Source organism: Ruegeria sp. L11, assembly GCF_056531755.1.
In genome coordinates this window covers 110,888-163,966 of record NZ_JBQFMI010000005.1, presented here as the reverse complement: position 1 = coordinate 163,966, position 53,079 = coordinate 110,888, and the positions used below count along the sequence as shown (strand labels likewise).

Below are 53,079 nucleotides of genomic sequence, written 5' to 3'. Positions count from 1 at the left end.
CCAGTTTTCAACTTCTTCCCGTAACTGGTGCACGTTCAGTTGGCTTGTATCGATCAGGGTATCTGCAATCTCGCGTATGGGGGCCAGCAGCTCTTTTTCGCGCTGAACACCGGTCTCAGGGCTGGCATCTTTGGCGACGGGATGCCGCCTGCGGGTTTCCGAAAACCGGCGCACCAATACGTCATCACTGCAATCCAGATACAGAACGGTCAAATCCACCCGCGCCATGCGGCCCAGGCTTTCGGCCAGTTCGATAAACCCGATTGTCGAGAAATCGCGATTTCGGGCGTCAATGCCAAGCGCCATTGGGCGGTCGCTGTCCGCGCTGTCCAGCAGGCGCAGCAGCAGGCCCATCGGCAGATTGTCGATGGCCTCAAAACCCAGGTCTTCCAGTACATGAATGGCTGTGGATCTTCCGGCCCCTGATGGGCCTGTTACCAGCACGATCCGCCGTTGCTCTGTCATTTGTTCGGCCATTCCGGGTGTACACGCCCATTCTTCAGAAGCTGCATCAACGCTGCGGCCAAGTTGGGCACGCCCGCCCCGCGAAGCAAGGGAACAGTTTGCCCCAGCAGCACGATTGTCGCCTCGGCAGGTAACCTTTGTGGCTCGTTTTGATCCAGATCCACAACATAGTCCAAGGGGACCGGTCCGAATACATCCGCTTTGATCAAACCAATGTGACGGGCCTCGATCAAACCCTGTATCTGCGGCACGGCGGCGGCAATGACCTGATGGTCCCGCCTTGACAGGTCGACCCGATCATCCGCGACCAGACCCGCCCCATAGGCCATCATCTGCAATGCCAATGCCGATTTTCCCGCGCCCGAGGCACCGACGATCAACAGCCCGCGCCCGGCAACTGTTACGCATGAGGCATGAACACAAGCGCTGTCCCGGTCTTTGGCGTCTGACAGAGAACCTGCTTGCATGAGTTATACAGGTAACCCCACCACAAAGCGTGCCCCTAGCGGGTCTGACGTAATATCCGCTTCGGTCGGGCGGATATTCTCAGCCCAGATTACGCCGCCATGAGCTTCGACAATCTGTTTCGAGATGGCCAGACCAAGCCCCGAATTGTTGCCGAAATGCTCTGCCGGGCGTTGCGAATAGAAACGCTTGAACACTTTGGTCAAGGCCTGTTCCGGAATACCCGGCCCGGTGTCTTCGACCACGACTAGAACACGGTTGTCTCGCTGACGGACCCAGACGCGGATGGCATCACTTTCTTCACAGAAGGAAATGGCATTGGTGATCAGATTGACGAATACCTGCGCCAGCCGTGCCTCAAGCCCGTTAATGACAATCGGTTCGGATGGCAGATCGGTGATATAGTCAATCCCCTTGGACCGCGCGTCCTCACCCAGATATTGACCGATATTGCCAATCAGCTTGAGCAGATCAAAGGGCTGCTCTTCTTCCTTAACCAGTTCCGCATCAAGACGTGACGCGTTCGAGATGTCGCTGACCAGCCGGTCCAGGCGCCGAACGTCATGTTCGATTACACCCAGCAGCTTGTCGCGCTGATCTTCGCGCTTGACCATGCGAAGCGTGCCAACAGCGGATTGCAGGCTGGCCAAGGGGTTCTTGATTTCATGGGCGACATCAGCGGCGAACTGTTCGTTTGCGTCGATCCGATTATACAGAGCAGTCACCATGCCCCGTAAAGCGCGGCTGAGGCGACCGATTTCATCCGGACGGGCGCTTAGATCAGGGATGCGAATGCGCCCCGGATTGACCCCTGTGCCCCGATCCTTACCCATTTCGGCCGCTGCGGCCAGGTCCGCCAATGGGTTGGCGATGGTCGAAGCCAGCACAAGGCTCAGGCCCACCGAAACCAGCAAAGCCACCACGAACATTTGCAGAATGCGCTCCTGCTCACGGCGGGCCAGTGCGTCGATCTCACCGGCGGGGCCTGTGATGGCAACTGCTCCGGCAGGGGTATCCTCGTAAAGAATCGGAGCAGCAGCTACGATCACGGTCTCACCTGCGGCGTCCTGAACTGCCTGAACCTGCCTTTGACCTGCCAGCGCCTGTGGGATAATTCCCTGCACCCGCTGTGCCAGAGTCGGTGCCTCGACCTCGGTCGACCAGTTGAGAAGGTTCGACACACCGATCCAGACCGCGTTCAACGTGTCGCTGATCACCGTGCTGCCGGTTTGCACCTCGGAATTGGATTGCAGAAGAACCGGCATGGCCGACACTTGCGGGGCACCGCGTGTCCAGCCAATCAGGGTGCCACTGGCGTCATAGACAAAGACTTCGCCGCCTTCAGGAAGTGTCAAACCTGACAGCGTATCTCTGACGTCGAGGTTGCCAGCATCCTGCGCGGTGTGCTGCGCACCCTGGCGCAGCTGGGTTTCAAAGACGTTGCTGACCAGCTGCGCATCGCCAAGCAGATTGCGCGCCGTCTGCTGAACCGTCTCTTTCCGCGAATCGTCCAGATACAGCAATCCTGTAACCAGGATCACCAGCGCGATCAGGTTGAAGGTGATGATCTTGCGCGCCAAAGGCGAGCCTCGCAGAGAAAACAGGTTTCTCTGGGACCGCTTTTCCCTCAGTTCCGCTGACTCGGTATCGTCGGGAATGACCCAGTCATCCCCGAGTACGACGTCACCGTCACGTAGTTCGCTGGCTGCTTCGGTGTCGCGCACGAGAGCCCATTACCCCTTGCTGGCGTGGCGCCTATTCTTCGTTGTACCGATAACCGATACCATAAAGGGTTTCGATCGCCGAAAACTCGGGATCAGCCGCGCGCATCTTCTTGCGCAGACGCTTGATGTGGCTGTCGATCGTCCGGTCATCCACATAAACCTGATCATCATAGGCCACATCCATCAGCTGGTCGCGGCTTTTGACGAAACCCGGACGCTGGGCAAGTGCCTGAAGAAGCAGGAATTCGGTCACGGTCAGGGATACATCATTCCCTTTCCAGCTGACCGCATGGCGCAGCGGGTCCATCCGCAAGTCGCCGCGTTCCATAACCTTTGTGTCGTTGCTATTGGCCGCAATCGCGTCGCCGCTTGTTGCTTCTTGCCGACGCAGCAGAGCGCGGATGCGCTCAACCAGCAACCGTTGCGAGAAGGGCTTTTTCACATAGTCATCCGCGCCCATGCGCAGACCCAGAACCTCGTCGATTTCATCATCTTTCGAGGTCAGAAAAATCACCGGCATCTGCGTTTTCTGACGCAGCCGTTGCAGCAGATCCATGCCATCCATTCGCGGCATCTTTATATCGAGTACGGCCATATCAGGCAGCTTTTTGTTGAACGCATCCAACGCGGCCTGGCCATCATTATAAGTTTCAACCTCGAAACCTTCGGCTTCGAGTGTCATGGATACAGACGTCAGAATGTTTCTATCGTCATCCACAAGTGCAATCTTTGACATCGGGCTCACCCCTATTCCTGCTCACTCGCGCAATAATTCGCTTATTTGTAAGGCATTGTTGGCGGTTTTAAGACGCCGAATCAATCCGTAACTGCGAATCGTGCCTTTGTTGCGGCAGGTCTGCGGCAAATTTGCCTTTATGCCCGCAAAAATATGCCCGGTTCTCGGTCATTGAATTTGTGATGGCGCTAAACCCGAACTTGGTTGCGCTAACTGCGTCAAACCCGCCTGTTCATGTCCTGAACGACCGTGGTAAGACGCGCCCAACCGCCGGTTTTCCCGGTACACTGCCCCAAAGGCGCCTCAGGGCCCAAAGCCCCCGCGCCGCCACAGGAGAAGACACACATGACATCTGGACGGGTTAACCCGCAATTCCGCCTCGAGGATCAGGGCATCGAGGGTCTGGGCAATGTCTATTATAACTTCATGGAACCGGCGCTGATCGAAGAAGCGCTGAAGCGCGGCGAAGGTACACTTGGGAATGGCGGTGCCTTTCTGGTCACCACTGGCAAGTTCACCGGTCGATCGCCCAAGGACAAGCACGTCGTCAAAACCAGCAGCGTGGCTGACACTGTCTGGTGGGAAAACAATGCCGAGATGACCCCCGAGGGATTTGACGCCCTCTACCAAGACATGCTGGCCCATATGAAAGGCCGCGACTATTTCGTGCAGGATCTCGTCGGTGGTGCCGATCCGACCTACGCGATCAACGTGCGCATGGTGACCGAGCTTGCCTGGCACAACCTGTTCATCCGTCACCTGCTGCGTCGCCCGGATCGCGAGGATCTGGACGAGTTCACCGCGGACTTCACCATCATCAACTGCCCCAGCTTTCAGGCTGACCCGGCCAAACATAACTGCCGTAGCGAGACGGTTATTGCGCTGAACTTCGACCGCAAGCTGATTCTGATCGGCGGCACCGAATACGCGGGTGAGAACAAGAAATCCGTCTTTACCCTGCTGAACTACATGCTGCCGGAAAAAGGCGTGATGCCGATGCACTGCTCGGCCAACCATGCTGTCGGAAACGCGGTCGATACCGCCGTGTTCTTTGGTCTGTCCGGCACCGGCAAGACAACCCTGTCCGCTGATCCTTCGCGCACGCTGATCGGAGATGACGAGCACGGCTGGTCAGATCGGGGCACCTTCAACTTCGAAGGCGGCTGCTATGCCAAGACCATCAACCTGAACGCCGAAGCCGAGCCGGAAATTTATGCGACCACCTCGAAATTCGGCACAGTGATCGAAAACATGGTCTTTGACCCCGAGACCAAGAAACTGGATTTCGACGACGACTCGCTGACAGCGAACATGCGTTGCGCCTATCCGCTTGAGTATATCTCGAACGCCTCCAAAAGCGCGCTGGGTGGTCATCCTAAGAACATCATCATGCTGACCTGCGATGCCTTTGGTGTACTGCCTCCGATCGCGCGGCTGACGCCTGCACAGGCAATGTATCACTTCCTGTCGGGCTTCACGTCAAAGGTGGCGGGGACCGAGCGTGGCGTTACAGAACCGCAACCCACCTTCTCGACCTGCTTTGGTGCGCCGTTCATGCCGCGTCGCCCGGAAGTCTACGGAAACCTGCTGCGCGACAAGATCGCCCAGCACGGCGCGACCTGCTGGCTGGTCAATACAGGCTGGACCGGTGGCGCCTATGGTGTCGGCAGCCGGATGCCGATCAAGGCCACCCGCGCCCTGCTGACCGCAGCGCTGGATGGTTCACTGCGCGACGCCGAGTTCCGCAAGGACGCCAATTTCGGCTTTGACGTTCCCGTCTCTGTCCCGGGCGTCCCCGAAGTTCTGCTTGACCCGCGTCGGACCTGGGATGATCAGGCCGCATTCGACAAGCAGGCCGAGAAACTGGTGCAGATGTTTGCCGAGAACTTTGAGCAGTATCTGCCGTTCATTGACGACGACATCAAAGCCGTCGCAATCGGATAAACGAAAAAGGGGCCGTCAGGCCCCTTTCTTTTTGCCGATCCGTAGCTTTTTTGCTGTCCGCCGAATACTCATCTTATAGTTGTATGTCGCTAAAAGCACATACAAGTGCGTTGTTTCAAAGTGCGATCTGCGCTAGGCATATTTACTGTTGAGACGAAAAAGCCCGGCACATTCGCGCCGGGCACTGACTGAAAGGACTTTATGGAAGCTCATATGCGCACACTCACAACGCTGGATTGAGCAACCTAATCAGGCTTCTAGTCTAAGTAAACGGGGATGAGTGTCAACATGGGACTGGCTGGTTGGTATTGCTATCAGTGTGGTTCAAATGGTCGCGGACATGCGGCGGTTGGCACAGAAAACTACAGGTAACACCATGACGGAAATCTCGAAACTCACCGAACTACGCAAATTGATGCAAAGCATGGAGCGGACGCTTGGGCTGGAAAAACTATCTCCGGTTGAGCGCGACATCTATTACGCCGCGGAAGAGCTTTCAAAATCCACTCAGGAAGTGCGTACGTTCGGTTTGATCGAGCATACTTTGGTCCAAAGCATTTCACGCCCAACTTTTTTCCGCGCGCTGAAATCGCTGGTCGAAAAAGGCTATCTTTCGCAAAGCGGCAGCGCCAACCGCGGGCGGTACATCGTTCATGCCCCCAGATGACGCGCCCCGTGCGCGCACGGTGATGTGATCGCAATGCGCGGCTGGGCGACTGACACCCTTGCGGCTTCACTGGCTTATGTGCTGGCGTCGATACTGACCTTCGCCGTGCTTATGCCAATGCAGAACGTGTTTTTTCCGGAATACCCAAGCCGGGCGAGCCTGCTGTTTTTGCCGCATGGCGTGCGGGTTCTGTCGGCCTGGTTGCTGGGGTGGCGCGCAGTATTTGCGTTGCTGCCGGGTGTGTTCATCGTCTTTGCTTATCTGGCGGGAACGGATGTTTTCCTGCCCACCCGCCTGCTGGCAATTGCTGTCGCGGTTCTGACAGTTCCTGCGGTTTTCTATCTGCTCAAGGCCGTCGGATGGGACCTGTTCCCCAACCCGAACCGCAAACCCTGCTGGATTTGCGTTATGGGCGTGGGCATAGCCACATCCATTTTGGTCTCTGGCCTGACCAATCTGGTCTTTGGCAGTGCAACGGTTGAGTACATCGCCTTCCTTATCGGCGACATCTCGGGCCTGTTCTTTCTGATGCTGGGTCTGTATTTCGCGTTCCGGTTTGCAGACAGGCGACCGGGCTAGCACCTCAGCCCATCAGGCCACGCCGCAGCAGGTTCAATCCCGCTACCAGTAAAACGAACAGCGTCGCCTTGCGAAAGCTGGCCTGATCGATGCGATCCTGCAATTTCAAACCAACCCACATGCCAAGCATGGCAGGAAAGATCAGTATTACTGAAAACGGAACCGTTTGCACCCGCAGAAAACCGGACCAGACATGCGCGGCCAGTAACATGACCGCCCCCAATCCATAGATGACGCCCTGAATTCGGATCTGCTCGGCCTTCGGGGTATTCAAAGCCGTCAGATAAGCAACTGTGGGGGGACCCCAGATGCCCGACATGCCGCCCACGAACCCGGCGACGCCGCCAACAATAGCCTCAACACCGGTTGATGGATGATGTAGCACCAGCCTGACGCCCAGAACCTGCACAAGGGCGAAGAAGGACACGAATGCACCGATCAGCAGCAGGAAGACCGAGCCGGGCACCAGCGTAACCAGCTGTGCGCTCAGCACCAGAAAAATACCGCCAACGACCAGGAACACCCGAAATCGTCGAATAGAGCTGAGTGCGGCGCTGGCGCCCCCGCGAAAAGCCTGAACGCCGTTGGTGACAAGGGTCGGCAGAATAAGCCCTGCCAGGGTCAGATCCGGTGGCAGAAACGAATTCAGGCCAGATACAAACACCATGGGCATGGCAAATCCAACCATGCCCTTGACCCATCCGGCGGCAAAGGCGACGGCGATGGCAAGTAACAGCTCTTGCGGCGACAGAAGGGAAAACAGGTCCATGCCTTCTAGATATCATCTGGATTTTCTTCTGCATTGCAAAAATGATAAGGTAATTTTTGAACTTTCTAGCAGCAAATTGAGTATTTTTGTTGCGCTGCACGTGCAGCATGATATGACCAGACGACCGAGGAAAGGACGCGATTCATGGCCCATGACGGACAGGATATGACCCAAATGACAACTGATGCAGTTTTGCCCGATCTTCTGGATTTAACGCGGGCCGCCGTGCCTGCTGTGGACGCCGTTTTTGAAAAAGCCCGCGCATCCGTGCGTGGCATGGTGACTGCTGAGGGCCGGGTTTCTGGCGCATTGATCGAAGCAAATCAGACCGCCGCGCATGGTCTGGCCTGGCTGGCGACATATTCGCAGTCGCTGCAACAGATGCAGCGCTGGGCAGAAGCGCTGCAAGCCGATGGTAAATTTGGCGAGATCGAGCAGTTGCTGCACCAGATAGCCTTTGGCGAATATCTGCACCAGGTCGCGGGCGGAATTCCGATGAACCAGGGCGAGGTGGTGCGTCTTCAGGATATGGGTCTTGGCTGGGACGCGCTGTCGGGCTTTCAGTCGACCGAAGTGCAGACCCTGATGGCACGGGCCAATTCTCAGGCCGCACGTAGCCGTCTGGTTGCGCTGATGCAGGATCAGGCCGGAGCTACGATGTTCGGCGCGTCCGGTCTGGATGAAGAGCTTGAGATGATCCGGGACCAGTTCCGCCGCTACGCGCAGGAAAAGGTCGAACCAAACGCGCATGACTGGCACCTGAAGGATGAACTGATTCCGTTGGAAATCATTGAAGAACTGGCGGAAATGGGCGTTTTTGGTCTGACCATCCCCGAGGAGTTCGGTGGGTTTGGCCTGTCCAAAGCGTCGATGTGCGTGGTGTCCGAGGAACTGTCGCGTGGCTATATCGGCGTGGGTTCGCTGGGTACCCGATCCGAGATTGCGGCCGAGTTGATCATCGCGGGCGGCACCGACGCGCAAAAGGCACAGTGGTTGCCAAAGATCGCCAGTGCCGAGATCCTGCCGACCGCCGTTTTCACGGAACCTAACACCGGTTCAGACCTTGGCAGCCTGCGCACGCGCGCGGTCAAGGATGAGAATGGCGATTACAAGATCACCGGCAACAAGACCTGGATCACCCACGCCGCGCGAACCCATGTGATGACCCTGCTGGCGCGGACCAACCCCGACAGCACCGACCACCGCGGCCTGTCCATGTTCCTGGCGGAAAAGACACCGGGCACTGACGAGAACCCCTTCCCGACCCCCGGCATGACCGGTGGCGAGATCGAGGTTCTGGGCTATCGCGGCATGAAGGAATACGAGCTGGGTTTTGACGGCTTCCACGTCAAGGGTGAGAACCTTCTGGGCGGAGAAGAAGGCAAAGGTTTCAAACAGTTGATGGAAACCTTCGAAAGTGCGCGCATCCAGACCGCCGCCCGCGCCATCGGCGTGGCACAGTGTGCGCTGGACATCGCCATGCAATATGCGATCGACCGCAAGCAGTTCGGAAAATCCCTGATCAACTTCCCGCGCGTGTCCGGCAAACTGGCGATGATGGCGGTCGAAATCATGATCGCGCGTCAGCTGACCTACTTCAGCGCATGGGAAAAAGATCACGGCCAGCGCTGTGACCTTGAGGCCGGTATGGCCAAGCTGCTTGGTGCGCGTGTGGCCTGGGCTGCGGCGGATAACGGGTTGCAGATTCATGGCGGCAACGGCTTTGCGCTGGAATACAAGATCAGCCGCGTTCTGTGTGACGCGCGTATCCTTAACATTTTTGAAGGGGCTGCCGAAATTCAGGCACAGGTCATCGCACGACGTCTGCTCGGGTGACCCATTTCCGCAGTCCTGTTTCCCCGACTGGCCCGGCGCTTGCGCCGGGTCTTTTTCCTGTATTGTACAATCTGTACGCGGTCCGAACCGTGCAGAGTACGTTTTGTACAAAACATTCCAATGCCCCTCGTGGCCCGCGTGACGGTCACAAATGACCCACGTGTTTCAAAACTTCCCCCTTTGATCCCGCCCCTTTCACCGGTAGAGCATCAGCCGGACACGAGACGGAAAAATAACTTTTGGGAAACCGCATGACCCGATCTTTCCTTGCCATGTGCGCTGTTCTTGCCGCTCTTGCTCTGGTGGCTTGCACCACCCCGCAGCCGACGGTGAGCCGGAACGATATTGATGCGCTGGCGCAGTCGATCCAGGCGCTTGGGCCCAATGTCGATCCGACCGAGGCACAGCAAGCGGCCACGATTGCCTATGCCTATTCGCAGCAGCTGAAGCAGGACTGGAACGTCACCGACCCGGCGATCATCCACAATGCCAAGGTCATCAACGGGTTCCGCGAAAAGGGTCTGTGCAATGACTGGGCCGAAGCGATGACCAAACGCTTGCGGCAGGAAAATTTCCGGACGCTGGACCTGAACTGGGCCACGTCGCCTCCAACCCCGTTTCGCATCATCCACCATTCGGCATCGATCAGCGCCAAGGGGGACACGATGTATGACGGTATCATCCTCGACCCCTGGCGCAACAGCGGTGCCTTGTTCTGGGCGCCGGTGCGCGAGGATACGCGATACAACTGGGCACCCCGGCTGGAAGTGCGCGAGCGGCTTCTGAATGGGTCTTTGCCCTACTGACCCGGTTTCGCCGATAGGGCTGATACGCTAGAACCCTGCCATGACACGCCTGATCCTGACCCTGCCTTTGATGGCCCTGTTTCAATGCGACAGGGATGAATCCGTTGCCGCTTATGGCGCGGCAGACCGGACATGGGCGTTGCAGGAGATCGACGGACAGCCCTTTGCCGCCAGCGCCTTGCTACGGTTCCCAGAAGAGGGCAGGATAACCGGAAATGCCCCCTGCAACGGCTATGACGGTACGCTGAGCGCGCCCTACCCGTGGTTCGAAATTCAGGACCTGAGAGCAACGCGGGCCGCCTGCGCCGGGCTTGAGGCCGAAGGGGTCTATTTCGCCGCCCTTTTGGCCATGACCCAATCCGAAGTGTCGGGCGATGTGCTGATCCTGCGCAATGAAGACGGGCACGAGATGGTGTTCACAGCCGCCGAGTGACCTGATCCACGAACCGCGCGCGCGCCTCGGGCAAAGGGTTATGCCCCAGCGCGGGGGCGACGCGGTGGTTCAGGAAATATCCTGTTGTGCGCAAAGCCTCGGCAATCTCGGCATCCGGCACGGTGCCTTCACCCCGCAGACAGGGCGGCAGCGGCAACATCTTGTCTGCCCATTCCCCGGCCCCTTTGGCACTGACGGCGCGCCCGGTCTTGGGCGACACATAAACCAGCCCCTCGGTCGTGCCGGTCGCGGCGCAGGCGGTCAGGTCAAGGCCAAAGCCAAGCTCGTCCAGCAGCGCCAGCTCCCATCGCAGGTAGGCCAGCGGCCAGATCTCATCCTGTCCCAACAGGTCCATCAACCGCTCGGTCCGGGTATAGAGCGCCGGGTGCGCCTCTCGTTCGGGCAGGCAGAAGGACAAAAGCGACACGACGGCGTTCAGCCCGGACAGGGCCAGCCGCCCGGAAAACGCCGCCGCCGCGCGCGAGCGCAGGGGTTCGACCTGAAAGGTGCCGATATGTTCCTCCAGCCGCGCACGCCACAGCACATCCAGCTGCGCGCCGGGTTGCAGGATCGGTGCGATCTTGCGGCTGGTCCCGCCCCGCACCACACCGGCATGACGCCCGTGGGATTCGGTAAAGACCTCGATAATCGCCGAGGTTTCGCCGTGGCGGCGAGAGGTCAGTAGGATGCCGTGATCGCGCCAGTCCAATTCGGAGTCCTGTCGGTGATTAAGTTGTAGTGTTCCCAGAAAATCGTGAAGGGTTCCGTTCTGCAATGGTTTTGCACATCAAACGCGGAAAGATACGTGAATCGCTTGGTCCGACGGCAGGGGACTGGGCATCTATGCGGACAAAGCCGCCGTCTGGTTTTCGGCCTCGGCCCCACAAAAAATATGCTACACCAACCTCACCATTATCAGGTGGAGGAGAGAGATGACATACGAGCGCAAGCTGATATCGAACGGGAATCCCATGGAAGACATCGTGGGCTTCAGTAGAGCTGTCCGGGTAGGACCATTCATCTCGGTTGGGGGCACTGCACCCGTTGATACAGATGGCAACACGGTGGGCGTGGGCGATGTTTTCGCCCAAACAACGCATTGCTTTGAAATCATCAAAGCCGCGCTGGAGGAAGCTGGCTCTGGTCTTGATGATATGGTGCGTACTCGCGTGATCCTCACCGATATCAACAACTGGAAAGAGGCGATTGAGGCCAGAAAGGCCTATTGCCGGGATGTCAAACCTGTGGACACGATTATGGCGATCGACAGGTTCATCAATCCTGAATGGCTGGTTGAAATCGAAGTGGATGCGTTTGTGGCCAACGCGTAGATCATTTCCGCTTTGGGCTCGAAAGCCGACATGCGTCTGGCCCGCTACTCCAGCCCCTCTTCGCCCAGCAGATGTCGGCCTTGCCGGTCTTCGACCTCAATCACCCAGAGGTCGGGGTCAAAGCTGCGCTGGCGCTGGATGGCGTGATCCACGTCGCCCTCGGGGCCAGAGGAAAGTTCGACCCATGTGCGTTCGCCGCTCAACAGATCAAAGCTGCGTTGAAAGGCGGTGGCCTGCCCGTCGAGCGTGTTGAGCTTGACCAGAACCGCGCCCGCGGTGTCATCGCCATGGGCCACGACAAAGGCGGGGATTTCCTGAAACCGGAGCCGCGCCAGATAGGCGTGCACCCAGAAATCAGCGGTCAGGCGGGTCATGCGTTGCCGTCTTTGAAATCCAGACCCATTTCCGAATAGCGCTCGGATTCCTCAAGCCAGTTGGGCCGGACTTTCACTTGCAGGAACAGGTGGATCTTGCGGTCGAGGAACTCTTCCAGTTCCGCCCGCGCGGCCTGACTGACGGCCTTGATCGTCTCGCCCTTCTTGCCCAGAACGATGCCCTTGTGGCCGTCGCGCATGACATAGATGACCTGATCGATTCTGGCCGAGCCGTCCTTGCGTTCTTCCCAGTTTTCGGTCTCGACCGTCAGTTGGTAGGGCAGTTCCTGATGCAGGCGCAGGGTCAGCTTCTCGCGCGTCATTTCAGCGGCGATCATGCGCAGGGGCAGATCGGCGATCTGGTCTTCGGGATACAGCCACGGGCCTTCGGGCAATTCGCCCGCCAGCCATTTGCGCAGGTCGTCGACGCCGTGGCCTTTTTCGGCCGAGATCATGAAGGTTTCGGCAAAAGGGTAGCGCGCGTTCAGGTCGCTGGTCAGCGCCAGCAGTTTCTCGGACGGCACCTTGTCGATCTTGTTGATGGCCAGCGCGATGGTGCGGCCCTGCCCGATCTCGGCCAGCCCTTCGAGGATGCGTTCGACCCCTTCGGTGATGCCGCGATGCGCCTCGACCATCAGCACGACGATATCGGCATCGGCGGCCCCGCCCCAGGCGGCGGCGACCATGGCACGGTCCAGACGGCGGCGCGGTTTGAACAGGCCCGGCGTGTCCACAAAGACCAGTTGCGCGTCACCTTCCATCGCAACGCCGCGGATACGCGCACGCGTGGTCTGCACCTTATGGGTCACGATCGAGACCTTGGCCCCGACCATGCGGTTCAGGAGGGTGGATTTGCCTGCGTTGGGCTCTCCGATCAGGGCGATAAATCCGGCGCGTGTGGTCATATGTCTGGCAATCCTGTCTGCAACTGCGCCCCCCTATAGCAGAAAGGGGCGGCGGGCCAGAGGGATTTGTCGCATTGCGGCCCTGCGTTTGCGGTGGCAGGACAGGCACAGATGCCCAGCCAGTTCCAGCCCGGCAGCAAATCCTTTCAGTGAGGTTGTCATGAAACGTCGCGAGTTTCTTTTTGGAAGCGGTGCCGCCGCAGGTGCGTTTGGGTTGGGCGAATGGTCGCTGGCGGCAGGTGATGCAGCACAGGAACTGGTGCTGCAACCCGCCAGTTACCGGCTGCGCGAAGGGCTGACCACAGGGATGGTCAGCCTGTCGCCCGATGCGCCGCCGCCGGTTCTGTATGGGCGGCAGGGCGAGCCTATGCGGCTGAGCGTGCGCAATACGCTGCCGGACTATACCTCGATGCACTGGCACGGGTTGCGCATCCGAAACGAGATGGACGGGGTGCCTTACCTGACCCAGATGCCCATCGGCGAGGGCGAAAGTTTCACCTATGAGTTCACGCCACCGGATGCGGGGACCTACTGGTATCACCCCCATTGCATGACGATGGAGCAGATGGCGCGCGGGCTGACCGGCGTGATAGTGATTGCCGAGCCGGAAGAGCCGGGGTTCGACAGCGAACAGGTGATCAATCTGCGGGATTTCCGTCTGGACGAGGATGACGCGTTCCTGCCGGCCTATACGGCGCGGGGTGCGGCGCGGGCGGGCACGTTTGGTACGGTGCAGACCGCCAACTGGCAGAGCACGGCAGTTTATGAGCACGCGGCGGGCAGTCTGGTGCGGCTGCGGGTGGTCAACACGGACACGACCCGCATCTATAAGCTGCATCCCGAGGGGGCCGAAACCCGGATCATCGCCTGGGACGGGCATCCGGTCGAGATTGACCTGCCGGTGCCAACGGCGGATGAACCGCTGTTGCTGGGCCCCGGTCAACGGGTGGATTTTGCCGTCCGGATGCCCGAGGGCGAAGGGCGGTCGGCGGAGCTGATGGCCAAGTTTCCCGGCCAGCCGCACCGCGCCATGGCCCGCTTGCGGGCGACCGGCACATCAGCGGCGCGCGATCTGCGAGAGCTGCGCCCGCTGCGTGCAAATCCCGTTGTGCGACCTGATCCAAACGGCGCGGAGCTGCATGAGTTCGTCTTTGGCTGGACCCCGGAGGGCGGTGCCCCGAATGACGGGTTCTGCGGCACGCTGGGGTATAGTTTCTGGTCGATCAACCGCAAACCCTGGCCGGGTGATGCAGCGCAGGGCACCGGGCCGCTGGCGGTTCTGGAACAAGGCAAAAGTTATGTCCTGCGGTTGCGCAACGAGTCGCCCAACCTGCATCCGATCCACCTGCACGGGCTGGCCTTCGTGCCGCTGCGATCCAACCTGCGCACCCTGCCACCGCTGATGACCGACACGATGCTGCTGTTGAAGGATGAGGTGGCGGACATCGCGCTGGTGGCGGACAACCCCGGCGACTGGGCCTTTCATTGCCATGTGATCGAACATCAGAAAACCGGGCTGACCGGGTTTTTCCGGGTGGAGTGATAAATGAAAGCCGTCGGCCCGACACCGGACCGACGGATAGAACGGATCAGATCACGGGTGACGGCGCAGGATGGGGTTCAGCACGGCAACAAACACGATGCCGTACAAAACGTGGCCGATCAGCGCGACCCATGTGATCCCGACGAAGTTCAGGAACGGCGGCAGACCGGCAAAGGTCGTGACACCTCCGATTGCAAACACCCACAGACCGAATCCATAGATTGCCGAGGCTGCCAACATGTGGACCGGACCCAGTACCTTGACCCAGATTGGCTGGAAAATAAGGAACCAACCCAAAGGATAGGCAATCAGGCCGACAATGTAGAAATGCACGAAGAAGCCCAGAAAAGCGTTGCTGGGCAAACCCAGACTGGACAGCAAACTCTGCGCCAGACCTTCGGGTGACAGGTTGGCCCAGCCGATCCCCGGACTGACAACTTGCCCCCAGAAATCGAAGGCCATGGTTGCCACAAACCCGGCAATGAACAGGAAGCCGATATTGACGAGCGAGAGTTTTGCACGTTGCATTGGATTGCCTTAATACGTTGTTTCCCGAGTGCTTTGACCTGCCGCAGTCTAACGGGTGCCAAAACGACTGATACCCAGATACAGGTCGTCTGTCGTGGCTTCTATAGTCTTCAAGTTAGATTGAAGTTTGTGACAGGCCGAGCTTCAACAGGGATCAGCCGACCCGCTCCAGCAACGCCTTGGCAGCCGCTTGTTCGGCCTGGCGCTTGGAGCCTGCGGTGGCCTGTGCCTCGGTTCCGTCCTGAAGGCGGGCGGCGATTGTGAAGACGGGGGCGTGGTCGGGGCCGCTGCGTTTGACCTCGACATAGCTGGGTGGTTTCTGGCCGCGCGCCTGTGCCCATTCCTGAAGCGCGGTTTTGGCGTCGCGGGCGTCGGCCTCGACCTTGTGGATGCGGTCGCCCCAGAGGGCGAGGATGACATCGCGGGCGGCTTCGAACCCGGCGTCGCGGTAGATGGCGGCAATCACCGCCTCCATCGCGTCGCCCAGCAGCGCCTGTTTGCGGCGCCCCCCCGAGAGCATCTCGGACCGGCCCAGTTTCAGCACCGCGCCCAGATCGATCTGGCGGGCGACATCTGCGCAGGCCTCTTTCCGGACCAGCGCGTTGAACCGGGGCGCAAGCTGGCCTTCGGAGGCTTTCTTGTCGGCCTCAAGCAGCGCGGTGGCCATGACAAGGCCCAGCACCCGGTCGCCCAGAAATTCAAGCCGCTGATTGTCCGGGCGTGTCGACGATGAGACCGAGCCGTGGGTCAGCGCACGCACCAGCAGTTCGGGGTTTTTGAACTCATACCCCAATCGCCGCTGGAACGCCTTTATTTCAGCCGAGAGCTTCAATTGACCGCCTTAAAGAACCGATCCCCGCGCCAGGTCCAGAAGAACAGCATCGACCGGCCAGCGGACGAGAACATGATCCGGTCGGCGCGACCGATCAGGTTTTCGTAAGGCACATAGCCAACCCCGCCAGCGGATTGCGGCAGGCGGCTGTCAGCCGAGTTGTCGCGGTTGTCGCCCATGAAGAAATAGTGGCCTTCGGGCACGGTATAGATGCCGGTATTGTCCGACCCCTGATTGCCGATATTCAGCACGTCATAAGTGACACCGTTGGGCAGGGTTTCGATCAGGCGCGACTTTTCACAGGCGCCGCCAACACCGACGGGGCCGTTTTCGCAGCGGGGGCGCAGGCGTTGCGGGCCCTGCGGTTCGGCGATTTCGGTGAATATGCCGTCAGGCTGTTGCGGAACCGGTGTGCCGTTGAGGATGATCTGCCCCTCGCGGACCTGAATGCGGTCGCCCGGCAGGCCGATAAGGCGCTTGATATAGTCGCGCCCGCTAACCGGGTGGCGGAAGACGATGACATCGCCGCGCACGGGATCGCCGCCCCAGATGCGGTTGCCGTCGCCGCCCTGCATCCAGCCGCAGAGATCTTCGGCGTCGATGTTCAGACCGACACTGGGAATGATCAGGCTGGGGCATGAGGCGTAGGAATAGCCGTAGGCCATTTTGTTGACGAAGAGGAAATCGCCGATCAGCAGCGTCTGTTTCATCGAACCGGAGGGAATCCAGAACGGTTGAAAGAAGAGGGTCCGGAACACGCCCGCGATCAGCAGGGCATAGACGATGGTCTTGATCGTTTCCCAGACGCCGCTTCCGATCTTGGCTTCGTCGGCCATACTGCTCTCTCCAGTTCTCTGTGCTTGGCTTCGCTGCTACATGCGGGGGGGATGGGGTCAAGTCAAGGCTGTGTGACGTGATCTTGCAGAGGACGCGCCTCGATCACGACAAAGGCCTGTGCCCAGGGGTGGTCATCGGTCAGGGTGACGTGGATGATCGCCTCGTGCCCAGCGGGTGTCAGTTCGTTCAGGCGTTCGGCGGCCCAGCCAGTGACATGCATCACCGGCTGCCCGGTACGCAGGTTGGTGACGGCCATGTCCTTCCACGAAATGCCCATGCGCAGGCCGGTGCCGAGCGCCTTGGAACAGGCCTCTTTCGCGGCCCAGCGTTTGGCATAAGTACCTGCGGTATCCGCACGGCGTTCGGCCTTGCGCTGTTCGGTGTCAGTAAAGACACGGTTGCGGAACCGGTCGCCGAACCGGTCGAGCGTGCCCTGAATGCGGTCGATATTTGCAAGGTCTGTGCCGATGCCGAGGATCATGTGGCTCTCATTTCTCTGGTCGGGCCAATCAACGGCAATTGATGACCACGCGCAAGCGGTTGGTTGCCGCATTCCGTGATATACTTTACCGGAATGTGCAATTTTTACGTTGGTTCGGGGGACGCAATGTCGAAAATTCCGTTCATGGCAATCGCGGTGGCTGGCATTGTCGCAAGCACCGTTTTCCCCGCTTTTGCACAGGATTGCGGAACCGAGGATACCCCCTGTCAGGTAGGAGAGTTGTCCTATCGGGTGGTTCTGCCCGAGGCCGCGCCCGAGCCGCCAGCTGTTATCTATCTGCATGGCTATGGGGCAACGGCGAATTCAGCAGTGAATCTTTCCGGCCTTGCGGCGGCCTTTACCGACCGCGGCATCGCCTTTATCGCGCCGAATGGTCAGGTCGACATTGGCAACCCCAAGGTGTTGGACTGGGGGGTGCATGATGGCTATCGCTGGCCGCGGGATGATCTGGCCGCGCTGGAGCAGATCAAGGAAGACGCCATTGCCCGTTTCGACCTGAACGCAGATCGCATTTTGCTGGCGGGGTATTCACGCGGCGGATCACTGGTTTGGGACAAGGCCTGCACGGATCATTCCTTTGCCTTTGCCTATGCCTCGGCATCAGGGGCTTTTTGGGAGCCAATGTGGCGGCGGTGCAGCGGCCCGGTTCACATGCATCATTCCCACGGATTTGCAGACCGGACCGTCCCGCTGGAGGGGCGTTTTGTGACCTTTGGGGACTATGATTTCGAACAGGGCAGCGTTTTGAAATCCATTGAAATTCTGACCAGAACCAATGGATGCGGGCAGATGGCAAACAGCGTTGCAACAGAAGGCGCATCCTGGCGAAAGAAGTGGAGCAAGTGTCAGGACGGTTCTGTCACCCTGGCGCTTGGGCCACATGGCCACGGCAGGCAGCCCGGTTGGGCCGGTGCCGTGGCGGATTGGTTTCTGGAAATCTCGAACGCGCCCTAGCGCTTCCACCGGAATTTGCCGAGATCTATTTGCGTGCGTTTGCCAGGTCTGTACCGATACCGAGGATCAGTTGTGTCAGCTTCTTTCACCGCCAAAAAGCGTTCGTTTTGCCTGTATCGATTGCGATAGCACGGCTCGGCATATGCCTATAGAAACCGCTGCCCAAAACAGCAGAGCACTGTTTCTAAAAGCGAAAGCCGAAAAATCAAATTGGTGCCAATACCTGAAGTGGTAAAACAATGCTGCGAGTTGCATAGCCCACAACACCGCCACTGAAAGACCAACCATGTAGGCTGCGTTGTACCACAATGTGGCGTTTGCGGTTGTTTCAGAAAACCTCTTTGACCATGGATGTGTGAGAACCACTGCTGCCATAATGCTGGGGGTCACAAAGAAATCGACCGGAAAGAAAAACACACCTTCGAGGCCCAGTTTTTCCCGGGCAAAGCCCGACGAAACCGACAGCATCATACTAACAACGAAACAAACCACGTACCAAACCCGGTTAAACAACAAGGTTTTTTGCTCGGATGTCCAAAGGTTGATCACGACAACCGCACCGTCAGGATCTTGTAACTCGCCACGCCAAAGAACCCGGCGAAGGCGAAATCGAACCAGCGGCGGGCGCGGCGGTAGGTGCGGACCATGCGGGCGGATGAGAACAAAAACGCATAGCCGATGAAGATCATCAGTGATCCTGCGTACAGCATGGCGAAATAGCTCAGCAGCATCGGCAGGCTGGCATCGCTTGGCGCGACGATGGCATAGATCGACCCCCAGCTGAGGATTGCCTTGGGGTTGGTCAGGTGGATCGCCGCACCTTTGGCAAAGATCGTGGGCAGCGTGCCGGTGACCGGTTTGCCCAGGGCGACCTCATCATCCGAGGTCATCGCGCGTTTCAGGGCCTTCAGCGCCAGCCAGCCCAGATAGGCCACGCCGACATAGCGGATCACCTCGAACAGCCAGACATTGGCCAGCATGACCGCCGACAGGCCCAGCGCTGCGGCAATGCCCCAAGCGGCCGATCCGGCGCAGATGCCAAGGGCAAAGGCCAGCCCGGCGGTGCGGCCTTCGTTCATGGCGGTTCCGGCAATGCCCATCGTGGCCGGGCCCGGCGAGCCCCCGGCCATCAGCCAGGCGAACCAGATGGCGATAAAGCCGGGGGTGATCACGCGCGTGCCTCGTCCATCAGACGGCGCATTTCCCGAATGGCGGGGGTGAGACCCAGAAAGATCGCCTCGCCAATCAGGAAATGCCCGATGTTCAGTTCCATGACCTCAGGGAAGGCGGCAACCGGCTTTACGGAGTCGTAGGTCAGGCCATGGCCTGCATGGACCTCGAGCCCCAGAGAATGGGCAAAGGTGGACATCTGGCGCAGCGATTCAAGCTCGCGCGCGGCGGCGTCCATGCGGCCTTCGGCATGGGCATCGCAATAGGCGCCGGTGTGCAGTTCGATCACCTCGGCACCGATACGGTGCGCGGCCTCGATCTGGCGCTGATCCGCGGCGATGAAGATCGACACGCGGCACCCGGCCTCGCGCAGGGGGGCGATGAAATGGGCCAGCTTGTTTTCCTCGCGCGCGACTTCGAGCCCGCCTTCGGTTGTGCGTTCCTCGCGCTTTTCGGGAACGATGCAGACGGCGTGCGGCTTGTGGCGCAGGGCGATTTTCTGCATCTCGTCGGTGGCGGCCATTTCAAAGTTCAGAGGCACCGACAGAACCTCCATCAGGCCGTCGATATCGGCATCCGAGATATGGCGGCGGTCTTCGCGCAGATGCGCGGTGATGCCGTCGGCGCCGGCCTCCTCTGCCAGCTTGGCGGCGCGCAGCGGGTCAGGATAGGCCCCGCCGCGCGCGTTGCGCACGGTGGCGACATGATCGATATTCACACCCAGACGCAGACGGCTTTCGGACATCATTTGGTTCCTTTTGCAGATTTTCGCCCCGACCTTAGCGATCTTGGCGCGGGACCGGCAGGTGTTTCTTCGGCCCGGCGTTTGATTTCTTCAAACTTTGCCTTGATCTTGGCGCGGCGGCGCAGCTGGTAGGTCAGGATCAGCGGCAGGCTGAGGTAGTAGCAGATGATGCCCGCCACGATACCGGGAATGATGCCGCCAATCATGTAGGGATAGAAAACGTCATCGTAGAACTGACCCAGCCCGTGCCAGTCGGCCACGCGGTCCGTGAACAGGGCAAGAAGATTGTCCTTGAGGTCGCCGATGGCGTCGGCAAACTTGCCCATCAGCCCCTGCGTGTCGCCTTCTTCATATTCGGTGCCCAGCAGGAAATGCCCGGTTTGCAGGCAGATCACCCCAATCGGGACATAGGTCAGGGGGTTGCCGAAGAACGTACCGCTGAGCGCGGCCAGAATATTGCCCTTGATCAGCCGCGCACCAATTGCGGCGACCAGAAAGTGCAGCCCATAAAACGGCGTGAAGGATGCGAAAACGCCCGCCCCGATGCCGCGGGCAATCCGGTCAGGGGAATCCGGCAGGCGGCGGACACGGTGTTTGACATAGTGGAAGGCGCGGGTCCATCCGCCACGCGGATAGACGAGTTCCGAAGCGACCTGAACAGGAGAGCGTCGGTCTCGGCGCTTGAATACCACCCGTGATCACCCCTTCTCAGCCAACCGCGGTCGCGGTTTTGGTCCGGTCCCGATAACGCTCGACCGCTGCAACGTCGCTTTCAGCCTCAAGCATCAGCATCAGCGAATGCAACTGTTCAAGGTCGCGCAGTTCGACATTGATCAGCAGGCGGTAAAAATCCGGTTTGCGGTCCACAAATTCCAAGTTTGAGATATTGGCCTTTTTCTCGCCGATCAATGTGCAAATGCGCCCCAGAACCCCGGCATCGTTGCCGATGGTCAGATCCAGTGTCGCCCCATAGACGGCCGGGTGCGTGCCAGAATGCCAATGCAGATCGACCCAGCGTTCCGGTTCGCTTTCATATTGGCTGAGCTTGTCGCAGTCGATCGCGTGCACCACAACACCCTTGCCCCGGTAGGTGATGCCGACGATCCGTTCGCCCGGCAGCGGCTGGCAGCAGGGCGCGCGGTCGAATTTCTGGCCGGGCTCAAGACCGATCACCGCGCGCCGCAGCGGAATGGCGTCGCCGTCATCCTGAGCCAGTTCTGGATAAACAGCCTGAACCACCTCATGGGCGGTCAGTTCGGCACTGCCCAAACGGGCCAGCAATTCATGCCGGTCTTTCAGGCGCAGGTGCTTGGCGGCGGTATCAAGCGCCTTGTCGGTGGCCTTGCGCCCCACATGGTCAAAGCCCGAGCGCGCCAGTTCCTTGCCCAGCTTGATGAACCGTTCGCGATCCACCTCGCGCAGGGCGCGACGGATGGCGGTACGGGCCTTGCCGGTGACTGCAATCTCAAGCCACGTGACCTGCGGTGTCTGCCCGTCAGCGGTGATGATATCCACGGACTGGCCGTTCTTCATCCGCGTCCAGAGCGGCACGCGAATGCCATCGACCTTGGCCCCCACACAGGCATGGCCGATCCGGGTGTGGATGGCATAGGCGAAATCGATCGGGGTCGCGCCCCGCGGCAGTTTCACCACGTCGCCCTTGGGGGTGAAGCAGAAGACCTGGTCCGAATACATCTCGAGCTTGACGGCTTCGAGGAAATCTTCGTGATCATCCTCGTTGTCGAATTGCTCGGTCAGGTTGGATATCCACTTCGCCGGGTCGACGGCAAAGGGGTTTTCCGTGCGCACCCCGTCCCGGTAGGACCAGTGCGCCGCAACGCCGGTTTCGGCCACATCGTGCATCTGGCGGGTGCGGATCTGAACCTCGACCCGTTTGCCGTCGCGCCCTGAAACCGTTGTATGGATTGAACGGTAGCCGTTCGATTTCGGCTGGCTGATATAGTCCTTGAACCGCCCCGGCACCGCGCGCCAGCGCTGATGGATGGCCCCAAGCGTGCGATAGCAGTCTTCTTCCGTCTGGGTGATGATGCGGAACCCGTAGATATCCGAGAGGCGCGAGAAGCCCTGATCCTTTTCCTGCATCTTGCGCCAGATCGAATAGGGTTTCTTGGCGCGGCCAAAGACTTCGGCCTCGATGCCTGCCTTTTCCAGCTCGTGGCGCATGTCGCCGGTGATGCGGTGGATCACATCGCCGGTTTCACGTTGCAGCGTGATAAAGCGACGGATGATCGACTGGCGGCCTTCGGGGTTCAGGACGCGGAACGCGAGGTCTTCCAGTTCCTCGCGCATCCATTGCATCCCCATGCGGCCCGCAAGCGGCGCGTAGATATCCATCGTCTCGCGCGCTTTTTGAACCTGCTTTTCGGGCCGCATCGCCTTGATGGTGCGCATGTTGTGCAGACGGTCGGCCAGCTTGACCAGAATGACCCGCAGGTCCTTGGACATGGCCATGAACAGCTTGCGGAAATTCTCGGCCTGCTTGGTTTCGCGGCTGGACAGTTGCAGGTTGGTCAGCTTGGTGACGCCGTCGACCAGCTTGGCGACCTCATCCCCGAACAGATCGGACACCTTGCCGTAATTGGCCTTGGTGTCTTCGATCGTGTCATGCAGCAATGCGGTGATGATCGTCGCATCATCCAGACGCTGTTCGGTCAGGATGGCGGCAACGGCAACAGGGTGGGTAAAGTAGGGCTCGCCAGAGTGGCGGAATTGCCCTGCGTGCATCTGCTGGCCAAACTCATAGGCCAGCGCGAGACGTTCAGCATTCGTCTTGGGATTGTAGTTGCGGACCAGCGCAATCAGATCGTCAGCAGAAATCATCCGGCCCGCACCTTCGTCTTTGGAGCTTACCCCTGCCCTTGAGCCTCCATCAGAGCGCGCAGGAGCTTTTCTTCGGACATGTCGTCCATCGCAGGCTTGTCCGACTCGGCACCCATCAGCAGCGCCATCTGATCTTCTTCCGGCTCATCAACCTCGATCTGGGTCTGGTTGGCCTCGATCAGGCGTTCGCGCAGGGCGTCCGCGCCTTGGGTCTCGTCGGCGATTTCGCGAAGGGACACGACAGGGTTCTTGTCGTTGTCGCGGTCAACGGTAATCGCGGCACCGGCAGAAATCTCGCGCGCCCGATGGGCGGCCAGCATCACCAGTTCGAACCGGTTTGGAACCTTGTCTACGCAATCTTCAACCGTCACGCGGGCCATTGGGCGCTCTCCGTTTCTGAGTCCATGTCAGGAAGAGGTTTATCTAAGCGCGATTCCGCGCCTTGACAAGCAGGAAATGCTGCATTTGCAGGGATCACAGCGGCGTAACCGCCGCAACCTCGGACGGGGGCAGGTCGGCGACCATCTGGGAAACCGTGCGATCAAGCACAGGGTGGCGCCAGTCGGGCGCAATATCCGCCATCGGCACAAGCACAAACGCGCGGTCCTGAAGGCGCGGATGCGGCAGGATCAGCTGATCCGGTGCCTCTTGCCGCTGTTCCTCGGGCGGCAGGGTCAGCCAGCGGTCGAACAGGGTGCGGTCGGGCAGTATCTGATCACCATAGCACACAAGATCCAGATCCAGCGTCCGCATTCCCCAGCGCTGCACCCGTTCACGACCGAACTGGTGTTCAACCTCGTGCAATACGCGCAAAAGCTGGGACGGGGATTTGTCGGTTTCGATCAGCACGGCCGCATTCACGTAATCCGGACCAGCGCCAGCGGGGAAGCAAGGCGTCGCAAAAAACCGGCTGACAGAGCGAATCACTACGCCCTGCTGCGAAAGTGCGTCAATTGCGCGCTGTAGCGTTACAGCGGGCCCATTTCCTCTCAGATCGAGATTTGCGCCCAATGCCACAACAGCGTTTGGCAATGAATTGTGCATATGCTACCCTATATTCGACACATTGCATACTTGCGATAACGGCCAAAAGTTCTAATTATAAGCCCACCAGATTGCGTCAATTTATAAAACACCCACTCACTCACGTAACGCGGCGCAGTCTGGATTATACCGGAAGGACGTATTTATGTTTTATAAGGACGAACGGCTAGCGCTGTTCATCGACGGCTCGAATCTTTATGCCGCGGCAAAAGCACTCGGTTTCGACATAGACTACAAACTTCTGCGGCAGGAATTCATGCGCCGTGGCAAGTTGCTTCGAGCTTTCTACTATACAGCGCTGCTTGAAAACGACGAGTATTCACCGATCCGCCCATTGGTTGACTGGCTGCATTACAATGGCTTCACCATGGTCACCAAACCGGCCAAGGAATACACCGACAGCATGGGGCGTCGGAAAGTCAAAGGAAACATGGATATCGAGCTGACGGTCGATGCCATGGAACTGGCACCGCGTGTGGATCATATCGTGCTGTTCTCGGGTGACGGGGATTTCCGCCCGCTGATCGCCAGCCTGCAACGTCAGGGCGTTCGCGTGTCGGTCGTGTCAACGATCCGCAGCCAGCCGCCGATGATTTCGGACGAGCTGCGCCGTCAGGCCGACAACTTCATCGAGTTGGAGGATCTGCGTGACGTGATCGGTCGCCCGCCGCGTGAAATGCCGGCAGAGCATCGCAGCGTCGCGGTTGCAGGCGGCAGCTGATCCGGCACCACTGCTTGTTGATGGGAAAAATTCGCGCGGTCAGGACCGGAGTCCTGGCCGCGCTTCTTTAACTAAGGATTGGTGCTGAAACATCCTCTGACTAACAACGATTCGTGTCAGATGAATGACAATGTCCTGTCTGGACCAAGGCCGGGAAAAGACTTACCTGTGCCCTAAGGAGACAGCCGAATGACCAAGCCGCCACTGACACTTTACCTGGCCGCCCCCCGCGGGTTCTGCGCCGGTGTGGACCGCGCCATCAAGATCGTTGAAATGGCCCTGCAGAAATGGGGGCCGCCGGTCTATGTGCGCCACGAGATCGTGCATAACAAATTCGTGGTCGACGGGTTGCGGGCCAAAGGGGCTGTGTTTGTCGAAGAACTGCATGAATGCCCCGATGACCGCCCGGTGATCTTTTCCGCCCATGGTGTTCCGAAATCGGTACCCGCCGAAGCCGCGCAACGTGAGATGATCTATGTGGATGCCACCTGTCCGCTGGTGTCGAAGGTTCATGTCGAGGCGCAGCGCCATGCGGATGCGGGATTGCAGATGATCATGATCGGCCACAAGGGCCATCCCGAAACCGTTGGCACGATGGGACAGTTGCCAAAGGGTGATGTGCTGCTGGTCGAAACGGTCGAGGATGTGGCCACCGTGCAGGTGCGCGACCCCGACAAGCTGGCCTTTGTCACCCAGACCACCCTGTCAGTGGATGATACCAAGGACATCATCGCAGCCCTTCAGGACCGGTTCCCGGCCATTGTCGGGCCGCATAAGGAAGACATCTGTTATGCCACCACCAACCGGCAGGAGGCCGTGAAGGCCGTGGCCCCCAAGGCCGATGCGCTGCTGGTTGTGGGAGCTCCGAACTCGTCAAACTCCCGCCGTCTGGTCGAGGTTGCCTCACGCGAGGGGTGCAAATACGCGCAGCTGGTCCAGCGTGCGACCGAGATCGACTGGCGCGCTTTGCAGGGCATCGAAAGCGTTGCGGTGACCGCTGGCGCATCGGCCCCGGAATTGCTGGTGAACGAGGTGATCGACGCCTTCCGCGATCACTATGATGTCACTGTCGAGCCGGTCGAGACCGCAACCGAAAACGTCGAGTTCAAAGTACCGCGCGTGTTGAGGCAACCGGCGTGATCGGCGTGCCGAAGGCGCCGCTCTATCTGGGGCTGGCGGGACTGGTCCCGTTTGTCTGGGGCGCGCTGACCTATCTGAACGGTGATCTGAACGCCTGGGGCGCGCGCAGCTTTGGCCCACGCTTTGTTGGCCCTTATGTGCAGCTGTTCTATGGCTCGGTCATCCTGAGCTTTATGTCAGGTGTGCTGTGGGGCTTTGCCACCAAGACCTCGGGCAGCAAGGCGGCGCTGTGTTATGGGCTGTCGGTCCTGCCTGCGCTGTGGGCCTTTGCCATGACAGGCGGCGGGCCGGTCACTGCAGGCACCAATCTGATCTACGGGTTCACCGGCTTGCTGCTGCTGGACGCCCTGTTTTCATACTGGCGGCTGACGCCGGTCTGGTGGATGCAGCTGCGTATCCTGCTGACCGCAATCGTTCTGGCCAGCCTAGCCGTAGGAGTGTACCTGTGAGCGACAAACGCACGATTGATGCCTATACGAGCAGAGTAAACGAATATCTGGCCATTCCTCTGCCAGCCGAACAGCTCAAGACCCGTCAGGATTTTGCCGATGCGGTCGGTGCGGGCGGCTATGTGCTGGATCTGGGATCAGGCCCCGGATCGGACAGCGGTTTCCTGATGCGTCAGGGGCTGAAGGTGCGGGCGCTGGATGCCACCCCCGCCTTTGTCGAACATGCCCGCCAGAACGGGGTGGATGCGCATCTGGGCACGTTCGACGATGTTACCGAAACCGCCGAGTATGACGGTGTCTACGCCAGTTTTTCCCTGCTGCACGCGCCGCGAGCGGATTTTCCGCGTCACCTGAAGGCGATCCACGCGGCCCTGAAGCCCGGCGGCCAGCTGTTTCTGGGCATGAAGCTGGGCACTGGCGAGCATCGTGACGATCTGGACCGCTATTACACCTATTACTCGGAAGCCGAGATCCGAGAGGCGCTGACCCAGGCCGGGTTCACAATTGACCGCACGGTCGAAGGTGTGGGCAAGGGTCTGGCCGGGTCGTACGACGGGTTTATTCTGGTGTTCGCCCATGCCTGAGTTGTTTGCCTATACAGATGGCGCCTGTTCCGGCAATCCCGGCCCCGGAGGCTGGGGTGTGCTGCTGCGCGCGATGAACGGGGACAGGGTTCTGAAAGAGCGGAAACTGAACGGGGGCGAGGCCGAGACGACCAACAACCGAATGGAGTTGCTGGCTGCCATCAGCGCGCTTGAGACGCTGGAGCGCCCGTCGAAGATCACCATTGTCACCGACAGCGCCTATGTGAAGAACGGCGTCACCGGCTGGATATTCGGCTGGAAGCGGAATGGCTGGAAAACCTCGAACAAGAAGCCGGTCAAGAATGTCGATCTGTGGCAGCGACTGGACGAGGCGCAGGAACGACATGATGTGACATGGGAATGGGTCAAGGGCCATGCGGGCCATCCCGAAAACGAAAAGGCCGATGAACTGGCCCGCGCAGGCATGGCGCCCTTCAAGCCGAAAAAGGCGCAGGCGTGAGCGCGCTGACGCTGCTGGATTATGCCTCGGTTCTGATCTTTGCGCTGACCGGGGCGCTGGTGGCCAGCCGGGCGCAGCTGGATCTGGTGGGCTTTGCCTTCATGGCCTGCCTGACCGCAGTTGGCGGCGGCACGGTACGCGACCTGCTGCTGGACCGTCACCCGATCTTCTGGGTCGGCCAGCCGGATTACATCCTGATCGCCGTCGCGGCGGCGGTGTTTGTGTTCTTTACCGCGCATCTGGTGGAAAGTCGCTATAACTGGCTGGTCTGGCTGGACAGTTTCGCACTGTCGGTCGCCGTTGCTGCCGGAACCGGTGCCGCGCTGTCACTGGATCAGCCCGGTATCATCGTCGTGCTGATGGGTGTGACGACCGGGTGTCTGGGCGGGCTGATGCGCGACGTGGTCTGCAACGAGGTGCCGCTGGTCCTGAAACAGGGCGAGCTCTACGTCTCGTGCGCATTTGTGGGGGCGTTGACGGCGGTACTTGCGGTCAGGCTGGGGCTGGAGCCTGCCTTTGTGCTGGGCCTGTGCGCCCTTGTGTGCTGGGCCTTGCGGGCCGGGTCGCTGGTGTTTGGCTGGCAATTGCCCGTCTACAAAAGCCGCCCGCCCCGCAACTGAACCTGTCGGTGGACGCGACCGGGGCGGGCTGATAGCTGTTTGGAACGCGCAGCCCGGAGGCCAAATGCCGTTCAGACTTACATCGATAGCGGTCTCACTGGCGTTGCTGGCCTCCTGCGGCGCATATTATGCGCCTGTCCGCTTTGTCGCCGAGGGTGACCGGATCATCGCCTCGGGCACGATTGACGAAACAACGCTGTCCGCTTTCGAAGACGTCACCGCCGAAAACCCCAAAGCGCGCACGCTGGTGCTGCAATATATCGAGGGGTCGGTGGATGACGACGCCAATGTCATCTTCAGCCGCGAGGTGCGCAAGGCCGGGTTCGATACTATCGTGCCCTCGGACGGTCTGGTTGCCAGCGGCGGCACCGATCTGTTCCTGGCCGGACGCCGCCGCGTTTTGCAGCCGGGAGCCTGCGTGGGCGTGCACAGCTGGGCCGGGTCGGGGCTGGTGGCAACGGAGCTGCCCGAGGATGACCCGGAACATGACCGCTATCTGGATTATTTCAGGGACATCGGCGTCGATGAGTCGTTTTACTGGTACACGCTGTATGCGGCCCCGGCCGACAGCATCCACTGGATGACCGCCGCCGAGGCGAACCGGTTCGATATGACGACGAAAGCCGCCCCGGCGCTTGGTTCAGCGCTGGAGTGCGACGAGCGCTGATCTGCTGCACTATCTTGTCGAGTGTAGGTTTCCAGGACGGAATGCGCGGCCAAGGAATATGCTAGCGGCGCAGGTAGGTCTGCCAGATCCAGATCACCAGCAATGCGCCCAGAACCGCGCCCACAAAGCCCGACATCCAGCCAGCGTCGGGTATCAGAGACCACAGAAGGGGCCCACCGATCATAGCCCCAACAATGCCGATCAGCATCGTCGCCGGGAGCAACCTGACGAGCAAAACTTCAAGCACAGCTTGGATGATGATCAGAGCGACGACGGGCATGTCATTTTCGCCAATGGGTCGGCACGATGATCAGCGCGCCGATAGACGAGATCACCGCATCCAAACCCGGAGGGCCAAAGCTGATACCGAACATGATGCGGATGAAGTAGAACAGGAACGCCCCGCCCACGCAGATGATGATCGACTGAAGATAGCCGTTATGGGTGAACCCGGTCTGTTCGGACAGATATCCGACGATCCCGGCAATCACGACGGTCCCCATCATCACCATGAACATCGGGCTTCTCCTAGGTCAGGCGGGTGCCGGTGGGAATGGGCCAGCCCCGCAGGAAGGTTTCCCTATCCTGCGCGCCTTTGCCCGCCCGTTGCAAGCGCAGCAGTTCGACCGCGCCCTGACCGCAGGCCACGTGCAGGTCGTTGTTCAGAACCTCACCCGCTGCGCCCTGCCCGTCTGCCAGCCGCGATGCCAGCAGCTTGATGCGTTCGCCATTCATTTCGGTCCACGCGCCGGGAAAGGGTGACAGTCCGCGAATTTGCCTGTCGACCTCAACCGCTGGGCGTGTCCAGTCGATGCGGGCCTCGGACTTGTCGATCTTGGCGGCATAGGTCACGCCATCCTCGGGCTGCGGTTCGGGTATCAGGTCCGGCAGCTTGGCCAGCGCCTCGACGATCAGCGCGGCCCCCATGGCCGAGAGCCGGTCATGTAGATGCGCGGTGGTTTCTTCAACCTCAATCGCGGTTGCCTGTCGCAACAGGACCGGGCCGGTGTCCAGACCGGCCTCCATCTGCATGATGCAGATCCCGGTTTCGGCATCGCCGGACATGATCGCCCGGTGGATCGGGGCGGCACCGCGCCAGCGCGGCAGCAGGCTGGCGTGGATGTTCAGGCAGCCGTGTCGCGGCGCGTCCAGAATGGGTTGCGGCAGGATCAGGCCATACGCGACGACGACGGCGATATCGGCGTTCAGCGTGGCAAATGCGGTCTGTTCGTCAGCAGATCTCAGAGAGGTTGGGTGGCGAACGGACAGGCCCAGCGCCTCGGCCCGGGCGTGAACCGGCGTCGGGCGGTCTTTCTTGCCACGCCCGGCGGGGCGCGGGGGCTGACAGTAGACGGCGGCGATGTCGTGCCCGGCCCTGACGAGTGCGTCCAGCACCGGGACCGAAAAATCAGGGGTTCCCATGAAGATGATGCGCATCGTTGGCTCCGGCAGTTGGGACGGGTGCGGGGCTGAAGCCCGGCCTACAGACGTCAGGTTTGTTTGCGGGCCTTGCGCAGCAGCATGTCACGTTTGACCTTGCTGAGCCGGTCGAAATACATCCGCCCGTTCAGGTGGTCGATCTGATGCTGCACGCTTGTCGCGTCGATCCCGACGAAATCGCGGCGGTCCAGCATGCCATGTTCGTTCAGGAACTTCACGGTCACCGCGCGCGGGCGTTTGATTGTGGCCGAGACGCCGGGCAGGTTCGGGCTGGCCTCTTCATGTTCGCGCAGCTCGATCGAACTGTGCAGGATTTCCGGGTTTGCCAGACGCACGGCCCGGCCCCGTTCGGCAGAACCGTCAACAACGGCCAGCCGCAGCATCACCCCGATCTGTGGCGCGGCAAGACCGACGCCGGGCATCGCCTCCATCGTGTCGATCATGTCGTCCCAGATGGCGCGGATCTCATCGGTGATCTCGGGCACATCATCCGCCTTGGTGCGCAGGCGTTTGTCAGGCCATGGCAGGCAGGTACGAACGGTCATGCACGGGCCCGTTCGCGTTTGAGCTTTTGCATCTTGCGGGTGATCATCTGCCGTTTCAGCGGCTTGAGATAGTCGATGAACAGCTTGCCGTCCAAATGATCGATCTCGTGCTGAACGCAGGTGGCCCAGAGCCCGTCAAAGGTTTCCTGTTGCAGGTTTCCGTCGCGGTCCATCCAAGTCACATCGACCACTTTGGGGCGCGTCACCTCAGCGTATTGATCAGGGATCGACAGGCAGCCTTCCTCGTAGACATTGGTTTCTTCCGAGGCCGCGATGACCTGCGGGTTGAACATGATCAGGGGGCGCGGTGCCTCGCCTTCTTCCTTGACGCAATCCAGCACGATCAAGCGATCCAGCACGCCGATCTGTGGCGCGGCAAGGCCAACACCGGGGGCGTCATACATCGTTTCCAGCATGTCATCGGCCAGCGCGCGCAGGTCGTCCGTGAGGTCGGCCACGGGCGCGCAGACCTTCTTGAGACGGGGGTCGGGATAGATCAGGATGTTACGTTTCATGAGGCTGATTTAGGCCATCCCGCCCCGCGCCGCAACGCCCCCCTTGCACCTGCCCGATTTGCGGTTAGCTTTCGGTCGAGAAAATGGAGCAGACATGACTTTCAACGACCTGATCGACCGCCGGGGCACCAACAGTTCCAAATGGGACAAGATGGAGATGCTGTTTGGCGTCTCGCCCGAGGACGGGCTGGCCATGTGGACGGCCGATTCCGATTACCCGACAGCCCCCTGCGTGATCGACGCGGTGCGCAAGGCCGCGGATCACGGCGTGTTCGGGTATTCCTGGGCGCACCCGGAGTATCTGGCCTCGGTCCAGTGGTGGATGAAAACCCGCCATGACTGGGAAATCGACACGGACTGGGTTCTGACCACTCAGGGCTTGGGCAATGCAATCGCCCTGTCGCTGGATGTCTGGACCGATCACGGTGATGGCATCGTGATCTTTACCCCCGTTTACCATGAGTTTGCCCACAAGGTGAACAAATCGGGCCGCCGGGTCGTGGAATGCCCTTTGGTGCGGGACGGGGAAAGTTATGGCCTTGACCTGGACGACGCCCAGTCGCGGCTGGACGGGTCCGAGAAGATGTTGCTGTGGTGTTCGCCGCAGAACCCGTCGGGCCGCGTCTGGACGCCGGAGGAACTGCGCGCCGTGGCTGCATTTGCCGAGCGCAACGGGCTGATCCTTGTGTCAGACGAGATTCACCACGATCTGGTCTATCCCGGCGCCAAATTTGTGCCGATGGATGTGGCAGCCCCGGATGCACGCCCGTGGACAGTGACGCTGACTGCGGCATCGAAGACCTTCAACATCGCCGGGCAGCGGACCGGCAACATGATCATTCCCGACCCCAAACTGCGCGAGGCGATGAAGCATCGGCTGGCAACGCTGGATTATGGCCCCAGCGCGTTGGGTGTGGCGATGATCACCGCCGCCTACAGCCCGGCCGGCGCGGATTGGGTGGATGCGCAGATCGCGCATCTGGACGGAAACAGGCGTCTGTTCGACCAGACCATCGCCGAGATTCCGGGCCTGTGGTCGATGCCCTTGCAGGCGACCTATCTGGCCTGGGTCGACTTTTCCGGCACCGGCATGGATCACGCTGAACTTGTCCGCCGATTGCGCGAGGACGCGCGGATTGCAACCTCGTCAGGTCCGGGTTTTGGCACTGGCGGAGAAACGTTCGAACGGTTCAACCTGGCCACGCAACGGGCGCGGGTCGAGGACGCCTGCGCGCGGCTGAAACGGGCCTTTGGCGACCTGCAATAATCCAGGCGGTGGCTGGGGTGGCTGACCCTACGATGGACCGCGCCTGTTGGCCGGGCGCGGACCTGAATGGCGAAATCCATAGCGATAGCCAGCCTAACGGCCTGTTGGGCGTTACCCTTACCGAACCCGGTACTACGATAGAACTCCGATCCTAGTCTTCGTAGCCCAGCAACGCGATGGGCGCATCCGGGGCGCGGTAGAAATCCAGCGGTGCCTTGTCATGGGCGGCGGTGCTGCGTTTGAATTCATACCGCATCTCGCCGCCTTCATCCTGATCGGCAATGATCAGGCATTGATACAGAAGGTTGGCCCCGTCATAGATATCGACCAACCCGCGCAGGCGCGGTGTTGTTTCCGCCTCAACCGTGAAACCATCTTTCCACAATTTGAGAATTTTATAGGTATTGTCGCCCATCTGGACACGAAGGCGACTGGCCTTTTTCAATGTGGCGATTCGGGCGGCGTCCAACTCGGCGCGTATTTCCTTTGAAACATAAGTACTCATTAAATCATTCCCCCGCTAATGACCTCTATTGTGCGGGAACTGTTGTAAAAATCCAGTGAACGCGTTCACGCAACAGGCTGTGCCTGCGGTTTGTTGCACAGATATCCCAGCATTGCCTGTGCGCGCATGCAGGTCTTGTGCGCGGGCAAATGCATAGGAACAGGCGGGGCTTGGACCTATCTTTGGCCAAACGCCTATGCGGAGGATGAGATATGGGCCTGCTGGTCGATGGAAAATGGCAAGACACCTGGTATGACACCAAATCCACGGGTGGCGCATTCAAACGCAGCGCGGCGCAGTTTCGCAACTGGCTGACCGCCGATGGCCGCGCGGGACCGTCGGGCAAAAGCGGGTTCCGGGCCGAAGCCGGGCGGTATCACCTGTATGTCAGCCACGCCTGCCCCTGGGCGCATCGCACCTTGATCTTTCGCGCGTTGAAGGGGCTGAGCGATCTGGTTTCGGTCTCGGTCGTGCATCCCGACATGCTGGGTCACGGCTGGACCTTTGAGGCGGATGATCACGGTGCCACGGGTGACCGTCTTTACGGGCTGAGCTATGCACATCAGATCTATACCAAGGCGGATCCGTCCTATTCCGGTCGCGTCACAGTGCCGATCCTGTGGGACAAGGCGCAAGAGACCATTGTTTCGAACGAAAGTTCGGAAATCATCCGCATGTTCAATTCGGCCTTCAACGACATCACTGGCAATACGGACGATTACTGGCCCGAGGCGATGCGGGACGAGATCGAGGAGGTCAATGCGCGCGTCTATTCAGACGTCAACAACGGCGTCTACAAGTCGGGCTTTGCCACCTCGCAAGCGGCCTACGACGCCGCCGTGGGCCCGTTGTTCGACGCGCTGGACTGGCTGGAAGGGCGTTTGGCCCGGAACCGGTATCTGATGGGGGACCGGATCACCGAGGCCGATTGGCGGTTGTTCACAACCCTGATCCGCTTCGACCCGGTCTATCATCTGCATTTCAAGTGCAACAGGCAGCGCCTGATCGATTATCCAAACCTATGGGCCTATACGCGGGAGCTGTATCAATGGCCCGGTGTCGCCGGGACCGTGAACATGGATCACATCGTGCGCCACTACCACTACAGCCATGACAGCATCAATCCGCACCGCATCATTCCGGTGAACCCGGTGCTGGATCACATGGAGCCGCATGGGCGCGATCAGCGCCCGGCGGCGTAATGTTCGACCATCGCCGCCAGATCCTCTGGCGGCGTTTCGCTTTGGACATAGGCACAGGCATTGGGACTGTGCGCAAATATCGACCCGTCGGAAAAGAAGGTGGTGTTGGTGACAAAAATCACCCGCGCCTCGGGGCGGCGATAGCTAGCAAAATCGGCCACAGCCAATGCGCTTCCGGTTTCCAGAACCAGATCCAGCACGATGATATCAAAATCCGTGCCATAGAGCGCCAGAATGGCGGCCTCCTGAGCGTCAACCAGCGTGACTTCGGCGTCTTGCCGCTCCAGATGTCTTTTCCAGACCCGACCAAGGTCGGGGTTACTCTCAACAATCAGAACTTTCATTTGCAACAACCTCGGCACTTGGTATGGTGAGTGGTGCCGACCCCCGTGGTCCGTGATCTCGTTATTTCCTTAACAAAGTGTTAACAGCAGCCGCACGCTTGCGTGTTCGGGCGGATTTGCTTGTGTAAATGGCAAAAATCCGCTTGAAGCACCCCGAAACCGGTCAATCCCCGCAGAGAGAGCAGATGAGTACACTTGATCACGGCTTGGACCCCCGCGCAGTTCGCGACCACGGCGGGGGGCTGGACAGGGCGATTGTCAGGTATGGCGGAGCGCGTGCAGATTGGATCGATCTGTCGACCGGAATCAATCCGCATCCTTACGCCGTTGCGGGCCTGACCGCCGGGGATTGGGCCGAATTGCCGGATCACGGTGCCTTTGAACGGCTGAGTGATGCGGCCCGCAGGTTCTGGAACGTGCCGCAGGGGGCTGCAATCCTGCCGGTGCCCGGTGCATCGGCTGTCATCTCTCGCATTCCGGCGCTGGCCGCGCCAGGGCGTGTCCAGATCACGCCGCCCACCTATAACGAACACGCCGCCGCCTTTTCGGCGCAGGGGTGGCGTGTTCAGCCTGAGAGCGCGGCTGACGCCCGCGTGATCGTGCATCCCAATAACCCGGACGGGCGCATCTGGCAGGAACGCGATGTCTCGGCGCCTCTGACCGTGATCGACGAGAGCTTTTGCGATGTCACGCCAGAGGTATCGTTGATCCATATGGCGGAACGTCCCGGCGTGATCGTGCTGAAGAGTTTTGGCAAGTTCTGGGGGCTGGCCGGGATGCGGCTTGGGTTTGCCATCGGGCGACCTGAGTTGATCAACCGCCTGAACGACCTGACCGGACCCTGGTCGGTGTCCGGCCCCGCCCTGCGGGTTGGAACGCAAGCCCTGTCGGACGATGACTGGGCCGATGCCACGCGCGCGCGGCTGGCGGATGAAGCGGCCCGGCTGGATACGCTGATGCTGACCAGGGGCGCAGATATCGTCGGTGGCACCAGCCTGTTTCGTCTGTATCGGGTCGATGACGCCTTGGGGTGGCAGGACCGGCTGGCCCGCGCCCATATCTGGAGCCGTATCTTTCCTTATTCAACAACCTTTCTGCGTCTGGGTCTGCCACCGGAAAAGGGGTGGGACAGGCTGGAGGCCGCGCTGTGAGCCCTGCCCTGATGCTGGTCTGCGCCATGTGTCTGGACGCCACTCTGGGAGAGCCCGACTGGCTCTGGTCCCGCGTCAAACACCCGGCGGTGATGATCGGCAACCTGATCGGATGGCTGGACAAACGCCTGAATTACGGGCGCGGTCGGCGGTTGAAGGGGGTGGCGGTGCTTGCCCTTCTGATCTGCGGCGCATGGGGCCTTGGGTGTGGTCTGTCCCTGCTGGGGCCGGTGGTTGAAATTCTTGGCTGCGCGATTCTGCTGGCGCAAAAGTCGCTGGTTGCCCATGTCCGCGCGGTTGGTGACGGGTTGCAAACCTCGCTGGAAAACGGGCGGGCGCAGGTGGCTATGATCGTCTCGCGCGACACGCAGGATATGACCGGGGCACAGGTGGCGCGTTCCGCCATCGAAAGCGCGGCTGAAAACCTGAGCGACGGGGTCATTGCCCCTGCATTCTGGTTTCTGGTCGCCGGGCTTCCGGGGTTGCTGGTGTACAAGGCGGTGAACACCGCCGACAGCATGATCGGCTATCGCACCGAAACGTACCGTGATTTTGGCTGGGCCGCGGCCCGGTTCGACGACCTGCTGAACCTGATCCCTGCCCGCCTGACCTGCGTGATGATCGTGGCGCTGTCCGGCCAATGGTCGCGCTGGGTTGAGATGATGCGGGATGCGCAACGCCATATTTCGCCCAATGCTGGCTGGCCCGAAGCCGCCATGGCCCGCGCCCTGAATGTCGCGCTGGCAGGGCCGCGCAGTTATGACGGGCAGGTGCGCGATCTGGCCTGGGTCAATGGTGACGCCCCGCGCGAGATCGGTGCATCAGAAGTTTTTCGCGCATGTGACATGCTCTGGCGGGTTTGGGGGCTTGCGCTTGCGCTCGTGTCAGTGTGGGTTGGGGCCGAACTGATATTCTGACGGACCCTTTCATGCGTATACTCTCTGGCCTGATCGCCGCCGCCCTGTTTACCTCACCTGCGCTGGCGCAATGTGGAGGTGGATTTAACTCCTTTGTCAAAGGGCTGAAGACCGAAGCCGTGCAGCAGGGTTTGGACAAATCAGCGGTGAACGGGTTTTTTGACGGGGTGCAGCAGGACAGCGCCGTGCTGAAGGCCGACCGGGCGCAGGGCGTGTTTCAGAAGCCCTTTATTGAGTTTTCCCGTCGTCTGATTTCGCAGAACCGGATCGAGCGCGGGCAAGCGATGTCGCGTAAGTACGATGCGGTCTTTGATCGGATTGAGCGCGAGTATGGCATTTCCCGCGGGGTGCTGCTGGCCTTCTGGGCATTTGAAACCGATTACGGATCGTTTCAGGGCGACTTCAACACCCGCAACGCCTTGGTGACGCTGGCCCATGATTGCCGCCGCCCGGAACTGTTCCGGCCACAGATCTTCGCCGCCATCGAGCTGTATCAGAACGGTGATTTCGACCCGGCCCGCACCACCGGCGCATGGGCCGGAGAGATCGGCATGGTGCAGATGCTGCCGCGTGACATACTGGAAAACGGCGTCGATGGTGACGGTGACGGGCATGTCCGCCTGAAAAGCTCGGCCCCTGATGCGCTGATGTCGGGGGCCAGAATGCTGTCTCATCTGGGATGGCGCGCGGGTGAGCCGTGGTTGCAGGAGGTCACCGTGCCCGCGCAGATGGACTGGTCCCTGTCCGGCCCCGGCAAACCGCGTTCGGTGGCGGAATGGCAGGCGATGGGCGTAGAGGCGCGCGGCGGGTCCTTGGCCAACCTGCCCGCCTCGCTGATCCTGCCGCAGGGGCGCAACGGGCCTGCCTTTCTGGCCTACCCCAATTTCGACGTCTATTTCGAATGGAACCAGAGCTTTGTCTATGTTCTGACCGCCGCTTATTTCGGAACACGGCTTGAAGGCGGCCAAATCTATGATGTGGGCAATCCCGCGCAGGGCCTGAATGGCGCACAGATGAAACAGTTGCAGACCAAGCTTCAGGCCAAAGGATATGATGTGGGCAAGATCGACGGGATTCTGGGGGCCGGAACGCGGGATGCGACGCAAGCCGAACAGAATCGTCTGGGCCTGCCTGCGGATGCGTGGCCAACGATGGAGTTGCTGGAAAAACTCTGAGCCAGCGGCCCGCACTTCTGCGGTATGACACAAAACCCCAAGATTATTCGACGATATCGGCACCGTCGCCGCTGATTATGTGACCGGATATTTCTTGGGGTCAATTCCATGTCTTTGACAGACAATATCAATGTAACTTCCCTTTGGAGGAATACCGCCGAATTTGCTGCGAATACCACTGCGGGTTTCGCCCTGGAAGTGGTGAAACCGGGCCCAATCGGGTTCGTAGTCTTCAATGTTCTCGACCGGGTCCAGAAACCCGCGACGCGGCCAATATAAATGCCAATGCTGGCCTCGGTCGATTTCACCGGTAACCCCCAGCGCCCAGCGGGTCACACTAGGGCCGGTTGTCGTCCACGGAAGATCGTAGAGCGTGATTGTCTCGCCTGCCTCATAGCGTTTGACCAGTTTTTCGATGTGATCACTGCCCAACCAAAACGGGATCGGGACTTCTGACTCAAGGAAATTCAGGATCAGCTTCAAGGCCAGAGATGTCTTGGGAAGGCGCAACACGCAATTGTTCATCGCCTTGTTGCGCCAGACGACACCAAACAGATAGTCCGGTGGAACATCCAGCGGCCGGACGCAGTAGATATCCAGATCAACCCACACATAGTCGGTTTTTTGCAACATGTGGATCCGGAAGATGTCTGAATAGACCGCCATCCGTCTCCGGCCACCGGTCAGGTTTTCGGTGGTTTCATCTGTATAGATTTCGCGGGCATCATGAACGACGACGCCGTCGGGAACATCTATGTTCATATCCAGCACGTACAGGTGGAAGACATAGCCATGATCCAGAAAAGACTGAATACATACTCTTTCAACGCAAGATAACGGCGCACCAAACCAGAAACTTGCAACTTGAAAATCCAAAACAGCACCTCTTGCCCAAAGCCTAAACGGGATCGCTGCTGCACTAACGAAGCGGTGTGTGGCTCGTCAACCGCGGCTGCTGTTTTGGCGCGACTTACCCTGCCTTGCGTCAGCGCGTTGTGTCGAGGTGCCCACAGTTTGGTTCTGGCCCCTCATTGGGCGCGCAATTTTGGGCTGGTGTTCCCAACAAAGCCGTTGACGTCTGCCGCGGGTTCAGATTGCTGCGCGGGTTGGTCCATTGCCAACATGGCTGGCCCAAGTTGTGACTTCTTTATTTGGGCCGCACCGGGTACCTATCCCCTTTCTGATCAATCAGGATCAGCCGCTCGCCGCTGTGGACATACAGGTCGCAGCGGCTGAACCCGTTGCGGTACGCAATGCAGACGGAACCGTCATCGGCGATGGCGTAGGTTCCAAAGGCGGAATCTCCTCCCGCGTAGGTATAGGAATAGGCCCCACCGGCCGAAAACTTGGCCTGACCATCATCGTAGAAGGTCAGCGTCTGGCCTGCGAGGGCGTCAAGCTCGGCCACTGTCAGCGGGACATCGCCGGGTTTGACGGGCCAGTCGGCGGCGACAACCGGGGTGGCGGCGATGAGGGCGGAGATCAGGAAACGCGTCATGAGGCCAAGGTAGCGCGTTATGCCTGCAATCATCATAACGTTGCGGTGAACGGTCAGGCCACCATCTGCTCGGCCTTCTTCAGATCGACCGAAACCAGCTGGCTGACGCCCTGTTCCTGCATGGTGACGCCGAACAGACGATCCATGCGCGCCATGGTCACCGCGTGGTGGGTGATGATCAGGAAACGGGTGTCGGTCTGGCGGCACATCTCGTCCAGCAGGTCACAAAAGCGGGTGACGTTGGCATCGTCCAGCGGCGCGTCAACCTCGTCCAGCACACAGATCGGGGCCGGGTTGGCCAGGAAAACGCCAAAGATCAGCGCGGTCGCGGTCAGGGTCTGTTCGCCGCCAGACAGCAGGCTGAGGGTTGAGAGCTTCTTGCCCGGCGGCTGACACATGATTTCCAGCCCCGCATCCAGCGGGTCATCGCTTTCGACCATGACAAGATTGGCCTCACCGCCGCCGAACAGATGCTTGAACAACATGGCGAAGTTCGAGTTCACCTGTTCAAACGCGGTCAGCAGACGTTCGCGGCCTTCGCGGTTGAGGCTGGAGATTCCGCTGCGTAAGGCTTTGATCGCCTCTTCCAGATCGGCCTTTTCACTGCTGAGCGTGTCGAATTCTTCCTGAACGTCCTTGCTGTCTTCCTCGGCCCGCAGGTTCACTGCGCCCATGGCGTCACGCTGGCGCTTGTGGCGGTTCACTTCGGCCTCCAGCGCATCCGCGGCGGGCATCTGGTCGGGGTTTACGTCCAGCTGGTTCAGCAGCTGGTTCGGGGTCAGTTGCTGGTCTTCGGCAATTCGTTCTGCTGCCGCAAGCACGCTTTCCTTTGCCGCGTCACTGCGCGCCTCGGCTGCGGCGCGGTTTTCGCGAGCTTCCGAGGCCAGGCGTTCCGCCTCACGCTCGGCCATCACCACTTCGCGCAACTGTGTTTCTGCTTCGGCCAGCTTGTCGGCGGCGTCGGCCCGACGGGCTTCGGCGGCTTCGATCAACTCGTTCAACTCTTCCCGCGCCTCGGCGATTTCGCCGGGGACGGCCATGGCCTCGGTCAGTTCCTCTTCCGAGCTTTCCTTGCGCTCGGCCAGTTCCGAAATCCGTTTCTCTGCCGTTTCCAGACGGTGCCGCCAGCCGCTGAGATCCTTGGTGACCTCCTGCGTGCGACGGGTACGGGCATCGCCTTCACGGCGCAGCTCATCATGGGTCGAGCGGTGGGTCAGCATGGTGATCCGCGCCGCCTCGACCGTCTGTTTGATGTCCTCAACCTCGGCGCGGGCGCTGTCGAGGTCACCCAGATCGTTCAGCGCCGCCTCGGCTTCGCGCAGCTGCACACGGGCGGACATGGCATCTTCCTTGTGGCGATCCACGGCAAGGGCCAGTGTTTCCAGCTTGCCCTGCGCAAGGTTGCGATCCGCCTCGGCGCGGCTGAGCTGGCGTGCGGTTTCGGCCATGCGCTGATCAGCGGCACGGCGGGCTTCGCGCGCGCGTCGGTCGGCCTCGGTCACGTCCGCCAGTTGCCGCGACAGGGTTTCATGCGCGGCGCGGGCGCCGTCGGCCTGCGCCTCGGTGCGGGCCAGTTCCTGTTTCAGCGCCTCAAGCTTGTTGAGCTGCTCCAGTCGCAGCGCCGCCGCACTTGGCGCATCCTCGGCCCAGGCGCGGAACCCGTCCCAGCGCCACAGATCGCCCGAGCGGGACACAAGACGCTGGCCCGGCTTCAACGACGCCTGCAACCGCGCGCCCTTATCCGCATCGACCAGCCCGATCTGCGCGATGCGACGGCTGAGCCTGTCCGGCCCTGACACGTGCAGCGCCAGCGGGTCGACCCCATCGGGCAAGGGCTGATCGCTGTCATACCCTGCCACCTGAACCCAGCCGGACGGGCCGTCACCTTCGACCAGCGGCGCACGGAGGTCATCGGCAAGCGCAGCACCCAGCGCCTTCTCAAAACCCGGTTCCACGCGCAGCAGGTCCATCACCTGCCCGCCCTCGGCCGTGTCGCGGTCCACCAGCTTGGCAAGCGCAGTGGTTTCGGCGCGGATTGCACCCAATTCGCCTTCGGCCTCGGACCGTTGCGCGCGTGCCTCGGCTTCGCGGGCCTGCGTTTCATTGCGCAGCTCATCCGCGGCGGCCAGCGCCTCTTCGGCGGCCTCGGCGGCTTCGCGGGCTTCTTCCTCGCTTTCCTGCGCGGTTTCGAACGCCTCGCTGGCACGGGTCAGGGCTGTTTTGGCCTCATCCACCGCCAGCCGGGCTTTTTCCTCCTCCCCCTCAGAGCGGGCCAGCGTCTTGCGGCTGTCTTCGACCAGACGCTGCGCCGACTGGTGACGGGCGACAAGACGCGCCATATCCTCGGTCTGCTGCGACAGGTGGTCTTCGCGGTCCTGAAGGATCGAAGCCGCTTCGCGGGCGATTTCTGCGGCTTCCGCCACCTTTGCGTCATGCCCTTCAGCGGCTTTGGCCAGTTCGCGGGCTTCCCATTCCAGCCGTTCGATCATCTGGCCCGCATCGCGGTTCAGGCCGGTTTCCCGTTCGATATCCTTGCCGAGCTGATGAATGCGGCTGGTCAGCGTTTCAATGGTCTGGCGCGCGCGGGTTTCCTGATCGGTCAGTTGATCGCGCTGCACCTGCTGGCGTTGCAGGACAGCGGCGGCGATGGCCTCTTCCTCGCGCAGGGGCGGCAGGGTTTCTTCGATCCCGGCCCTTTTTGCGGCGGCAGCGCGGGCCTCGGCCTCGGCGCGGGAGGCCTCGGAAATCCGGTCCCTTAGCTTGTCTTCGGCCTGCTGGCGGGCCATGTCGGCCTCTTTCCAGCGGCGATAGAGCAGCATTCCCTCGGCCTGACGCAGCTGTTCGCCGATTTCGCGATAGCGTGCGGCCTGACGGGCCTGACGGGCCAGTTGCGCAAGCTGCCCACCCAACTGCTCGAGCACGTCATCGACGCGGGTCAGGTTGGACTCGGTCGCTTTCAGCTTCAGCTCGGCCTCATGCCGGCGTTGATAGAGCCCCGAGATCCCGGCGGCCTCTTCCAGAATGCGGCGGCGGGCGCGGGGTTTGGCGCTGATCAGCTCGGCGATGCGGTTCTGCCCCACAAGCGCGGGGGAATGGGCACCGGTCGAGGCGTCCGCAAACAGCATCTGCACATCGCGCGCGCGCACATCCTTGCCGTTGGTCTTGTAGGCGCTGCCGACATCGCGGGTGATCCGGCGCACGATTTCAAGCTGGTCGGTGTCGTTGAACCCCGCAGGCGCCAGACGTTCGGAATTGTCCATGGTCAGGACAACTTCGGCAAAATTGCGGGCGGGCCGTGTGGCGGCACCGGCAAAGATCACATCCTCCATCGCGCCGCCGCGCATGGATTTGGGGCGGTTTTCACCCATCACCCAGCGCAAGGCTTCCAGAAGGTTGGACTTGCCACAGCCGTTCGGACCCACCACACCGGTCAACCCGTCCGCGATGATCAGATCGGTCGGATCAACAAAGCTTTTGAAGCCGGTCAGTTTGAGCTTGCTGAAACGCAATGGCCGCGTGTCCCGTGATTCCTATGAATTGAAAGTCTGCGCAAGGGATGGGGTCCGAGTCAACGCAGTTGCGCAGGATATGGGATATCAATGCAAGTTATCCACAACATCTTGCCGAAATGCGCAGGAACACGCGTATGTCAGTATGGGCTGCATTCAAAGACCTGATAGCCGCTGTCGTCCCCGACATTTTCATAGATACCATAGTCGATACATTCATATCGGGGCGTCGAGACGGCAGTCAGCAGCAGCCGTTCCCCCGCCTCGCGGTCGCACCCCAGAACACCAACCGTGACAGCCGCGTCGCCCAGCACGTCGAGGATCAGGCAGCCCGAAACCTGCGCCATGGCCAGCGCGGCGCGATCGCGAACAGGGCCAAGCCGCGGGGCGTATTGCGCGTTGATCCGCACCGCCTCGGCCAGATCGCCGCGCACGCGCACGTCGAACACACTGCCGTTCACCGCCACGCGGGTGGCCGGAACGTCGCGGAAATGCGGGGTCCCGGCGGCGCAGGCGGCCAGCAGGAACGGAGCGAGAAACCGGATCATGCCGCAGAGTTGCAGCAATTTGGTTAACAGAACCTTTCCGGACGTCAGGCGCGCAGAACTTGGCCTAACCGGCGGATACCTTCGCGGATCGTCGCCTCGTCCGAGTTCGAGAAGCTGAGCCGGATCGTGTTTGCGCCGCCGCCGTCTGGGAAAAACGCCTGCCCCGGCACAAAGGCCACTTTCACCGTATCCAGCGCCTGCGCCAGCAGATCAGACCCACTGATCCCGGCGGGGAGTGTCACCCAGACGAACATGCCGCCTTCGGGGCGCGTCCACGCCACCCCGTCGGGCATGTGCTGTTGCAGCGCATCCAGCATCGCATCTCGGCGCGCGCGGTAAGTGTCGCGCACTTTCGGGATATGGGTGTCAAAACACGCTTCCGCCACCTGATGCACGGCCATCTGGTTGATGGTCGCCGAATGCAGATCCGCCGCCTGTTTCAGCAGAACCATCTGCGAGATGATCGGCTTGGCCGCAACAACCCACCCCATGCGCAGACCCGGTGACAGGGTTTTCGAGAAGCTGCCACAATAGATCGTCCGGCAGTTTTCGATCGACCCCTTTCGTGCCTGTTCCAGAGCCAGGATCGGCGGGATCGGATCACCGTCATAGCGCAGTGCCTGATAGGCGCCGTCTTCGATCAACGCGCAGTCCAGTTCGTCGGTCAGGTCCAGCAATGCCTCACGACCCGGGCGGGTCAGGGTTTCGCCTGTCGGATTGGCAAAATCGGGCGACAGATAGGCGAATTTCACGGCGCCATCCCCTGCCGCAGCCTTGAATTCATCGGCCCCCTTGTTGCCATTAAGCCGGTCAAAGCGCGGCTCATACGCGTTGAACGCGGCAAGAGCACCCAGATAAGTGGGCCACCCGACCAAGGCCGTGTCGCCGGGGGACAGGAACAGCTTGCCCAGATAATCCAGCGCCTGCTGCGAGCCCGAGGTGATCAGGACGTTGTCCATGTCACATTCCACTCCGATCTCGCGCATGTGCTGCACCAACCACCGGCGCAGGGGGGCATAGCCTTCGCTGACCGAATATTGCAGCGCCTGCGCCTGCATGTCCGGCCCCAATGCCTGCTGAAACGCCTGCGCGAAAGCCTCAGCCGGGAAAAGCGCGGGATCCGGAATGCCACCGGCAAAGGAAATGATGCCGGGCTGATCGAGCAGTTTCAGCAGCTCGCGGATTTCTGACGCCTTCATCCGGGAAGCCCGGGTGGCAAACAAAGGGTGATGGGACATGAGGCTCCTCCGATCTCATTTCGGCGCAGCCTATGCTTTCTCAAATTAAAGTCAACACTTCTGACCTAATATTTCAGCGGATGTGACCGGGTATTCTTGAACAGCCCCCCTGTCCATGGTCAAATGAGTTGACCAATTTCGGAACGGACCATGCCATTTCAGAAAGTTCAGACGGAAAAACTGTCACTTGCGGTCGTTCGCCAGATCGAGCTGTTGATCCTGCGCGGCATCCTGCGCCCCGGGGAGCGCCTGCCGCCCGAGCGTGAGTTGGCCGAACGGATGGGTGTGTCGCGCCCGTCCCTGCGCGATGCGGTGTCCGAGCTTCAGGAACAGGGGTTGCTGACAACAAAAGCCGGCTCCGGGATCTATGTGGCCGAGGTTTTGGGCTCGGCCTTTTCGCCGGCGCTGATCCGGTTGTTCAGCAGCCATGACGAGGCCGTATTCGATTACCTGTCCTTTCGCCGCGACATGGAGGGGCTGGCGGCGGAACGGGCCGCGCGGCTGGGATCAGAAAGCGACCTGAAGGTTGTTCAGGCGATCTATGACAAGATGCGGGCGGCCCATGACCGGAACGCTGCGGACCAAGAGGCGCAGCTGGATGCCGAGTTTCATATGGCCATCATCGAAGCCAGCCACAATGTGGTGATGCTGCATATGATGCGGTCGATGTATGACCTGCTGGTACAGGGTGTGTTCTATAACCGGCGGACAATGTTCCGGCAGCGCGCGACCCGCGAGGCCATTCTGGACCAGCACAGCACTATCAACGCGGCCCTTCAGGCCCGCGATCCAGCAGCCGCACGTCAGGCCGTCGAAACGCATCTGAGTTTTGTCGAACGCTGCATGATCGATCAGCAGAAGGCCGAGCGGAACGAGGCTGTTGCGCAGCAAAGGTTGCAGCACGAAACCCGTCAGGCCTAGCGCTTTCCAAGCGCCCTCAGGGATCAGGCGGCGCCGGTCTCGGGTTGGATCAGATGGGACGGGAAAGCTGCGCCACTGCCTTCGCCCAGATCGTCATTCGGGGCGATGGTTGTCAGGGCCGGGTCGATGAACAGCCGCGCGCCCCGGTCCCTGAGGTGTTTATGCAGCATCACATGCTCGCACACGAGGTCGCCCTTTTCGTCCCGGCAGGAATAGCGCAGGCCACGCAGGGCGCGGGTCTTGTACATTCCTGCACCGCCGAAGGCGCTGTCGACCGGTATCAGGGGCATATCGGACGGGATGTGGTACTGCCGGTCGAAAACTGCTGATTTCAGCAGAACTTTCCGCCACTTACGGCGCCCGAACAGGGGCTTGCGCGTTGTCCGAATTCTTTGCCAGACGTCTTCGTCACACCAGCCCGCACAGCGCAGAGCATAAATATCGTAATAGGCTGGTTTGGAATTGGCAAAGACACCTTCCCAGCGTGGTACGGACCGTTGTGCAGCCGTCAGAACCGTCTGAGCGTCCAGACAGACATTCGGCCCGTTCAGATCAAGCACCAATGTCAGGTCGTGACCGCTGTCGCGTTCTTCCAGCCTGTTGAGGACTGCGTTTCTGGCCGCCGTGATCCGCTCGACCCGGTCTGGCAGTCTGGACACCAGACCATCCATGCGGACAAGGTCCACATTCGGGTCGCGGCGCGCGAATTCGGACAGAACCCGATCTGTGCGATCAGTGTTGTCGTTTGTCGCGATGGTCACGGAATAGCGGTGCAAGCGGGTGGTCAGGTCTTCGATCCTGTTGATGCTTTCGATCAGCGCGGCCCCGCCGTTCCTGACCACCCCAACAATATTCATCGAAACGTCTTCGCCTGCCACGGCCCGTCTTTCCCTGTTCTTTTTGCACCCGTCGATCCCGAAGGGGACCTTCAGACCCTCAGAAGGGTACAGAATCCGGGTGATGTTGCCGTCAATACAATCAGCCCCGTCACCAAAACAAAAGACCCGACAGCGCAATGCTCTCGGGTCATCTGCGTTTTTTACCGGTCGGTGTCCCCGTCAGTGCAGCTTGGCGCCCACATCTGCGATCGAGGCCTCGATCAGCTTGTTCGCCTGCGCGGCTGTCATCTGCTTGGCCAGAACCGAGCTGGCAGCGGCAATCGCAACCGAAACGGCCTGATCGCGCACGTCTTTCACAGCCGAGGCTTCGGCCGAGGCAATCTGGTCCTGCGCAGCAGCCAGACGGCGTTCGATCGACTTTTCGAGATCGACTTTCGCCTGGTCCGCAGCCAGAACCGCGTCCTGTTTGGCCGCCTCGACAATTGCATCGGCCTGTGCCTGAACTTCACGCTGCTTGCGCTCGTACGAGGCCAGCAGGCTGCGTGCTTCTTCATGCAGGGCGCGGGCTTCGTCCAGCTCGGCCTTGATGCCTTCGGCACGGTTGTCCAGCGCACCGCCGATCATGCCCGGCACCTTGAAGTAGAACAGGACCGCGATGAAAACGATGAAGCCAAGAAGGACGACAAAGTCGGTGTTGCCAAGCGAGAAGAACGGGCCGCTTGCAGCCAGCGCGGGGCTGGCGGCACCAACGGTCAGGATAAGGGCAAGAGTGTTCCGCATGTCACTTATCCTTTCATCTGCGCGTCAATGGCACTGTCGATGGCTTTGGCATCCGCCTCGCCGCCCAGCGCGGTGACCAGTTCAGCCGCCGTATCCTTGGCGACCACTTGAATGCTTTCCAGCGCACCGGCACGGATTTCGGCAATTGCCTTTTCCGATTCAGCCGCCTTTGCGGCGATTTCCGCGTCTGCTCTGGCAATCGCATCATCCAGTCCAGCCTGGATTTCTGCGCGTGCTTCTGCCGCGATACGCTGCGCTTCGGCACGGGCATCGGCCAGCGCCTTGTTATAGGCCTCTTCGGCCTCGACCGCTTTGGCCTTCAGATCTTCGGCCGCAGCCAGGTCATTTGTAATGGTCCCCCGGCGCTCGGCCAGGATTGCCGCGATGCGGGGCAGAGCCACGCGAGACAGGACCAGAAAGATGACGACCAGCGTAATGACCAGCCAGAAAATCTGGTTGGGGAACCAATCGAAGCAGAGCTGCGGCATCCCGATGGCAGAGCCATGCGAGTCAACGCACGCGCCAACTACTTCTTCGCTAATGGGTTCAGTCGCCATGATGTCCTCCGTCGGAACGTTGTCTTTACAACAGGTGGGCCGCTATGGCTTGGACCCACCTGCGCGTAAGGATCAGGTTCCGCAGATTAGACGGCGAACATCAGCAGCAGCGAGACCAGGAATGCGAAGATCCCCAGGGCTTCTGCGAATGCGATACCGATGAACAGGGTTGCGGTCTGCGAAGCAGCCGCCGAAGGGTTGCGCAGGGCGCCGGCCAGGAAGTTGCCTGCAACGTTGCCCACCCCGATTGCGGCTGCGCCGGAACCGATTGCTGCCAGGCCTGCGCCGATGTGTGCGAGATCGCCTTCCATGATGTATCTCCTTACGAATTGGAAGTTTCGATGTTGGGTTATCGGACCTTAGTGCGAAGGATGCAGCGCATCTTTCAGATAAACACAGGTCAGAATGGTGAATACGTAGGCCTGAATGAAGGCCACCAGGACCTCGAGACCGTACATTGCGGTGATCGCCAGAACCGACACGGGCGAGATCAGGGAAATTGCGGCAAAGCCTGCAAACACCTTGATCACCGCGTGGCCAGCCATGACGTTACCGGCAAGACGAATGGAGTGGCTGACCGGGCGTACGAAGTACGAGATCAGCTCGATGATCGCCAGGATCGGGCGCAGCGCCAGCGGCGCGCTGGAGACCCAGAACAGGCCCAGGAACGCGGCACCGTTCTTGACGAAACCCAGAATGGTCACGGTCAGGAACACGGCCAGCGCCAGCGGGATGGTCACGGCGAAATGTGATGTGGTGGTGAACGAGGTCGGGATCAGGCCCAGGAAGTTCGCGGTCACGATGAACATGAACAGGGTCATGACATAGGGGAAGAACTTGACGCCGTCCTTGCCGCAGATGTCTTCCAGCATCTTGTAGATGAAGCCATAGGCCAGTTCCGCAATTGACTGCATCCGGGTCGGGACGATGGCGCGCTTTGATGTGCTGAGAACCAGCAGGCCAAAGATCGCCACGATGGCCAGGAACAGCCACAGGGTCACGTTGGTGGGGGTGTACCAGGCAATCTCGCCACCGAACAGCGGCTTGACGATGAACTGGTCCATCGGGTGAAACACCAGGCTGCTGGCTTCTGCTGCGTGGTCTGCGCCTTCGGCGCCGTGTGCTGCGGTGGTCTCGCTTGCCACGTTCAGTCCCTCTCGTCCTTTTCGACCTGCATATGGGCCGCTTGTTTATCTTGAACCTCTTTCGCGCTGCGGAGCATAACCTTCACGCCCGCGACAAGGCCCAGCAATGTGAACAACACCAGAAAGATCGGGATTGTCCCGAGCAGGCTGTCCAGCCCGTATCCGATGCCAAATCCGATCCCCAGACCGGAAACCATTTCGATGACCATCCTCCAGGCAAGCTCGCCCCCGGATATGTCACTGTCAGCGCGGGCAGCCGGTTGTCTGGCCTTTTTCGCCGCGTCGATCTTGGCCTCAAGCTGCGCCATACGCTGCTTTTGGTCGTCATCGGTCACGGACGGATTCCTCGCGCTGTCTTGCGCATGGTGCTAAGGCGCGAAAGGCGCAGAGTCAACGGCGTTGATGGCGTGAAATGACGCAGGTTATAACATTGTTTTTACTATGATATTTAAGGGTCATCTGCCCAGTCGGGTTGCCTGCCTTTGACCGGAACGGCAGTAATCGCCCCAAAAACCATATTCAACCTTTTGGTTGATCTTTTCTTGCCCGCTGAGGCCAAAGGCGTCGAACAAGGCGTCCGTCGATCAGCAAGAGCCCGGCAAAAATCGCCGCCATGCCCATCAAATGTTCGGGTTGCAGAGTTTCCCCCAGAACCCAGGTTCCAAGTATCAGGGCGGAAACCGGCGCGATCAGCGTGACTGTCGAAATGTTGGTTGGCCCGACTCTGGGCAGCAACCAGTAGAAGGCAATGAAAGCGGCCGAGGTCAGCACAAAACCGATCATCAGCAACGAAAGCCAGGTTTCAGTGTGCTCGATCACCGGCAGGCCTTCACGCCAAAGCGCCAGGGGTAATATTGCCAAGGCCGCCCCCGTCAGGGCCAGGGCGACCAGCACCACCGGCTGCATGTCACGGAAGGCCCGCGCAATGTTGACGGAAAACGCGTAACAGATCGGCGCGCACAGGGTCAGCAGAACCGCCCAGAACTGAGAGGTTTCGCCATTACGCAAAATCGGAACGGACAACACGACAATCCCAATGAAGCCGCACAACACGCCAAGGGATTTCAACAGCGTCGCACGCTCGCTTCCCGGCCAGAAATGCGAAACGATGACGGCAAAGGCCGGTGTTGTCGCATTCACGATCCCCGCCACGCCGGACGCGATATGCTGCTGCCCAAGCGCATAGAACGCAAATGGTGCGGCATAGCTGAGCGCCCCGAACCCCAGCAGACCGATGGCGCGCCCGAGTGTCAGGTGAACCGGCATACGGGCAGCAATCACATAGATCCAACAGCCCAGCGCCCCAAATGCAACACGCCCCAATGACACGGATAGCGGCCCAAGTTCGCGCAGCAATATGGCGTTGAACATGAAAGACATGCCCCACCCGATGCCAAGGACGCAGATCACCAGCCAGTATTTCAGCGCCATAGCCGCCCCCCCTTTGCGCATCGCCGCTGAACAGTGACGTGATGGGGGAAATTGTCAAACGGGTTCTCGCCCATTAGGAAAGACCCATGTCCAACGATCTCGACACCGTGTTTGCGGCCCTTGCCGACCCCACCCGCCGCGCCATTCTGGCGATGCTGCTGGAGGACGATATGGCCGTGACGGATGTGGCCGAGCCGTTCGAGATGTCGCTGGCGGCGATCTCGAAACATCTGGTCATCCTGACCAAGGCCGGGCTGATATCACAGGAAAAGCGCGGCCGGGTGAAATGGTGCAAGCTGGAACCCGACGCGCTGCGCACCGCTTCGGTCTGGATGCAAGGGTTCGGTCAGTTCGAACCCATCAACCTGGATGCGTTCGAACGGTTTCTGGAAGTCGAGCTTCCGATCTCGGACGAGACCTAGCGCACCACAAAGACCGACATGTTGGCATGTTTGGCCAGATATCCGGCGTGGCTGGAAAAGATGTAGTCGGTGATCCGGGGCGCATGGGTGCCCACGATGATCAGATCTGCACCGATCTCTTCTGCCGCTCGGGTCAGGTCGCTGTCCACTTCGGCAGCAACATCGACCGAGTGTATCTTGCGCACCGCAACTTCGGCCGCGCCTTCTGATGCAAGCTGTTCGGTGAAGTCGGCCAGTTGCTTGTCTATCTCGGCCTCGGTTTCCGAGGATGCACCCATATGGGCCCCGCTGACACTGACCAGAGTGATCTTGGCGCCCTGCCATTTTGCCACCTGCGCGGCGACATCTGCGGCCTTTCGAACCTCGGGCGGCAGGTGGCGGTCAATCGGCAGCATGATATGTTTGAACATAATCTCCTCCTTTTGTCCGCCTTCCAAGGTAGTCCTGAGACCAAGGGCCTGCCTTGATCTGGCTCAACAGATTTTGCCTTTGGAATTCGTGGGCAATCCGTACCGGTTTCAGACCGGGAGCGGCCTTATTCAGCTGCCCGGCGTTGGGGGCTGTTGCGCGGGGCCTCTTCTTTCAGCAGCATCAGCAGGGCAATGACCGTCAGCGCCACACCGCCCAGGATCAATCCCGTCGGGACAGGTTTGCCCAGCGCGATTTCCCACAGGATCACCCAGCTTGGCACCAGATAGGTATAGGCCATGACCTTGGCCGACGGCAGCCGAAGCGAGGAGAATTGCACCAGAACGAAACTGGCCGCTGTTGCGAAGAATGAGATATAGAACAACCCGATCCAGACAATAGCGGGAAGAGCTGCCCAATCGGTCGCCTTCAGGTCGGACCAGCCGAACAGGACCAATAACAGGCACCCGGCAACCAGCGTTCCGAACGTGAACACGACGGCAGGTTCTCCGCGGTTCAGCCTGCGGATCATGGGGGTGTAAATCGCGTGCGCGACACATCCCCAGAAATAGATGATCTCGCCCCCGCCGATCTGGAAGGCGCGGAACATCTGCCAGTCGGCCCGAAAGATCACCCATAGCGCCCCAATCGCACCGATGGACAGGGCCATTGCCATGCGCGGCGTGGTGATCTGGCGCAGCAGGACCCAGCCCGCAATGGCCGAGACAACGGGGGTCAGGGTGAAAACCGCGGCAGCGCTGACCGGCGGGGCAGTTTGCAGCCCGTAGAACATCAGGACAAAATAGGTGGCAAAAAACCCGCCCAGCACCAGATACCGCCAGGGCGCCTGTGCGGCACTGCGGGGCAGACCGGTTGTCGCCAGTGCCGCCACACCAATCACCACAGCCGCAATGGCAAAGCGCACCGCATTCAAGGCAGCAGGGGCAATTTCGTTGGCAATCATCGACCCAAGCGAGAAGCTGCCTGCGACAAGGGCCGAAAAGGCCAGCATGGCCAGATGGCCACGCATCTGCGGGTTCATGGACACCAGCCTTTGGAGGCTTCTTTCAGAAAACTCAGGAACGCTTGTACCTTGGTCGTTCGGTGCAGGTCCACATGGGTCACCAGCCACAGGTTGCCGAACCATTCCGGAAGCGGGTCGATCACTTCGACCAGAGTGTCATGACGGGCGGCCTCCCAACGGGCCATAAAGCCGATACCGGCACCGGCCAGAACGGCCTCGCGCATACAGAAATTGTTGGTGCAGCGAAAGGTGATGCGGTCGGCGGATACCGTGTTGCGCAGCCACCGGGTGAACGGCGCGCGGCTGCTTTCATCGTCAGAGCTGACGAAGTGGTGGTTTCCGAAATCCTCGATGCCCGAAGGTTTGCCGTGCCGTTCGATATACGAGATGCTGGCATAGAGGCCGACTTCTTCCTGCCGGAAGGGCTGCACAACGTTGTCGGGTTGATCCGGGGCCGATCCCGCACGGATTGCAACATGCGCCTCGCCATATTCCAGCCGGAACAGACGGTCTCCGGTCAGGTAGCGCACGATCAGCTCGGGGTGCATCTTTTGAAATTCGGTCAGCGTCGGCACCACCAATGGCGCGATGGAGCCCAGCGACGTCACCACCAGTTCGCCGGACACATCGTCACCGCGCCCCTTCATCCGGCCGACAAGCTGGTTGAACTGGTCTTCGGTAGCCTGCGCCACGCGCAGCAAATCGTCGCCCGCTTCGGTCGGGGTGTATCCCCGCGCATGGCGCTGGAACAGTTTGACACCCAACCGGGCCTCGATCGCGTCGATGTGGCGGATCACCGTGGCGTGGTGCACGCCCAGAACCTCGGCGGCACCGCTGACGGTTCCCATGCGTGCCACCTGATAGGCGGTCCTCACCTCATCCCAATTGTCCATCGTCACACCGTTCTGTGCAATTTCCAACAATAACTGTTGATGTATCCGAGTTTTGTTCGCAAACGCAACAGCCATATTGGGATCAGAACAAGATTACCCTGACCTTAAGGACCCAGAAAATGGCTAAAACCATC

The 53,079-nt window shown here is 60.3% G+C and carries 66 protein-coding genes (2 of these 66 only partly in view); 24 read left to right on the top strand and 42 right to left on the bottom strand.

The window, feature by feature from the left end; all coding sequences use genetic code 11:
* The 4 genes in view from rapZ to ACR0CE_RS12180 are tightly spaced (at most 31 nt apart) and all read right to left on the bottom strand, a layout consistent with a single transcriptional unit that may run on beyond the window.
* Positions 1-465 carry the 5' portion of an RNase adapter RapZ gene (gene rapZ / locus ACR0CE_RS12195; protein ID WP_480487121.1) on the bottom strand. The gene continues 417 nt to the left of window position 1, outside the view, so 465 of the gene's 882 nt are visible here — the first part of the coding sequence; its start codon is at positions 463-465; its stop codon lies beyond the left edge, outside the window.
* The gene (locus tag ACR0CE_RS12190; protein WP_480832640.1) at positions 462-932 is read right to left on the bottom strand and encodes an HPr kinase/phosphorylase; all 471 of its coding nucleotides are present in this window, start codon (positions 930-932) and stop codon (positions 462-464) included. The genes rapZ and ACR0CE_RS12190 overlap by 4 nt, the downstream gene beginning before the upstream one ends.
* Before the next feature lie 3 nt (positions 933-935).
* Positions 936-2,654 (bottom strand): ATP-binding protein, encoded by a 1,719-nt coding sequence (locus tag ACR0CE_RS12185; protein ID WP_480832638.1) that lies wholly within the window; start codon positions 2,652-2,654, stop codon positions 936-938.
* Between the two features lie 31 nt (positions 2,655-2,685).
* The gene (locus ACR0CE_RS12180) at positions 2,686-3,390 is read right to left on the bottom strand and encodes a response regulator transcription factor (protein WP_267364197.1); all 705 of its coding nucleotides are present in this window, start codon (positions 3,388-3,390) and stop codon (positions 2,686-2,688) included.
* A gap of 345 nt (positions 3,391-3,735) precedes the next feature.
* Between ACR0CE_RS12180 and ACR0CE_RS12175 the strand changes: the two genes are divergently transcribed.
* The 3 genes from ACR0CE_RS12175 to ACR0CE_RS12165 all read left to right on the top strand — a co-directional run bounded on the left by ACR0CE_RS12175 (position 3,736) and on the right by ACR0CE_RS12165 (position 6,580).
* On the top strand, positions 3,736-5,334 hold the full coding sequence (locus tag ACR0CE_RS12175; RefSeq protein WP_480832637.1) for a phosphoenolpyruvate carboxykinase: 1,599 nt from the start codon (positions 3,736-3,738) through the stop codon (positions 5,332-5,334).
* Positions 5,335-5,614: 280 nt separating this feature from the next.
* Positions 5,615-6,001: a hypothetical protein gene (locus ACR0CE_RS12170; protein ID WP_480483750.1), complete on the top strand. Its 387-nt coding sequence runs from the start codon at positions 5,615-5,617 to the stop codon at positions 5,999-6,001.
* A 33-nt stretch (positions 6,002-6,034) separates the two neighbouring features.
* The gene (locus tag ACR0CE_RS12165; protein ID WP_267364195.1) at positions 6,035-6,580 is read left to right on the top strand and encodes a hypothetical protein; all 546 of its coding nucleotides are present in this window, start codon (positions 6,035-6,037) and stop codon (positions 6,578-6,580) included.
* A gap of 4 nt (positions 6,581-6,584) precedes the next feature.
* Here ACR0CE_RS12165 and ACR0CE_RS12160 read toward each other — a convergent pair whose 3' ends face one another.
* A complete protein-coding gene (locus ACR0CE_RS12160) occupies positions 6,585-7,349 on the bottom strand; it encodes a sulfite exporter TauE/SafE family protein (RefSeq protein ID WP_480483751.1) in 765 nt (254 codons plus the stop codon).
* Positions 7,350-7,493: 144 nt separating this feature from the next.
* On the opposite strand from ACR0CE_RS12160, the gene ACR0CE_RS12155 reads away from it, so the two are divergent.
* The 3 genes from ACR0CE_RS12155 (at position 7,494) to ACR0CE_RS12145 (ending at position 10,424) form a co-directional block, all read left to right on the top strand.
* Positions 7,494-9,185, top strand: coding sequence for an acyl-CoA dehydrogenase family protein (locus ACR0CE_RS12155; protein ID WP_480483752.1), 1,692 nt, complete (start codon positions 7,494-7,496; stop codon positions 9,183-9,185).
* A 251-nt stretch (positions 9,186-9,436) separates the two neighbouring features.
* Positions 9,437-9,991, top strand: a complete 555-nt coding sequence (locus ACR0CE_RS12150) for a hypothetical protein (protein WP_480832635.1) — start codon at positions 9,437-9,439, stop codon at positions 9,989-9,991.
* A 40-nt stretch (positions 9,992-10,031) separates the two neighbouring features.
* Positions 10,032-10,424 carry an META domain-containing protein gene (locus tag ACR0CE_RS12145; protein ID WP_480832633.1) on the top strand — a complete coding sequence of 131 codons (393 nt, stop codon included), beginning with the start codon at positions 10,032-10,034 and terminating at the stop codon, positions 10,422-10,424.
* On the opposite strand, the gene recO is transcribed toward ACR0CE_RS12145, so the two are convergent.
* Complete coding sequence (gene recO / locus ACR0CE_RS12140) at positions 10,408-11,133, bottom strand: DNA repair protein RecO (RefSeq protein ID WP_480832631.1); 726 nt, start codon at positions 11,131-11,133, stop codon at positions 10,408-10,410. The two genes, ACR0CE_RS12145 and recO, sit on opposite strands and share 17 nt — an antisense overlap.
* 223 nt (positions 11,134-11,356) lie before the next feature.
* On the opposite strand from recO, the gene ACR0CE_RS12135 reads away from it, so the two are divergent.
* Positions 11,357-11,755: a RidA family protein gene (locus tag ACR0CE_RS12135; protein ID WP_480494626.1), complete on the top strand. Its 399-nt coding sequence runs from the start codon at positions 11,357-11,359 to the stop codon at positions 11,753-11,755.
* Between the two features lie 44 nt (positions 11,756-11,799).
* Here ACR0CE_RS12135 and ACR0CE_RS12130 read toward each other — a convergent pair whose 3' ends face one another.
* From ACR0CE_RS12130 to ACR0CE_RS12120, 3 genes are read right to left on the bottom strand one after another with little or no spacing between them, the layout of a single operon-like run.
* On the bottom strand, positions 11,800-12,129 hold the full coding sequence (locus ACR0CE_RS12130; RefSeq protein ID WP_480832629.1) for a DUF1491 family protein: 330 nt from the start codon (positions 12,127-12,129) through the stop codon (positions 11,800-11,802).
* On the bottom strand, positions 12,126-13,034 hold the full coding sequence (era, locus tag ACR0CE_RS12125) for a GTPase Era (RefSeq protein WP_480473866.1): 909 nt from the start codon (positions 13,032-13,034) through the stop codon (positions 12,126-12,128). The genes ACR0CE_RS12130 and era overlap by 4 nt, the downstream gene beginning before the upstream one ends.
* Positions 13,035-13,067: 33 nt before the next feature.
* Positions 13,068-13,196 carry a hypothetical protein gene (locus ACR0CE_RS12120; RefSeq protein ID WP_267366116.1) on the bottom strand — a complete coding sequence of 43 codons (129 nt, stop codon included), beginning with the start codon at positions 13,194-13,196 and terminating at the stop codon, positions 13,068-13,070.
* Between ACR0CE_RS12120 and ACR0CE_RS12115 the strand changes: the two genes are divergently transcribed.
* A complete protein-coding gene (locus ACR0CE_RS12115) occupies positions 13,195-14,577 on the top strand; it encodes a multicopper oxidase family protein (RefSeq protein ID WP_480832627.1) in 1,383 nt (460 codons plus the stop codon). The two genes, ACR0CE_RS12120 and ACR0CE_RS12115, sit on opposite strands and share 2 nt — an antisense overlap.
* Positions 14,578-14,628: 51 nt before the next feature.
* On the opposite strand, the gene ACR0CE_RS12110 is transcribed toward ACR0CE_RS12115, so the two are convergent.
* The 4 genes from ACR0CE_RS12110 to acpS form a co-directional block, all read right to left on the bottom strand.
* The gene (locus tag ACR0CE_RS12110; RefSeq protein WP_480483757.1) at positions 14,629-15,105 is read right to left on the bottom strand and encodes a hypothetical protein; all 477 of its coding nucleotides are present in this window, start codon (positions 15,103-15,105) and stop codon (positions 14,629-14,631) included.
* A 154-nt stretch (positions 15,106-15,259) separates the two neighbouring features.
* On the bottom strand, positions 15,260-15,937 hold the full coding sequence (gene rnc, locus ACR0CE_RS12105; protein ID WP_480832625.1) for a ribonuclease III: 678 nt from the start codon (positions 15,935-15,937) through the stop codon (positions 15,260-15,262).
* The gene (gene lepB / locus ACR0CE_RS12100; protein WP_480832623.1) at positions 15,934-16,773 is read right to left on the bottom strand and encodes a signal peptidase I; all 840 of its coding nucleotides are present in this window, start codon (positions 16,771-16,773) and stop codon (positions 15,934-15,936) included. The genes rnc and lepB overlap by 4 nt, the downstream gene beginning before the upstream one ends.
* A 62-nt stretch (positions 16,774-16,835) precedes the next feature.
* Complete coding sequence (gene acpS, locus ACR0CE_RS12095) at positions 16,836-17,255, bottom strand: holo-ACP synthase (protein WP_209506227.1); 420 nt, start codon at positions 17,253-17,255, stop codon at positions 16,836-16,838.
* A 126-nt stretch (positions 17,256-17,381) separates the two neighbouring features.
* Between acpS and ACR0CE_RS12090 the strand changes: the two genes are divergently transcribed.
* Positions 17,382-18,230, top strand: a complete 849-nt coding sequence (locus ACR0CE_RS12090; RefSeq protein ID WP_480483759.1) for a CE1 family esterase — start codon at positions 17,382-17,384, stop codon at positions 18,228-18,230.
* A 75-nt stretch (positions 18,231-18,305) separates the two neighbouring features.
* Here the strand turns inward: ACR0CE_RS12090 and ACR0CE_RS12085 are convergent, their stop codons facing one another.
* The 7 genes from ACR0CE_RS12085 to folK all read right to left on the bottom strand — a co-directional run bounded on the left by ACR0CE_RS12085 (position 18,306) and on the right by folK (position 24,030).
* Positions 18,306-18,779 (bottom strand): hypothetical protein, encoded by a 474-nt coding sequence (locus ACR0CE_RS12085; RefSeq protein ID WP_480538690.1) that lies wholly within the window; start codon positions 18,777-18,779, stop codon positions 18,306-18,308.
* On the bottom strand, positions 18,776-19,402 hold the full coding sequence (locus tag ACR0CE_RS12080) for a LysE family translocator (protein WP_480559680.1): 627 nt from the start codon (positions 19,400-19,402) through the stop codon (positions 18,776-18,778). The genes ACR0CE_RS12085 and ACR0CE_RS12080 overlap by 4 nt, the downstream gene beginning before the upstream one ends.
* Positions 19,399-20,145, bottom strand: a complete 747-nt coding sequence (locus ACR0CE_RS12075) for a pyridoxine 5'-phosphate synthase (protein WP_480586720.1) — start codon at positions 20,143-20,145, stop codon at positions 19,399-19,401. Before ACR0CE_RS12075 ends, ACR0CE_RS12080 begins: the two co-directional genes overlap by 4 nt.
* The gene (locus ACR0CE_RS12070) at positions 20,145-20,837 is read right to left on the bottom strand and encodes a DUF2062 domain-containing protein (RefSeq protein WP_480473877.1); all 693 of its coding nucleotides are present in this window, start codon (positions 20,835-20,837) and stop codon (positions 20,145-20,147) included. The genes ACR0CE_RS12075 and ACR0CE_RS12070 overlap by 1 nt, the downstream gene beginning before the upstream one ends.
* 16 nt (positions 20,838-20,853) lie before the next feature.
* Positions 20,854-22,986, bottom strand: coding sequence for a RelA/SpoT family protein (locus ACR0CE_RS12065; protein WP_480832620.1), 2,133 nt, complete (start codon positions 22,984-22,986; stop codon positions 20,854-20,856).
* 26 nt (positions 22,987-23,012) lie between these two features.
* On the bottom strand, positions 23,013-23,366 hold the full coding sequence (gene rpoZ / locus ACR0CE_RS12060) for a DNA-directed RNA polymerase subunit omega (protein ID WP_209506215.1): 354 nt from the start codon (positions 23,364-23,366) through the stop codon (positions 23,013-23,015).
* Positions 23,367-23,460: 94 nt separating this feature from the next.
* A complete protein-coding gene (folK, locus tag ACR0CE_RS12055) occupies positions 23,461-24,030 on the bottom strand; it encodes a 2-amino-4-hydroxy-6-hydroxymethyldihydropteridine diphosphokinase (RefSeq protein ID WP_480832618.1) in 570 nt (189 codons plus the stop codon).
* Between the two features lie 145 nt (positions 24,031-24,175).
* Between folK and ACR0CE_RS12050 the strand changes: the two genes are divergently transcribed.
* The 7 genes from ACR0CE_RS12050 (at position 24,176) to ACR0CE_RS12020 (ending at position 28,671) form a co-directional block, all read left to right on the top strand.
* Positions 24,176-24,751: a LabA-like NYN domain-containing protein gene (locus ACR0CE_RS12050; protein ID WP_209506211.1), complete on the top strand. Its 576-nt coding sequence runs from the start codon at positions 24,176-24,178 to the stop codon at positions 24,749-24,751.
* Between the two features lie 189 nt (positions 24,752-24,940).
* On the top strand, positions 24,941-25,891 hold the full coding sequence (gene ispH, locus ACR0CE_RS12045) for a 4-hydroxy-3-methylbut-2-enyl diphosphate reductase (protein WP_480494643.1): 951 nt from the start codon (positions 24,941-24,943) through the stop codon (positions 25,889-25,891).
* A complete protein-coding gene (locus tag ACR0CE_RS12040) occupies positions 25,888-26,340 on the top strand; it encodes a DUF3429 domain-containing protein (RefSeq protein ID WP_480538700.1) in 453 nt (150 codons plus the stop codon). Before ispH ends, ACR0CE_RS12040 begins: the two co-directional genes overlap by 4 nt.
* Positions 26,337-26,924: a class I SAM-dependent methyltransferase gene (locus ACR0CE_RS12035; RefSeq protein ID WP_480832616.1), complete on the top strand. Its 588-nt coding sequence runs from the start codon at positions 26,337-26,339 to the stop codon at positions 26,922-26,924. Before ACR0CE_RS12040 ends, ACR0CE_RS12035 begins: the two co-directional genes overlap by 4 nt.
* Entirely contained in the window at positions 26,917-27,384 is a 468-nt protein-coding gene (gene rnhA, locus ACR0CE_RS12030) for a ribonuclease HI (RefSeq protein WP_480832614.1), read from the top strand. The genes ACR0CE_RS12035 and rnhA overlap by 8 nt, the downstream gene beginning before the upstream one ends.
* Positions 27,381-28,004, top strand: coding sequence for a trimeric intracellular cation channel family protein (locus ACR0CE_RS12025; RefSeq protein WP_267364069.1), 624 nt, complete (start codon positions 27,381-27,383; stop codon positions 28,002-28,004). The genes rnhA and ACR0CE_RS12025 overlap by 4 nt, the downstream gene beginning before the upstream one ends.
* A 64-nt stretch (positions 28,005-28,068) precedes the next feature.
* Positions 28,069-28,671, top strand: a complete 603-nt coding sequence (locus ACR0CE_RS12020; RefSeq protein ID WP_480832612.1) for a COG3904 family protein — start codon at positions 28,069-28,071, stop codon at positions 28,669-28,671.
* Between the two features lie 61 nt (positions 28,672-28,732).
* Here the strand turns inward: ACR0CE_RS12020 and ACR0CE_RS12015 are convergent, their stop codons facing one another.
* The 5 genes from ACR0CE_RS12015 to def (ACR0CE_RS11995) are packed head-to-tail and all read right to left on the bottom strand — an operon-like array spanning position 28,733 to position 31,171.
* The gene (locus ACR0CE_RS12015; protein ID WP_480832610.1) at positions 28,733-28,951 is read right to left on the bottom strand and encodes a GlsB/YeaQ/YmgE family stress response membrane protein; all 219 of its coding nucleotides are present in this window, start codon (positions 28,949-28,951) and stop codon (positions 28,733-28,735) included.
* 1 nt (position 28,952) lies between these two features.
* Entirely contained in the window at positions 28,953-29,189 is a 237-nt protein-coding gene (locus ACR0CE_RS12010) for a hypothetical protein (protein ID WP_267364066.1), read from the bottom strand.
* Positions 29,190-29,199: 10 nt separating this feature from the next.
* Positions 29,200-30,108: a methionyl-tRNA formyltransferase gene (fmt, locus tag ACR0CE_RS12005; protein ID WP_480832608.1), complete on the bottom strand. Its 909-nt coding sequence runs from the start codon at positions 30,106-30,108 to the stop codon at positions 29,200-29,202.
* A gap of 53 nt (positions 30,109-30,161) precedes the next feature.
* Positions 30,162-30,656 carry a peptide deformylase gene (gene def, locus ACR0CE_RS12000; protein WP_480507379.1) on the bottom strand — a complete coding sequence of 165 codons (495 nt, stop codon included), beginning with the start codon at positions 30,654-30,656 and terminating at the stop codon, positions 30,162-30,164.
* A complete protein-coding gene (gene def / locus ACR0CE_RS11995) occupies positions 30,653-31,171 on the bottom strand; it encodes a peptide deformylase (protein ID WP_209506185.1) in 519 nt (172 codons plus the stop codon). The genes def (ACR0CE_RS12000) and def (ACR0CE_RS11995) overlap by 4 nt, the downstream gene beginning before the upstream one ends.
* Positions 31,172-31,265: 94 nt before the next feature.
* Between def (ACR0CE_RS11995) and ACR0CE_RS11990 the strand changes: the two genes are divergently transcribed.
* Positions 31,266-32,438 (top strand): MalY/PatB family protein, encoded by a 1,173-nt coding sequence (locus ACR0CE_RS11990; RefSeq protein WP_480832606.1) that lies wholly within the window; start codon positions 31,266-31,268, stop codon positions 32,436-32,438.
* Positions 32,439-32,589: 151 nt separating this feature from the next.
* Here ACR0CE_RS11990 and ACR0CE_RS11985 read toward each other — a convergent pair whose 3' ends face one another.
* Complete coding sequence (locus ACR0CE_RS11985; protein WP_209506181.1) at positions 32,590-32,943, bottom strand: hypothetical protein; 354 nt, start codon at positions 32,941-32,943, stop codon at positions 32,590-32,592.
* A gap of 212 nt (positions 32,944-33,155) precedes the next feature.
* Between ACR0CE_RS11985 and ACR0CE_RS11980 the strand changes: the two genes are divergently transcribed.
* Positions 33,156-34,145, top strand: coding sequence for a glutathione S-transferase family protein (locus tag ACR0CE_RS11980; RefSeq protein ID WP_480832604.1), 990 nt, complete (start codon positions 33,156-33,158; stop codon positions 34,143-34,145).
* On the opposite strand, the gene ACR0CE_RS11975 is transcribed toward ACR0CE_RS11980, so the two are convergent.
* Entirely contained in the window at positions 34,127-34,489 is a 363-nt protein-coding gene (locus ACR0CE_RS11975; RefSeq protein WP_209506176.1) for a response regulator transcription factor, read from the bottom strand. The genes ACR0CE_RS11980 and ACR0CE_RS11975 overlap by 19 nt on opposite strands.
* Before the next feature lie 185 nt (positions 34,490-34,674).
* Between ACR0CE_RS11975 and cobD the strand changes: the two genes are divergently transcribed.
* Genes cobD through ACR0CE_RS11960 form a run of 3 tightly spaced genes read left to right on the top strand, consistent with a single transcriptional unit; the run spans position 34,675 to position 37,732 of the window.
* Positions 34,675-35,640 carry a threonine-phosphate decarboxylase CobD gene (gene cobD / locus ACR0CE_RS11970; protein WP_480832602.1) on the top strand — a complete coding sequence of 322 codons (966 nt, stop codon included), beginning with the start codon at positions 34,675-34,677 and terminating at the stop codon, positions 35,638-35,640.
* The gene (gene cbiB, locus ACR0CE_RS11965) at positions 35,637-36,557 is read left to right on the top strand and encodes an adenosylcobinamide-phosphate synthase CbiB (protein ID WP_480832600.1); all 921 of its coding nucleotides are present in this window, start codon (positions 35,637-35,639) and stop codon (positions 36,555-36,557) included. Before cobD ends, cbiB begins: the two co-directional genes overlap by 4 nt.
* An 11-nt stretch (positions 36,558-36,568) precedes the next feature.
* A complete protein-coding gene (locus ACR0CE_RS11960; RefSeq protein WP_480832598.1) occupies positions 36,569-37,732 on the top strand; it encodes a lytic murein transglycosylase in 1,164 nt (387 codons plus the stop codon).
* A 75-nt stretch (positions 37,733-37,807) separates the two neighbouring features.
* On the opposite strand, the gene ACR0CE_RS11955 is transcribed toward ACR0CE_RS11960, so the two are convergent.
* The 5 genes from ACR0CE_RS11955 to ACR0CE_RS11935 form a co-directional block, all read right to left on the bottom strand.
* On the bottom strand, positions 37,808-38,608 hold the full coding sequence (locus tag ACR0CE_RS11955) for a hypothetical protein (RefSeq protein ID WP_480832596.1): 801 nt from the start codon (positions 38,606-38,608) through the stop codon (positions 37,808-37,810).
* A gap of 271 nt (positions 38,609-38,879) precedes the next feature.
* The gene (locus ACR0CE_RS11950) at positions 38,880-39,230 is read right to left on the bottom strand and encodes a hypothetical protein (protein WP_480832594.1); all 351 of its coding nucleotides are present in this window, start codon (positions 39,228-39,230) and stop codon (positions 38,880-38,882) included.
* A gap of 53 nt (positions 39,231-39,283) precedes the next feature.
* Positions 39,284-42,739 carry a chromosome segregation SMC family protein gene (locus ACR0CE_RS11945; RefSeq protein ID WP_480832592.1) on the bottom strand — a complete coding sequence of 1,152 codons (3,456 nt, stop codon included), beginning with the start codon at positions 42,737-42,739 and terminating at the stop codon, positions 39,284-39,286.
* A gap of 140 nt (positions 42,740-42,879) precedes the next feature.
* The gene (locus ACR0CE_RS11940; protein ID WP_480832590.1) at positions 42,880-43,287 is read right to left on the bottom strand and encodes a hypothetical protein; all 408 of its coding nucleotides are present in this window, start codon (positions 43,285-43,287) and stop codon (positions 42,880-42,882) included.
* Between the two features lie 44 nt (positions 43,288-43,331).
* Positions 43,332-44,525: an aminotransferase-like domain-containing protein gene (locus tag ACR0CE_RS11935; RefSeq protein ID WP_480832588.1), complete on the bottom strand. Its 1,194-nt coding sequence runs from the start codon at positions 44,523-44,525 to the stop codon at positions 43,332-43,334.
* 150 nt (positions 44,526-44,675) lie between these two features.
* Here ACR0CE_RS11935 and ACR0CE_RS11930 point away from each other — a divergent pair, with 150 nt between their 5' ends.
* On the top strand, positions 44,676-45,446 hold the full coding sequence (locus ACR0CE_RS11930; RefSeq protein WP_267365974.1) for an FCD domain-containing protein: 771 nt from the start codon (positions 44,676-44,678) through the stop codon (positions 45,444-45,446).
* 23 nt (positions 45,447-45,469) lie between these two features.
* On the opposite strand, the gene ACR0CE_RS11925 is transcribed toward ACR0CE_RS11930, so the two are convergent.
* The 7 genes from ACR0CE_RS11925 to ACR0CE_RS11895 form a co-directional block, all read right to left on the bottom strand.
* Positions 45,470-46,303: a hypothetical protein gene (locus ACR0CE_RS11925; RefSeq protein ID WP_480832586.1), complete on the bottom strand. Its 834-nt coding sequence runs from the start codon at positions 46,301-46,303 to the stop codon at positions 45,470-45,472.
* A 201-nt stretch (positions 46,304-46,504) separates the two neighbouring features.
* Positions 46,505-47,065, bottom strand: coding sequence for a F0F1 ATP synthase subunit B (locus tag ACR0CE_RS11920; protein WP_480586452.1), 561 nt, complete (start codon positions 47,063-47,065; stop codon positions 46,505-46,507).
* A gap of 5 nt (positions 47,066-47,070) precedes the next feature.
* Complete coding sequence (locus ACR0CE_RS11915; RefSeq protein WP_209506152.1) at positions 47,071-47,622, bottom strand: F0F1 ATP synthase subunit B'; 552 nt, start codon at positions 47,620-47,622, stop codon at positions 47,071-47,073.
* A gap of 86 nt (positions 47,623-47,708) precedes the next feature.
* Complete coding sequence (locus ACR0CE_RS11910; protein WP_005981269.1) at positions 47,709-47,933, bottom strand: F0F1 ATP synthase subunit C; 225 nt, start codon at positions 47,931-47,933, stop codon at positions 47,709-47,711.
* A 48-nt stretch (positions 47,934-47,981) separates the two neighbouring features.
* Entirely contained in the window at positions 47,982-48,767 is a 786-nt protein-coding gene (locus tag ACR0CE_RS11905) for a F0F1 ATP synthase subunit A (protein ID WP_267366759.1), read from the bottom strand.
* Positions 48,768-48,769: 2 nt separating this feature from the next.
* Positions 48,770-49,102: an AtpZ/AtpI family protein gene (locus ACR0CE_RS11900; protein ID WP_480507353.1), complete on the bottom strand. Its 333-nt coding sequence runs from the start codon at positions 49,100-49,102 to the stop codon at positions 48,770-48,772.
* A 184-nt stretch (positions 49,103-49,286) separates the two neighbouring features.
* Entirely contained in the window at positions 49,287-50,198 is a 912-nt protein-coding gene (locus ACR0CE_RS11895; RefSeq protein ID WP_480832583.1) for a DMT family transporter, read from the bottom strand.
* 86 nt (positions 50,199-50,284) lie between these two features.
* Between ACR0CE_RS11895 and ACR0CE_RS11890 the strand changes: the two genes are divergently transcribed.
* Entirely contained in the window at positions 50,285-50,620 is a 336-nt protein-coding gene (locus tag ACR0CE_RS11890; protein ID WP_480507349.1) for an ArsR/SmtB family transcription factor, read from the top strand.
* Here the strand turns inward: ACR0CE_RS11890 and ACR0CE_RS11885 are convergent.
* The 3 genes from ACR0CE_RS11885 to ACR0CE_RS11875 all read right to left on the bottom strand — a co-directional run bounded on the left by ACR0CE_RS11885 (position 50,617) and on the right by ACR0CE_RS11875 (position 52,945).
* The gene (locus tag ACR0CE_RS11885; protein WP_480832581.1) at positions 50,617-51,030 is read right to left on the bottom strand and encodes a universal stress protein; all 414 of its coding nucleotides are present in this window, start codon (positions 51,028-51,030) and stop codon (positions 50,617-50,619) included. The two genes, ACR0CE_RS11890 and ACR0CE_RS11885, sit on opposite strands and share 4 nt — an antisense overlap.
* Positions 51,031-51,155: 125 nt before the next feature.
* Positions 51,156-52,070, bottom strand: coding sequence for a DMT family transporter (locus ACR0CE_RS11880; RefSeq protein ID WP_480832579.1), 915 nt, complete (start codon positions 52,068-52,070; stop codon positions 51,156-51,158).
* The gene (locus tag ACR0CE_RS11875) at positions 52,067-52,945 is read right to left on the bottom strand and encodes a LysR family transcriptional regulator (RefSeq protein ID WP_480832643.1); all 879 of its coding nucleotides are present in this window, start codon (positions 52,943-52,945) and stop codon (positions 52,067-52,069) included. Before ACR0CE_RS11875 ends, ACR0CE_RS11880 begins: the two co-directional genes overlap by 4 nt.
* Positions 52,946-53,064: 119 nt before the next feature.
* Between ACR0CE_RS11875 and ACR0CE_RS11870 the strand changes: the two genes are divergently transcribed.
* Positions 53,065-53,079 carry the beginning of an FMN-dependent NADH-azoreductase gene (locus tag ACR0CE_RS11870; protein ID WP_480832577.1) on the top strand. 567 nt of this gene lie beyond the right edge of the window, so the window shows 15 of its 582 coding nt (coding positions 1-15); the start codon lies at positions 53,065-53,067; its stop codon lies beyond the right edge, outside the window.

What these genes read in the sequence shown, in the direction of transcription:
- ACR0CE_RS12190 (WP_480832640.1), bottom strand. Translation starts at nt 932, where the DNA reads ATGCAAGCAGGTTCTCTGTCAGACGCCAAAGACCGGGACAGCGCTTGT.
- ACR0CE_RS12180 (WP_267364197.1), bottom strand. Translation starts at nt 3,390, where the DNA reads ATGTCAAAGATTGCACTTGTGGATGACGATAGAAACATTCTGACGTCT.
- ACR0CE_RS12175 (WP_480832637.1), top strand. Translation starts at nt 3,736, where the DNA reads ATGACATCTGGACGGGTTAACCCGCAATTCCGCCTCGAGGATCAGGGC.
- ACR0CE_RS12165 (WP_267364195.1), top strand. Translation starts at nt 6,035, where the DNA reads ATGCGCGGCTGGGCGACTGACACCCTTGCGGCTTCACTGGCTTATGTG.
- ACR0CE_RS12160 (WP_480483751.1), bottom strand. Translation starts at nt 7,349, where the DNA reads ATGGACCTGTTTTCCCTTCTGTCGCCGCAAGAGCTGTTACTTGCCATC.
- ACR0CE_RS12155 (WP_480483752.1), top strand. Translation starts at nt 7,494, where the DNA reads ATGGCCCATGACGGACAGGATATGACCCAAATGACAACTGATGCAGTT.
- ACR0CE_RS12150 (WP_480832635.1), top strand. Translation starts at nt 9,437, where the DNA reads ATGACCCGATCTTTCCTTGCCATGTGCGCTGTTCTTGCCGCTCTTGCT.
- ACR0CE_RS12145 (WP_480832633.1), top strand. Translation starts at nt 10,032, where the DNA reads ATGACACGCCTGATCCTGACCCTGCCTTTGATGGCCCTGTTTCAATGC.
- ACR0CE_RS12135 (WP_480494626.1), top strand. Translation starts at nt 11,357, where the DNA reads ATGACATACGAGCGCAAGCTGATATCGAACGGGAATCCCATGGAAGAC.
- ACR0CE_RS12130 (WP_480832629.1), bottom strand. Translation starts at nt 12,129, where the DNA reads ATGACCCGCCTGACCGCTGATTTCTGGGTGCACGCCTATCTGGCGCGG.
- era (WP_480473866.1), bottom strand. Translation starts at nt 13,034, where the DNA reads ATGACCACACGCGCCGGATTTATCGCCCTGATCGGAGAGCCCAACGCA.
- ACR0CE_RS12115 (WP_480832627.1), top strand. Translation starts at nt 13,195, where the DNA reads ATGAAACGTCGCGAGTTTCTTTTTGGAAGCGGTGCCGCCGCAGGTGCG.
- ACR0CE_RS12120 (WP_267366116.1), bottom strand. Translation starts at nt 13,196, where the DNA reads ATGACAACCTCACTGAAAGGATTTGCTGCCGGGCTGGAACTGGCTGGG.
- ACR0CE_RS12110 (WP_480483757.1), bottom strand. Translation starts at nt 15,105, where the DNA reads ATGCAACGTGCAAAACTCTCGCTCGTCAATATCGGCTTCCTGTTCATT.
- lepB (WP_480832623.1), bottom strand. Translation starts at nt 16,773, where the DNA reads ATGGCCGACGAAGCCAAGATCGGAAGCGGCGTCTGGGAAACGATCAAG.
- acpS (WP_209506227.1), bottom strand. Translation starts at nt 17,255, where the DNA reads ATGATCCTCGGCATCGGCACAGACCTTGCAAATATCGACCGCATTCAG.
- ACR0CE_RS12090 (WP_480483759.1), top strand. Translation starts at nt 17,382, where the DNA reads ATGTCGAAAATTCCGTTCATGGCAATCGCGGTGGCTGGCATTGTCGCA.
- ACR0CE_RS12075 (WP_480586720.1), bottom strand. Translation starts at nt 20,145, where the DNA reads ATGTCCGAAAGCCGTCTGCGTCTGGGTGTGAATATCGATCATGTCGCC.
- ACR0CE_RS12065 (WP_480832620.1), bottom strand. Translation starts at nt 22,986, where the DNA reads ATGATTTCTGCTGACGATCTGATTGCGCTGGTCCGCAACTACAATCCC.
- rpoZ (WP_209506215.1), bottom strand. Translation starts at nt 23,366, where the DNA reads ATGGCCCGCGTGACGGTTGAAGATTGCGTAGACAAGGTTCCAAACCGG.
- folK (WP_480832618.1), bottom strand. Translation starts at nt 24,030, where the DNA reads ATGCACAATTCATTGCCAAACGCTGTTGTGGCATTGGGCGCAAATCTC.
- ACR0CE_RS12050 (WP_209506211.1), top strand. Translation starts at nt 24,176, where the DNA reads ATGTTTTATAAGGACGAACGGCTAGCGCTGTTCATCGACGGCTCGAAT.
- ispH (WP_480494643.1), top strand. Translation starts at nt 24,941, where the DNA reads ATGACCAAGCCGCCACTGACACTTTACCTGGCCGCCCCCCGCGGGTTC.
- rnhA (WP_480832614.1), top strand. Translation starts at nt 26,917, where the DNA reads ATGCCTGAGTTGTTTGCCTATACAGATGGCGCCTGTTCCGGCAATCCC.
- ACR0CE_RS12020 (WP_480832612.1), top strand. Translation starts at nt 28,069, where the DNA reads ATGCCGTTCAGACTTACATCGATAGCGGTCTCACTGGCGTTGCTGGCC.
- ACR0CE_RS12015 (WP_480832610.1), bottom strand. Translation starts at nt 28,951, where the DNA reads ATGCCCGTCGTCGCTCTGATCATCATCCAAGCTGTGCTTGAAGTTTTG.
- ACR0CE_RS12010 (WP_267364066.1), bottom strand. Translation starts at nt 29,189, where the DNA reads ATGTTCATGGTGATGATGGGGACCGTCGTGATTGCCGGGATCGTCGGA.
- fmt (WP_480832608.1), bottom strand. Translation starts at nt 30,108, where the DNA reads ATGCGCATCATCTTCATGGGAACCCCTGATTTTTCGGTCCCGGTGCTG.
- def (WP_480507379.1), bottom strand. Translation starts at nt 30,656, where the DNA reads ATGACCGTTCGTACCTGCCTGCCATGGCCTGACAAACGCCTGCGCACC.
- def (WP_209506185.1), bottom strand. Translation starts at nt 31,171, where the DNA reads ATGAAACGTAACATCCTGATCTATCCCGACCCCCGTCTCAAGAAGGTC.
- ACR0CE_RS11990 (WP_480832606.1), top strand. Translation starts at nt 31,266, where the DNA reads ATGACTTTCAACGACCTGATCGACCGCCGGGGCACCAACAGTTCCAAA.
- ACR0CE_RS11985 (WP_209506181.1), bottom strand. Translation starts at nt 32,943, where the DNA reads ATGAGTACTTATGTTTCAAAGGAAATACGCGCCGAGTTGGACGCCGCC.
- ACR0CE_RS11980 (WP_480832604.1), top strand. Translation starts at nt 33,156, where the DNA reads ATGGGCCTGCTGGTCGATGGAAAATGGCAAGACACCTGGTATGACACC.
- ACR0CE_RS11975 (WP_209506176.1), bottom strand. Translation starts at nt 34,489, where the DNA reads ATGAAAGTTCTGATTGTTGAGAGTAACCCCGACCTTGGTCGGGTCTGG.
- cobD (WP_480832602.1), top strand. Translation starts at nt 34,675, where the DNA reads ATGAGTACACTTGATCACGGCTTGGACCCCCGCGCAGTTCGCGACCAC.
- ACR0CE_RS11960 (WP_480832598.1), top strand. Translation starts at nt 36,569, where the DNA reads ATGCGTATACTCTCTGGCCTGATCGCCGCCGCCCTGTTTACCTCACCT.
- ACR0CE_RS11950 (WP_480832594.1), bottom strand. Translation starts at nt 39,230, where the DNA reads ATGACGCGTTTCCTGATCTCCGCCCTCATCGCCGCCACCCCGGTTGTC.
- ACR0CE_RS11940 (WP_480832590.1), bottom strand. Translation starts at nt 43,287, where the DNA reads ATGATCCGGTTTCTCGCTCCGTTCCTGCTGGCCGCCTGCGCCGCCGGG.
- ACR0CE_RS11935 (WP_480832588.1), bottom strand. Translation starts at nt 44,525, where the DNA reads ATGTCCCATCACCCTTTGTTTGCCACCCGGGCTTCCCGGATGAAGGCG.
- ACR0CE_RS11930 (WP_267365974.1), top strand. Translation starts at nt 44,676, where the DNA reads ATGCCATTTCAGAAAGTTCAGACGGAAAAACTGTCACTTGCGGTCGTT.
- ACR0CE_RS11925 (WP_480832586.1), bottom strand. Translation starts at nt 46,303, where the DNA reads ATGAATATTGTTGGGGTGGTCAGGAACGGCGGGGCCGCGCTGATCGAA.
- ACR0CE_RS11920 (WP_480586452.1), bottom strand. Translation starts at nt 47,065, where the DNA reads ATGCGGAACACTCTTGCCCTTATCCTGACCGTTGGTGCCGCCAGCCCC.
- ACR0CE_RS11915 (WP_209506152.1), bottom strand. Translation starts at nt 47,622, where the DNA reads ATGGCGACTGAACCCATTAGCGAAGAAGTAGTTGGCGCGTGCGTTGAC.
- ACR0CE_RS11910 (WP_005981269.1), bottom strand. Translation starts at nt 47,933, where the DNA reads ATGGAAGGCGATCTCGCACACATCGGCGCAGGCCTGGCAGCAATCGGT.
- ACR0CE_RS11895 (WP_480832583.1), bottom strand. Translation starts at nt 50,198, where the DNA reads ATGGCGCTGAAATACTGGCTGGTGATCTGCGTCCTTGGCATCGGGTGG.
- ACR0CE_RS11890 (WP_480507349.1), top strand. Translation starts at nt 50,285, where the DNA reads ATGTCCAACGATCTCGACACCGTGTTTGCGGCCCTTGCCGACCCCACC.
- ACR0CE_RS11885 (WP_480832581.1), bottom strand. Translation starts at nt 51,030, where the DNA reads ATGTTCAAACATATCATGCTGCCGATTGACCGCCACCTGCCGCCCGAG.
- ACR0CE_RS11880 (WP_480832579.1), bottom strand. Translation starts at nt 52,070, where the DNA reads ATGAACCCGCAGATGCGTGGCCATCTGGCCATGCTGGCCTTTTCGGCC.
- ACR0CE_RS11875 (WP_480832643.1), bottom strand. Translation starts at nt 52,945, where the DNA reads ATGGACAATTGGGATGAGGTGAGGACCGCCTATCAGGTGGCACGCATG.